49 protein-coding genes and 1 tRNA gene (1 of these 50 running past the window's edge) are annotated in these 57,671 nt (G+C 71.3%); 17 read left to right on the top strand and 33 right to left on the bottom strand.

All coding sequences use genetic code 11. From position 1 onward, the window contains the following. Positions 1-118: 118 nt before the first annotated feature. The 6 genes from ACYVMZ_RS05095 to ACYVMZ_RS05070 form a co-directional block, all read right to left on the bottom strand. Positions 119-682, bottom strand: a complete 564-nt coding sequence (locus tag ACYVMZ_RS05095; RefSeq protein ID WP_461075825.1) for a dihydrofolate reductase family protein — start codon at positions 680-682, stop codon at positions 119-121. Between the two features lie 98 nt (positions 683-780). Continuing rightward, complete coding sequence (locus tag ACYVMZ_RS05090; RefSeq protein ID WP_461075823.1) at positions 781-1,281, bottom strand: GNAT family N-acetyltransferase; 501 nt, start codon at positions 1,279-1,281, stop codon at positions 781-783. A 67-nt stretch (positions 1,282-1,348) separates the two neighbouring features. After that, positions 1,349-1,421 (bottom strand) — tRNA-His (locus tag ACYVMZ_RS05085). Positions 1,422-1,529: 108 nt separating this feature from the next. Then, on the bottom strand, positions 1,530-2,138 hold the full coding sequence (gene orn, locus ACYVMZ_RS05080) for an oligoribonuclease (RefSeq protein ID WP_461075821.1): 609 nt from the start codon (positions 2,136-2,138) through the stop codon (positions 1,530-1,532). A gap of 140 nt (positions 2,139-2,278) precedes the next feature. Continuing rightward, positions 2,279-3,577 carry a helix-turn-helix domain-containing protein gene (locus ACYVMZ_RS05075; RefSeq protein ID WP_461075819.1) on the bottom strand — a complete coding sequence of 433 codons (1,299 nt, stop codon included), beginning with the start codon at positions 3,575-3,577 and terminating at the stop codon, positions 2,279-2,281. Positions 3,578-3,954: 377 nt separating this feature from the next. After that, complete coding sequence (locus ACYVMZ_RS05070; RefSeq protein WP_461075817.1) at positions 3,955-4,287, bottom strand: hypothetical protein; 333 nt, start codon at positions 4,285-4,287, stop codon at positions 3,955-3,957. A 320-nt stretch (positions 4,288-4,607) separates the two neighbouring features. Here ACYVMZ_RS05070 and ACYVMZ_RS05065 point away from each other — a divergent pair, with 320 nt between their 5' ends. After that, positions 4,608-5,135, top strand: coding sequence for a universal stress protein (locus ACYVMZ_RS05065; RefSeq protein WP_461075815.1), 528 nt, complete (start codon positions 4,608-4,610; stop codon positions 5,133-5,135). Between the two features lie 150 nt (positions 5,136-5,285). Beyond that, entirely contained in the window at positions 5,286-5,849 is a 564-nt protein-coding gene (locus tag ACYVMZ_RS05060) for a GPR1/FUN34/YaaH family transporter (protein ID WP_461075813.1), read from the top strand. Positions 5,850-5,953: 104 nt separating this feature from the next. On the opposite strand, the gene glmS is transcribed toward ACYVMZ_RS05060, so the two are convergent. The 3 genes from glmS to ACYVMZ_RS05045 all read right to left on the bottom strand — a co-directional run bounded on the left by glmS (position 5,954) and on the right by ACYVMZ_RS05045 (position 9,090). Further along, positions 5,954-7,771 carry a glutamine--fructose-6-phosphate transaminase (isomerizing) gene (gene glmS / locus ACYVMZ_RS05055; RefSeq protein ID WP_461075811.1) on the bottom strand — a complete coding sequence of 606 codons (1,818 nt, stop codon included), beginning with the start codon at positions 7,769-7,771 and terminating at the stop codon, positions 5,954-5,956. Positions 7,772-7,784: 13 nt separating this feature from the next. Next, positions 7,785-8,042, bottom strand: a complete 258-nt coding sequence (locus ACYVMZ_RS05050) for a hypothetical protein (RefSeq protein ID WP_266924384.1) — start codon at positions 8,040-8,042, stop codon at positions 7,785-7,787. 148 nt (positions 8,043-8,190) lie between these two features. Beyond that, the gene (locus ACYVMZ_RS05045; RefSeq protein ID WP_461075809.1) at positions 8,191-9,090 is read right to left on the bottom strand and encodes a DUF4429 domain-containing protein; all 900 of its coding nucleotides are present in this window, start codon (positions 9,088-9,090) and stop codon (positions 8,191-8,193) included. Positions 9,091-9,152: 62 nt separating this feature from the next. On the opposite strand from ACYVMZ_RS05045, the gene ACYVMZ_RS05040 reads away from it, so the two are divergent. Next, positions 9,153-10,754 (top strand): beta-N-acetylhexosaminidase, encoded by a 1,602-nt coding sequence (locus tag ACYVMZ_RS05040; protein WP_461075807.1) that lies wholly within the window; start codon positions 9,153-9,155, stop codon positions 10,752-10,754. 106 nt (positions 10,755-10,860) lie between these two features. Here ACYVMZ_RS05040 and ACYVMZ_RS05035 read toward each other — a convergent pair whose 3' ends face one another. The 11 genes from ACYVMZ_RS05035 to ACYVMZ_RS04985 all read right to left on the bottom strand — a co-directional run bounded on the left by ACYVMZ_RS05035 (position 10,861) and on the right by ACYVMZ_RS04985 (position 24,425). After that, on the bottom strand, positions 10,861-12,633 hold the full coding sequence (locus ACYVMZ_RS05035) for an IucA/IucC family protein (protein ID WP_461075805.1): 1,773 nt from the start codon (positions 12,631-12,633) through the stop codon (positions 10,861-10,863). After that, positions 12,630-13,160, bottom strand: a complete 531-nt coding sequence (locus ACYVMZ_RS05030; RefSeq protein ID WP_461075803.1) for a GNAT family N-acetyltransferase — start codon at positions 13,158-13,160, stop codon at positions 12,630-12,632. Before ACYVMZ_RS05030 ends, ACYVMZ_RS05035 begins: the two co-directional genes overlap by 4 nt. Then, positions 13,157-14,431: a lysine N(6)-hydroxylase/L-ornithine N(5)-oxygenase family protein gene (locus tag ACYVMZ_RS05025; RefSeq protein ID WP_461075801.1), complete on the bottom strand. Its 1,275-nt coding sequence runs from the start codon at positions 14,429-14,431 to the stop codon at positions 13,157-13,159. Before ACYVMZ_RS05025 ends, ACYVMZ_RS05030 begins: the two co-directional genes overlap by 4 nt. Continuing rightward, positions 14,415-15,857 (bottom strand): lysine decarboxylase DesA, encoded by a 1,443-nt coding sequence (gene desA, locus ACYVMZ_RS05020; protein WP_461075799.1) that lies wholly within the window; start codon positions 15,855-15,857, stop codon positions 14,415-14,417. Before desA ends, ACYVMZ_RS05025 begins: the two co-directional genes overlap by 17 nt. 166 nt (positions 15,858-16,023) lie before the next feature. Further along, positions 16,024-16,890 (bottom strand): siderophore-interacting protein, encoded by an 867-nt coding sequence (locus tag ACYVMZ_RS05015; RefSeq protein WP_461075797.1) that lies wholly within the window; start codon positions 16,888-16,890, stop codon positions 16,024-16,026. A 170-nt stretch (positions 16,891-17,060) separates the two neighbouring features. Then, positions 17,061-18,110 carry an ABC transporter substrate-binding protein gene (locus ACYVMZ_RS05010; RefSeq protein WP_461075795.1) on the bottom strand — a complete coding sequence of 350 codons (1,050 nt, stop codon included), beginning with the start codon at positions 18,108-18,110 and terminating at the stop codon, positions 17,061-17,063. A 220-nt stretch (positions 18,111-18,330) separates the two neighbouring features. Then, the gene (locus ACYVMZ_RS05005) at positions 18,331-18,555 is read right to left on the bottom strand and encodes a hypothetical protein (protein ID WP_461075793.1); all 225 of its coding nucleotides are present in this window, start codon (positions 18,553-18,555) and stop codon (positions 18,331-18,333) included. Between the two features lie 203 nt (positions 18,556-18,758). After that, positions 18,759-19,919: an acyl-CoA dehydrogenase family protein gene (locus ACYVMZ_RS05000; RefSeq protein ID WP_461075791.1), complete on the bottom strand. Its 1,161-nt coding sequence runs from the start codon at positions 19,917-19,919 to the stop codon at positions 18,759-18,761. A gap of 6 nt (positions 19,920-19,925) precedes the next feature. Next, complete coding sequence (locus tag ACYVMZ_RS04995; RefSeq protein ID WP_461075789.1) at positions 19,926-20,876, bottom strand: hydroxymethylglutaryl-CoA lyase; 951 nt, start codon at positions 20,874-20,876, stop codon at positions 19,926-19,928. Beyond that, positions 20,873-22,792 carry an acetyl/propionyl/methylcrotonyl-CoA carboxylase subunit alpha gene (locus ACYVMZ_RS04990; RefSeq protein WP_461075787.1) on the bottom strand — a complete coding sequence of 640 codons (1,920 nt, stop codon included), beginning with the start codon at positions 22,790-22,792 and terminating at the stop codon, positions 20,873-20,875. Before ACYVMZ_RS04990 ends, ACYVMZ_RS04995 begins: the two co-directional genes overlap by 4 nt. A gap of 16 nt (positions 22,793-22,808) precedes the next feature. Further along, complete coding sequence (locus ACYVMZ_RS04985; protein WP_461075785.1) at positions 22,809-24,425, bottom strand: carboxyl transferase domain-containing protein; 1,617 nt, start codon at positions 24,423-24,425, stop codon at positions 22,809-22,811. 86 nt (positions 24,426-24,511) lie between these two features. On the opposite strand from ACYVMZ_RS04985, the gene ACYVMZ_RS04980 reads away from it, so the two are divergent. From ACYVMZ_RS04980 to tesB, 3 genes are all read left to right on the top strand, one after another. Further along, positions 24,512-25,138: an SACE_7040 family transcriptional regulator gene (locus tag ACYVMZ_RS04980; RefSeq protein WP_461075783.1), complete on the top strand. Its 627-nt coding sequence runs from the start codon at positions 24,512-24,514 to the stop codon at positions 25,136-25,138. 101 nt (positions 25,139-25,239) lie between these two features. Continuing rightward, entirely contained in the window at positions 25,240-26,397 is a 1,158-nt protein-coding gene (locus ACYVMZ_RS04975; protein ID WP_461076351.1) for an acyl-CoA dehydrogenase family protein, read from the top strand. 35 nt (positions 26,398-26,432) lie between these two features. After that, positions 26,433-27,299 (top strand): acyl-CoA thioesterase II, encoded by an 867-nt coding sequence (gene tesB / locus ACYVMZ_RS04970; RefSeq protein ID WP_461075781.1) that lies wholly within the window; start codon positions 26,433-26,435, stop codon positions 27,297-27,299. 70 nt (positions 27,300-27,369) lie between these two features. Here tesB and ACYVMZ_RS04965 read toward each other — a convergent pair whose 3' ends face one another. Both ACYVMZ_RS04965 and ACYVMZ_RS04960 read right to left on the bottom strand, forming a co-directional pair. After that, positions 27,370-28,158 (bottom strand): phosphatase, encoded by a 789-nt coding sequence (locus ACYVMZ_RS04965; RefSeq protein WP_461075779.1) that lies wholly within the window; start codon positions 28,156-28,158, stop codon positions 27,370-27,372. 93 nt (positions 28,159-28,251) lie between these two features. Beyond that, entirely contained in the window at positions 28,252-29,745 is a 1,494-nt protein-coding gene (locus ACYVMZ_RS04960) for a helix-turn-helix domain-containing protein (RefSeq protein WP_461075777.1), read from the bottom strand. A 123-nt stretch (positions 29,746-29,868) separates the two neighbouring features. Between ACYVMZ_RS04960 and ACYVMZ_RS04955 the strand changes: the two genes are divergently transcribed. The 8 genes from ACYVMZ_RS04955 (at position 29,869) to ACYVMZ_RS04920 (ending at position 42,003) form a co-directional block, all read left to right on the top strand. Beyond that, positions 29,869-31,335 (top strand): sodium:solute symporter family protein, encoded by a 1,467-nt coding sequence (locus ACYVMZ_RS04955; RefSeq protein ID WP_461075775.1) that lies wholly within the window; start codon positions 29,869-29,871, stop codon positions 31,333-31,335. A gap of 105 nt (positions 31,336-31,440) precedes the next feature. After that, positions 31,441-32,424 carry an agmatinase gene (gene speB / locus ACYVMZ_RS04950; RefSeq protein ID WP_461075773.1) on the top strand — a complete coding sequence of 328 codons (984 nt, stop codon included), beginning with the start codon at positions 31,441-31,443 and terminating at the stop codon, positions 32,422-32,424. Beyond that, positions 32,421-34,112 carry a thiamine pyrophosphate-binding protein gene (locus tag ACYVMZ_RS04945; protein WP_461075771.1) on the top strand — a complete coding sequence of 564 codons (1,692 nt, stop codon included), beginning with the start codon at positions 32,421-32,423 and terminating at the stop codon, positions 34,110-34,112. The genes speB and ACYVMZ_RS04945 overlap by 4 nt, the downstream gene beginning before the upstream one ends. Positions 34,113-34,211: 99 nt before the next feature. Next, entirely contained in the window at positions 34,212-35,063 is an 852-nt protein-coding gene (locus tag ACYVMZ_RS04940; protein WP_461075769.1) for a serine hydrolase, read from the top strand. 53 nt (positions 35,064-35,116) lie between these two features. Further along, positions 35,117-36,136, top strand: a complete 1,020-nt coding sequence (locus tag ACYVMZ_RS04935; RefSeq protein ID WP_461075767.1) for an esterase-like activity of phytase family protein — start codon at positions 35,117-35,119, stop codon at positions 36,134-36,136. A 128-nt stretch (positions 36,137-36,264) separates the two neighbouring features. Continuing rightward, the gene (locus ACYVMZ_RS04930) at positions 36,265-39,993 is read left to right on the top strand and encodes an ABC transporter ATP-binding protein (protein WP_461075765.1); all 3,729 of its coding nucleotides are present in this window, start codon (positions 36,265-36,267) and stop codon (positions 39,991-39,993) included. A gap of 83 nt (positions 39,994-40,076) precedes the next feature. Beyond that, positions 40,077-40,463, top strand: a complete 387-nt coding sequence (locus tag ACYVMZ_RS04925) for a hypothetical protein (protein WP_461075764.1) — start codon at positions 40,077-40,079, stop codon at positions 40,461-40,463. A 97-nt stretch (positions 40,464-40,560) separates the two neighbouring features. Beyond that, positions 40,561-42,003: an aminopeptidase gene (locus tag ACYVMZ_RS04920; RefSeq protein WP_461075762.1), complete on the top strand. Its 1,443-nt coding sequence runs from the start codon at positions 40,561-40,563 to the stop codon at positions 42,001-42,003. A 57-nt stretch (positions 42,004-42,060) separates the two neighbouring features. On the opposite strand, the gene ACYVMZ_RS04915 is transcribed toward ACYVMZ_RS04920, so the two are convergent. The 6 genes from ACYVMZ_RS04915 to ACYVMZ_RS04890 form a co-directional block, all read right to left on the bottom strand. Then, complete coding sequence (locus ACYVMZ_RS04915; protein WP_461075760.1) at positions 42,061-42,708, bottom strand: hypothetical protein; 648 nt, start codon at positions 42,706-42,708, stop codon at positions 42,061-42,063. A 113-nt stretch (positions 42,709-42,821) separates the two neighbouring features. After that, positions 42,822-44,654, bottom strand: coding sequence for a glycoside hydrolase family 3 protein (locus ACYVMZ_RS04910; RefSeq protein ID WP_461075758.1), 1,833 nt, complete (start codon positions 44,652-44,654; stop codon positions 42,822-42,824). A gap of 417 nt (positions 44,655-45,071) precedes the next feature. Next, a complete protein-coding gene (locus ACYVMZ_RS04905; protein ID WP_461075756.1) occupies positions 45,072-45,872 on the bottom strand; it encodes a sugar phosphate isomerase/epimerase family protein in 801 nt (266 codons plus the stop codon). 44 nt (positions 45,873-45,916) lie between these two features. Then, positions 45,917-46,849 carry a bifunctional helix-turn-helix transcriptional regulator/GNAT family N-acetyltransferase gene (locus ACYVMZ_RS04900; protein ID WP_461075754.1) on the bottom strand — a complete coding sequence of 311 codons (933 nt, stop codon included), beginning with the start codon at positions 46,847-46,849 and terminating at the stop codon, positions 45,917-45,919. 87 nt (positions 46,850-46,936) lie between these two features. Then, positions 46,937-47,533, bottom strand: coding sequence for a dihydrofolate reductase family protein (locus tag ACYVMZ_RS04895; RefSeq protein ID WP_461075752.1), 597 nt, complete (start codon positions 47,531-47,533; stop codon positions 46,937-46,939). Positions 47,534-47,751: 218 nt separating this feature from the next. After that, a complete protein-coding gene (locus ACYVMZ_RS04890) occupies positions 47,752-48,801 on the bottom strand; it encodes a LacI family DNA-binding transcriptional regulator (protein ID WP_461075750.1) in 1,050 nt (349 codons plus the stop codon). A 279-nt stretch (positions 48,802-49,080) separates the two neighbouring features. Between ACYVMZ_RS04890 and ACYVMZ_RS04885 the strand changes: the two genes are divergently transcribed. The 3 genes from ACYVMZ_RS04885 to ACYVMZ_RS04875 are packed head-to-tail and all read left to right on the top strand — an operon-like array spanning position 49,081 to position 52,228. Next, positions 49,081-50,232: a Gfo/Idh/MocA family protein gene (locus ACYVMZ_RS04885; RefSeq protein WP_461075748.1), complete on the top strand. Its 1,152-nt coding sequence runs from the start codon at positions 49,081-49,083 to the stop codon at positions 50,230-50,232. Continuing rightward, positions 50,229-51,398 (top strand): dihydrodipicolinate synthase family protein, encoded by a 1,170-nt coding sequence (locus ACYVMZ_RS04880; RefSeq protein ID WP_461075746.1) that lies wholly within the window; start codon positions 50,229-50,231, stop codon positions 51,396-51,398. Before ACYVMZ_RS04885 ends, ACYVMZ_RS04880 begins: the two co-directional genes overlap by 4 nt. A 32-nt stretch (positions 51,399-51,430) precedes the next feature. Beyond that, the gene (locus ACYVMZ_RS04875; protein WP_461076349.1) at positions 51,431-52,228 is read left to right on the top strand and encodes a sugar phosphate isomerase/epimerase family protein; all 798 of its coding nucleotides are present in this window, start codon (positions 51,431-51,433) and stop codon (positions 52,226-52,228) included. A gap of 342 nt (positions 52,229-52,570) precedes the next feature. Here the strand turns inward: ACYVMZ_RS04875 and rbsD are convergent, their stop codons facing one another. The 5 genes from rbsD to ACYVMZ_RS04850 form a co-directional block, all read right to left on the bottom strand. Further along, positions 52,571-52,960 (bottom strand): D-ribose pyranase, encoded by a 390-nt coding sequence (gene rbsD / locus ACYVMZ_RS04870; RefSeq protein ID WP_461075744.1) that lies wholly within the window; start codon positions 52,958-52,960, stop codon positions 52,571-52,573. Continuing rightward, a complete protein-coding gene (locus tag ACYVMZ_RS04865) occupies positions 52,957-53,859 on the bottom strand; it encodes a ribokinase (RefSeq protein WP_461075742.1) in 903 nt (300 codons plus the stop codon). Before ACYVMZ_RS04865 ends, rbsD begins: the two co-directional genes overlap by 4 nt. Before the next feature lie 104 nt (positions 53,860-53,963). After that, complete coding sequence (locus tag ACYVMZ_RS04860; protein WP_461075740.1) at positions 53,964-55,916, bottom strand: ABC transporter permease/substrate-binding protein; 1,953 nt, start codon at positions 55,914-55,916, stop codon at positions 53,964-53,966. Then, positions 55,906-57,426: a sugar ABC transporter ATP-binding protein gene (locus ACYVMZ_RS04855; protein WP_461075738.1), complete on the bottom strand. Its 1,521-nt coding sequence runs from the start codon at positions 57,424-57,426 to the stop codon at positions 55,906-55,908. The genes ACYVMZ_RS04860 and ACYVMZ_RS04855 overlap by 11 nt, the downstream gene beginning before the upstream one ends. Then, on the bottom strand, positions 57,423-57,671 hold the 3' portion of the coding sequence (locus tag ACYVMZ_RS04850; RefSeq protein WP_461075736.1) for a LacI family DNA-binding transcriptional regulator. The gene runs 804 nt beyond the window's last position; 249 of the gene's 1,053 nt are visible here — the last part of the coding sequence; the start codon falls outside the window, past its right edge; its stop codon occupies positions 57,423-57,425. The genes ACYVMZ_RS04855 and ACYVMZ_RS04850 overlap by 4 nt, the downstream gene beginning before the upstream one ends.

The following is a 57,671-nucleotide window of genomic DNA, read 5'->3' as shown; positions in this document are numbered from 1 at the left end:
GGTTCAGCAGGAAGCACAAGGCGTTCGGCGGGCGTGCAGTTCCTGTCCGCTCCGGACGGCGCCCCGTTGTGGGTCTCCGACGTCGAGCCCGGTTCCCAGGGCTCGGCGGACGAGCCGGCTAACGTGCCACGCGGTAGCGGAGGTAGACGACTCTCGAGCTGAAGGGGCGGGTCTCGACGAGTTCGAGATCCACCCGGCGCTCGCGTTGGGGAAAGAACGGAATGCCACCGCCGACCAGCACCGGGTAGACCATGGCCCGGTACTCGTCGATCAGACCCAACGCGGCCGCCTCGGCGGCGAGAGTCGCGCCGCCGATCGCGATGTCGCCCTGCCCCGGCTCGGCTCGCAACCGCTCGATCTCCTCCGCCAGGCCGCCGGAGGCCAGGCGGGCATTGCCCTGCACCGCCGACAGCGTGGTCGAGAACACCACCTTCGGAAGCGGCTTCCAGAGCGCCGCCCACTCGAGCATTGCCTCGTCGAGCGATGGATCCTGGTCGGCGGTCTCCCAGTACAACATCGTCTCGTACAGCCGTCGTCCCAACAGGTGGACGCCGACCTGTCGAATCTCGTCGATCCAGAAGCGAAAGACCTCCTCGTCGGGTGCCGTCCAGTCGAAGTCGCCGTTCGGCCCAACGATGTAGCCGTCAAGTGAGATGTTCATCGAATAGGTCACGCGGCGCATCAGAGGTCCTCCTCGGTAACGGGTTCGACCGTACGACCGCCGAACGCCGGCTCGGGGTCGCGAGCGGCGAGGGGGTCCACGTGTGTCCCCCGACGGCATCAGGGACGTAGCTCCAGCCGCCACCGGGTCTCCCCGTCCTGCTCCTCCTCGGTCGGGGTGAGTCCGGCCGCCGCGGCGACCGTGGCCGAGGCCAGGTGGTCGGGGTGGATGTGGGCGACCACCGTACGGACGTGCCGTCGCCCGAGCCAGTCGACGAGCCCCCGTGCCGCTTCGGAGGCGAACCCGCGCCCCTGCCACGGCGTGCCGACCACCCAGGCGATCTCCGCGTCGCGGTCCGCGGCGATCGTGGCCTGGACGGTGCCGACGAGGCGTTGTCCGGCGCGGAGCCGCAGCACCCAGTTGCACCAGGAGACGGACGGGTCGGGGGAGCCGGCGACGAGACGCTCGTAGCGGGCGCGGAGGGCTTCGGGGGAGTGGGGCGCGCCGCCGATGAAGAGGTGCAGCGCGGGGTCCGAGAGCACGGCGGCCATCTCGGCGGCGTGCTCGACGCGCAGGGGGAGGAGGTCGAGGCGGGCGGTGGGGATGGTCTCGGCGCGCACGACCGACCTCCCCGCAACGGGAATCAGCCGGTGACCTTGCACTCAAGGTCACCGGCTGATCACTCAGGGTGAGTGACGGGACTCGAACCCGCGGCATCCTGGACCACAACCAGGTGCTCTACCAGCTGAGCTACACCCACCATGACCGGTGTGGAGTCAGTGATTTCCCCGACCGGCCGAGAAAAAGTGTACAGGGTCCGAAGGGGTGCTCGCGCCCGGCTTTCGCGGCGCCCCTCCGAGTGGCCCTGTCACGCCTGCTGAGCAGGCAGAACGTGCTTCGCGGCGATCGCCTTGGCCGTGTCGGAGTCGGGGCCGGGCTGCGGGACGAAGATGGCCTCGCGGTAGTAGCGCAGCTCGGCGATGGACTCGCGGATGTCGGCGAGGGCGCGGTGGTTGCCGTTCTTCTCGGGGCTGTTGAAGTACGCGCGCGGGTACCAGCGGCGGGCCAGTTCCTTGATCGACGACACGTCGACGATGCGGTAGTGGAGGTAGTCCTCCAGCGTGGGCATGTCGCGGAGCAGGAAGCCGCGGTCGGTGCCGACCGAGTTGCCGCACAGCGGCGCCTTGCCGGGCTCCTTGACGTACTCCTTCACGTACGCCAGGACCTGCTCCTCGGCGTCCTTCAGCGTCGTGCCGTTCGGGAGCTCCGCGAGCAGCCCGGACGCGGTGTGCATCTGACGCACCACCTCCGGCATCGTCTCCAGCGCCCGCTCCGGCGGGCGGATGACGATGTCGATGCCGTCGCCGAGCACGTTCAGCTCGGAGTCGGTGACGAGGGCGGCCACCTCGATGAGCGCGTCGTCCGACAGCGAGAGGCCGGTCATCTCGCAGTCGATCCACACCATGCGATCGTTCATGTGTCTCACCTTACGGCCCGCATGCGCCCGCCGGTCCGGCCGTGTGCGCGGTGGCCCGGCGGCAGCGGCCGCGCACGGCACCGGGCCCGTGCGGAGGCTGTCTCCGCACGGGCCCGGTGGGGTCGAGTCCGGTTACGGGCTCACGTCCCGCCGCGCTGCCCCGGCAGGCTCGCCCGGCTCCCCGCGTACGCCTCGCGGCCGTTGTCCGACGACGCGGACGTCGACGCGGACAGCGACGCCGCCTGTCCGACGGCGCTCGCCGCAGCCGTGCGGCGCGACTGCAGCGGGACCGGGCTCTCCGGGTGCGGAGCGGTCGGCGAGTGGCCCGACTGGCCCGCGTGCCCGCCCGGCTGGCCCTGCGCGCCGCCCTGACCGGAACTGGGCGGGGTCGGGGACCCGTCGGTGTCCTGGGTGCGCTCGCTCTGCGGGCGGCGGGCCCGGTACGCCGCCCGGTACGCGGCCGGCGACGAGCCCAGCTGACGGCGGAAGTGGCCGCGCAGCGCCACCGGCGAGCGGAAGCCGCAGCGGCCCGCCACCTCGTCCACCGAGTAGTCCGACGTCTCCAGCAGGCGCTGCGCCTGCAGCACCCGCTGGGTGATCAGCCACTGCAGCGGCGCACTGCCGGTCAGGGAGCGGAATCGGCGGTCGAACGTACGACGGCTCATGTACGCGCGTGCCGCCAGCGTCTCCACGTCGAACTGCTCGTGGAGGTGCTCCAGGGCCCAGGCGACGACCTCGGCGAGCGGGTCGGCGCCGATCTCCTCGGGTAAAGACCTGTCGAGATAGCGCTCCTGGCCTCCGCTGCGGCGCGGCGGGACCACCAGGCGGCGGGCCAGGGCCCCGGCCGCCTCGTTGCCGTGGTCGGAGCGCACGATGTGCAGGCACAGGTCGATTCCGGCCGCCGTGCCCGCCGACGTCAGTACGTCTCCGTCGTCCACGAAGAGCTCTCGTGGGTCGACATGCACCGACGGATAGCGTTTCGCCAGCGTCGGCGCGTACATCCAGTGTGTGGTCGCGGGGCGGCCGTCCAGCAGGCCCGCCGCCAGGACGAAGGCGCCCGTGCACAGCCCGACGATGCGGGCGCCCTCCTCGTGGGCCCGGCGCAGCGCGTCGAGCGCATCATCCGGCGGTGGCGAAGTGATCGAGCGCCAGGCCGGCACGACGACCGTGCCCGCGCGCGAGATCGCTTCCAGGCCATGCGGTGCGGTGAGTTCCAGGCCCCCTGTGGTCCGCAGCGGGCCGTCCTCGCCGGCACACACCAACAGGCGGTAGCGCGGCACGCCGGCGTCCTGGCGGTCGATCCCGAACACCGACAGCGGAATGGAACTCTCGAAGATGGGGCCGCCGCTGAACAGCAGCACCGCGACGATCTCCTTGCGGCGTCGCCCGGACAGTTTCCGGGCTGCGCCTTCCGGCGCGGCAGTGGAGTCGTGGCTCATACTGCTAAGCCCCCCTCGGTGGTCGCGGCTCCTCGGTTGTGTCGCTCCTGCACGTTTCCCCTCGGTCCTGCACGAGTCCCCCGCCGTAGACAGTCAAGATCGAATCTACTGTGTCCCGTCGTGCCGAGGTGGCCGGTTCGGCACTCGGCACATTGTCGACTTGGCAACTTGGCGTGAAGCATTCGATCACGAAGCGTTGCACTCGTGGAGGGTGCAGGGAAGTGCGCCTCGGCGCGGTGGCCAATCCCCGTAGGGTGCGCAGGGCCGTCCAGACCCTTTCCGTGCAGGTGGAACGGGGGGCGCGGGGTGGTTCGGGCAAGGCATGCACGAGAACCAGAAGTTGGCTGAAAAGCAGCGTCCGGGGGCGCGAAAACCGGTCAGCCGACCGGTGTATCTCCGCCGCCGTGCCGCCCACCCCGGTGTGCGCCCGTTCCGGTGCGCTGGTGCCGGCCGCGGTGGGGCGTGGCGTCCTCGGCGAGGAGGCGGGCCGCGCCGCGCTCGGACTGGCGCAGCAGTAGGCGGCAGACACCCGTGACGGCCGCGAGGCCGAGGGCCGTACCGGTGGCGCCGACCAGCGAGGCGCCGCACCAGAGCAGGACGACCGGGACGAGGAGGCAGCTGAAGGCCGCCCAGCGGACCACGTCGGTCACGGCGTCCCGGGCCGGCGGGGCGGCGCGGTCCGTCTCGGCGGGGTGACGGCGTCCGGACATGCGTGCTCCCTGTGGCGTGGCTCACGGAGTTCAACGCGCGGCCGATCCGTCGGTCACCCTGTGCGTCCGCAGGTCGCCGCCGCAGTCCCAGAGGTAAGTGAATCCCGTGCGAACCGCCTGTACAGCGCAGCAACCATTGCGTTACGGGCGTCCCCTCGTGCATGCTCCCCTGAACCCGCCGCCGAGGGCGCGCGGGCTCTGGGCGAAGGAGGCGTGCCGCCGTACCCTTGGGGGTATGGGGTTGGGAAGATGATTCCCGGACACAGCTCCGCCGCACACTGTCGTCCCCACCCGACAAGGATCACAACGCCGAGACAGCCATGGCCGGTCACGAATTCTCCGAACCCGCGGACCGCAAGCGACCGGTCGCCGACCCGACGGCGGCCGATCCTCTGGCGGCGGAAGAGGCACGTCCTTCGTGCGACCCCGCTTTCAAGCACGGCGTGGTCGTCGGTTTCGACGGCTCGACGTCCAGTGAGCGTGCCCTCGCGTACGCGATCGGCATGGCGCAGCGCTCCCGCGCGGGCCTGATCATCGTCCACGTCGCCAACCGGCTGCCCACCACGGTGTGGGCGGGCTGCGAGCCCCCGGTCTTCGTCGACGTACCCGACCACCGTACCGAGGTGCTGGGGCTGGAGCTCGCCTGCGCGGACTACCTCGCCGAGGTGCCGTGGATCCTGGTCGAGCGCGGCGGTGACATCTGCCACGAGCTCGAAGAGGTCGGCCGGGAGTACGAGGCCGACGCGATCGTCGTCGGCTCCACCCACGGCATCGTGGGCCGGCTCTTCGGCTCCGTCGCGGGGCGGCTCGCCAAGCGGGCGAAGCGGCCCGTCGTTGTCATTCCGTAACTCGTCTTTCGCCCAGGTGAGATGAGATCTGGGTAACCCCAACTCCCTTTCTGTGCCGCGTAAATCTACTCGCGCGTAGAGGTGTTTGTGCCCTTGTGAAGGGCATATAGCGGTCACCGCACAACTGCACATGCACGAAGGGAGCCCGCCGTGGACAACGACGTCTCTGCGGGAAGCGCCACTACGATCGTCGGCCGACTCGCGCTCGGTATCACACTGTTGGCCTTCGGCCTCGGGTCCACCGAGGTGCTCGACGGCGTGACGGCGGCCGATGCCGTGTCGATCGCTCAGTATGTGGGCGGAGTCGCCCTGTTCGTCGCCGGGCTGCTGGCGTTCCGCGACCGTGACACCGTCACGGGTACGGCCTTCTCGGCACTCGGCGCCCTCTGGTTCACCTGGGCCGTCTCCGCCGACAACCAGGTCTCCGCCAACGCGGCGGGGCTGTTCCTGCTGCTGTTCGCCCTTGTGGCGCTGTCCCTGACCCTGGCCGGCGGTGACCAGCTCGCCAAGGGCGCGTACGGGCTGTTCTTCGTCTCGCTGCTGCTTGTGGCCATCGCGAGTTTCGCCGACAACGGCAGCCTCGCGAAGGTCGGTGGGTGGTTCGCGGTCGCCGCGGGGGTCGTCGCCTGGTACGCGGCGACGGCGGCTCTGGCGCACTGGCCGACCGCACTGCCGCGACGCGCTGCCGGCCGGGGGGTGACGGCCACCGGCTGATGGGCAGCCGGCGCCGGGGTATGGGCGGCCCCGGCGCGTGAGAGCGGACCCCCCGTGTCTGGTGGCGACACGTGGGGGTCCGTTCTGTTGTGAAAAACTGGGGGCTACTCCACCGTCACCGACTTGGCGAGATTCCTCGGCTTGTCGATGTCCCGGCCCAGGGCCAATGCCGTGTGGTACGCGAGGAGTTGGAGCGGGATGCCCATGAGGATGGGGTCGAGTTCGTCCTCGTTCTTCGGGACGACGATGGTGTGGTCGGCCTTCTCCTGGTCCTGGTGGGCGACGGCGAGTATCTGGCCCTGGCGGGCCTTGATCTCCTCCATGGCGGCGCGGTTCTTCTCCAGCAGGTCGTCGTCGGGGACGATCGCGACCGTCGGCAGGGCGGGCTCGATCAGCGCCAGCGGGCCGTGCTTGAGCTCGGAGGCCGGGTAGGCCTCGGCGTGGATGTACGAGACCTCCTTCAGCTTCAGGGAGGCCTCGCGGGCCACCGGGTAGCCCCGGACGCGGCCGATGAAGAGCATCGAGCGGGCCTCGGCGTAGCTCAGGGCCAGCTTCCTGATCTCCTCCTCCTGCTCCAGGATCTCGGCGATCTGGCCGGGCAGCCTGCGCAGACCGTCGATGATCCGCTTGCCGTCCCGGACCGACAGGTCGCGGGTGCGGCCCAGGTGCAGGGCGAGCAGGGCGAAGGCGACCGTGGTGTTGGTGAAGCACTTGGTCGACACCACGCAGACCTCGGGGCCCGCGTGGACGTAGATGCCGCCGTCGGCCTCGCGGGCGATCGCGGAGCCGACCACGTTCACCACGCCCAGCACCCGGGCGCCCTTGCGCTTCAGCTCCTGCACGGCGGCCAGCACGTCGTACGTCTCACCGGACTGGGAGACCGCGATGTAGAGGGTGTCGGGGTCGACGACCGCGTTGCGGTAGCGGAACTCGGAGGCGGGCTCGGCGTCGGCGGGGATGCGGGCCAGCTCCTCGATCATCTGGGCGCCGATCATGCCCGCGTGGTACGAGGTGCCGCAGCCGAGGATCTTCACCCGGCGGATCTGCCGGGCCTCGCGGGCGTCGAGGTTGAGGCCGCCGAGGTGCACGGTGGAGAAGCGGTCGTCGATGCGGCCGCGCAGTACGCGGTCCACGGCGTCGGCCTGCTCGTGGATCTCCTTGTGCATGTAGGTGTCGTGGCCGCCCATGTCGTAGGAGGCGGCCTCCCACTCCACGGTGGTCGGCTCGGACGTGGTGCGGGTGCCCTCGGTGGTGTAGGTGCGGAAGTCGTCGGCCTTGAGGGTGGCCATCTCGCCGTCGTCGAGGGTGACGATCTGGCGGGTGTGGGCGACCAGGGCGGCGATGTCCGAGGCGACGAACATCTCCTTCTCGCCGATGCCGAGGACGACGGGGGAGCCGTTGCGGGCGACGACGATCCGGTCGGGGAAGTCGGCGTGCAGCACGGCGATGCCGTACGTGCCCTCGATCAGGCGGAGGGTCTCGCGGACCTTGTCCTCCAGCTTGCTGGCCTGCGAGCGGGCAATGAGGTGCGTGATGACCTCGGTGTCGGTCTCGGAGAGGAACTCGACGCCGTCCGCCTCCAGCTTGCGGCGCAGGTCGGAGGCGTTGTCGATGATGCCGTTGTGGACGACGGCGACCTTGCCCTCGGCGTCCAGGTGCGGGTGGGCGTTGACGTCGGAGGGGGCGCCGTGGGTGGCCCAGCGGGTGTGGGCGATGCCGGTGGTGCCCTTGAAGCGGGCGGGCACCTTGGCCTCCAGGTCGCGGACCCGGCCCTTGGCCTTGACCATCTTCAGGCCGGCCGTCTTCGGGGACGTGACGACGATGCCCGCGGAGTCGTAGCCGCGGTACTCCAGGCGCTGGAGGCCCTCCAGGAGGAGCGGGGCGACGTCACGCTTCCCGATGTATCCGACGATTCCGCACATAAATACGCATTCCTCAGCCGTAGACAATGCGCCGCAGCTGCCGGAGCGTGAGCTCCGGGGGTGCCACCGCGCGATATTTGAGATCCGCCTCGATCCGCTCGAAGATCGTCGCGTTCACCAGGCCCTGGGCCTGTAGTTCGCGGTGGCGGCGACGGACGTACTCCTCGGTCGTCTCGTCGAAGTAGGCGAGCACGTCCTGGATCACACGCAGCGCCTCGCCCCGGCTCAGGGGCGTGGACCGCGTCAGATGATCAACGAGTTCGTCGTGCACTCGGTAGATCCTGAGGCACCGGCGGCACTTTCGCAAGAATCCTGCCCGATTCCGGGCAGCTGCGGGCGGCTGCGCGGACCGACGCGTGAGGCGATGCGTGGGGCGATGCGTGGGCGAGCAGCCCCGACTCACCCTGCCCGCAGCCTGACTACATCCGCTTGAGGATCGCCTGCTTGGCCATCGTGAACTCCTCGTCCGTCAGCACGCCGGTGCGGTGCAGTTCGCCGAGTTCGCGCAGCCGTCGCAGGAGGGCGTCGTGCTCGTCCTCGGCGGTGACGGGTGCGGCCTGGCGGGGCGCTTCGGCCTCCGGCGGCCGTCCGTCCGTGACGGCGGCCGGCATCGGGGCCTGGGCCGGGTGCGGGAGCCGGGCCTGCACGGCGGCCGCGACGAGCGCCATCAGCGGGTCCTTCTTGAAGCCCCACAGCTCCACGGCGTTGGGATCGTACTTCGGCGGGGCCTTGGTGGGGGCGTTCCGCACGGTGAAGCGGAGGTGGCCGTTCTCCAGGCCGACCGCCGGGTGCCACTCCACGGCGGTGATGTCGGTCAGCGCGAGGGTGCGGGGGCCGGCGGCGGCCTTGGCGTCCTCGGTCTTCCAGTTCCACTCCAGGCGGACGCGCTCACCGTCGAAGCTCGCGGTGCCGTCCCCGGCGGAGACGGACAGCGGGACGGCGGGACCCGGCAGCAGGTACTCGCTCACCGGGTCGGCGGGCACCTCGTCGAGGAGCAGCGCGTTGCGGACCTCGTCGGTGAAGTACTCGGCCACGCCGTAGCGGTCGGACTCCACGATCAGCTGGTACGGGTCGTGGGGCTCGGTGAGCCGCCCGCCGGTCGCGTGCAGCAGCGGGTCGGCACCGTCCCGCAGGCGCAGCCGCAGCCGCCCGGCCTTCTTGCCCTGCTCGAACGAGATGCCCGCCAACGCGCCCAGCGGCACGACGAGTTCGCCCAGGGTCTTGCGGAGCAGGCTGACGTTCTTGTCCCGTCCGGGAGTCAGGCGCAGGGCGTCGCCGTCGAAGGCCCACGTGCCGTCCTTCTGGATGATTTCCGCCATGGGGGGATTGTTTCACCGGTTGTGCGGGAGAGTGGTCTCTACCAATCCCGAAGGGAGCGCATGTGAGACGGCACCACAGAACGACTCCCCGTATCACCCGAGTTCTCGGGTCCCTGCTGCTCGTGGCGGCGGCGGGCGCCTACACCGGCGGTGCGGCACCGGCCGCCGAGGCCCGGGCCGCCACGCCCCTCGACCGCGTCGTCCCGGCGCCCGCCTCGGCCGACCCGGGCGGAGCGCCGTACCGCATCACCCGGGGCACGCACATCCGCGTCGACGACTCCCGTGAGACCCGCCGTATAGGCGAGTACCTGGCCGGCATTCTGCGGCCCTCCACCGGCTACCGCCTTCCGGTGACCGCGCACGGCCGGGGCGGCATCCGACTGCGCCTGGCCGAGGGCCCGTTCGGCGCCGAGGGCTACCGCCTGGACAGCGGCCGTACGGGCGTCACCATCACCGCGGCCGAGCCCGCCGGGCTGTTCCACGGCGTCCAGACCCTGCGTCAGCTCCTCCCGGCCGCCGTCGAGAGGAACTCCGTACAACCCGGGCCATGGCTGGTCGCGGGCGGCACGATCAGGGACACCCCGCGCTACGGCTGGCGCGGCGCCATGCTCGACGTCTCCCGCCACTTCTTCACCGTCGACCAGGTCAAGCGCTACATCGACCAGTTGGCCCTCTACAAGGTCAACAAACTGCACCTGCACCTCAGCGACGACCAGGGCTGGCGCATCGCCGTCGACTCCTGGCCCCGCCTGGCCACCTACGGCGGTTCCACCCAGGTCGGCGGCGGCCCCGGCGGGTACTACACCAAGGACCAGTACAGGGAGATCGTCCGGTACGCGGCCTCCCGCTACCTGGAGGTCGTCCCCGAGATCGACATGCCGGGCCACACCAACGCGGCCCTCGCCTCCTACGCCGAGCTGAACTGCGACGGCGTGGCACCCCCGCTCTACACCGGCACCGACGTCGGCTTCAGCTCGCTGTGCGTGGGCAAGGAGATCACGTACGACTTCGTGGACGACGTGATCAGGGAGCTGGCCGCGCTGACGCCGGGCCGCTACCTCCACATCGGCGGCGACGAGGCGCACTCCACGAGCCACGCCGACTACGTGAAGTTCATGGACCGCGTGCAGCCGATCGTCGCCGAGTACGGCAAGACGGTCATCGGCTGGCACCAGCTGACCGGCGCCACCCCCGCGCAGGGGGCGCTCGCCCAGTACTGGGGCCTGGACGGCACCAGCGCCGAGGAGAAGGCCCAGGTGGTGAAGGCCGCGCAGAGCGGGACGGGGCTGATCCTCTCGCCCGCGGACCGGATCTACCTGGACATGAAGTACACCAAGGACACCCCGCTGGGGCTGTCCTGGGCCGGGTACGTCGAGGTGCGGCGGTCGTACGACTGGGATCCGGGCGACTACCTCGCCGGAGCCCCCGCCGCGGCGATCCGGGGGGTCGAGGCACCGCTGTGGACGGAGACCATCGAGACCTCCGCCCACATCGACCACATGGCCTTCCCGAGGCTGCCGGGCGTCGCCGAACTCGGCTGGTCACCGGCGGCCACCCACGACTGGGAGGACTACCGGCTGCGGCTCGCGGCGCAGGGGCCGCGGTGGGACGCGCTGGGGATCGGGTACTACCGGTCACCGCAGGTGCCCTGGCCCGCCGAGTAGACCCGCCGAGCAGACCCGCCGAGCAGACCTGCCGGCGAATCCTGCCGAGCGATGCTGACGGGCACCCCGGTGGACCGTACACCGGGGTGCCCGCCCGTCTTCGGGATCAGAACTCCGCGAGGGGGTTCTTCAGGTTGCCGACCAGCTGGAGGGCGCCGGACGGGTCGGTCAGGTCCACCATCTGCTTGTTGTTGCGCAGCTGGAGGCGGTTGAGGCAGGACAGCGCGAACTCGGGGGCGAACATGTCGTACTGCTTGAACTTGTCGGCGAGTTCGGGCACCGAATCCTGGTATGCGCGGGTGACCTCCGCGACCGTGCGCCAGAAGTCGTCCTCCTCCAGGATCCCCTCGGTGGCGAGGTTCGCGGCGAGGAAGCGGAAGAAGCAGTCGAAGACGTCCGTGAAGATCGACAGGAGCTTCTTGTCCTCCGGGACCTCGACGCGGATCCGCGTGACCTCGGGCGGCAGCACCGCGTCCGGGTCCATGACGACGATCTCCTCGGCGATGTCCTTGTAGATCGCCCGCCGCACGACCCCGTCCTTCAGGACGAGGATGACGTTCTCGCCGTGCGGCATGAACGCCAGGTCGTAGGCGTAGAAGCTGTGCAGCAGCGGGGTGTAGTACGCCCGCAGGTAGTGGCGCAGCCACTCCCTCGGGGTGAGACCCGACTGCTCGATCAGCGCGCCCGCGAAGGACGCCCCCTCGTGGTCCACGTGGACGAGGGAGGCCATCGTCGCCAGCCGCTCGCCCTCCTGGAGCGAGGGCACGGGGCTCTCGCGCCACAGCGCGGCGAGCATCTTGCGGTACGGCGAGTAGCGGTCCGTCGCCTGCTCGTACTCCAGGTGCCGGTAGCCGACGGCCGCCCGCTCCCGGATGATCGACAGGCCCGTCGACTTCAGCACCGGGTCGTTGTCGATGAGCTGGGCCAGCCAGTCGTTGATGGCCGGGGTCGCCTCCATGTAGGCGGCCGACAGCCCGCGCATGAAGCCCATGTTGAGGACGGACAGGGCTGTTTTGACGTAGTGCTTGTGCGGGTCGGTCCTGTTGAAGAACGTCCGGATGGACTGCTGGGCCAGGTACTCGTCGTCGCCCTCGCCGAGGCACACCAGGTGCTTCCTGGCCACCTCGGCGGCGAAGGTGACGGTGAGCTTGTTCCACCACTGCCAGGGGTGGACGGGGATGAGGAGGTAGTCGGCGGGGTCGAGACCCTGGTCGCGCAGGGTGCCGTGGAAGCGGTCGACGGTCTCCTCGCCCAGTTCGTCGCGTACGAACGACTCGTACTCGATCCCGACACCTGCCGTGAACGCCGCCCGTGAGCGGTGCGCGGCCAGCCACACCAGCCGGACCGGGCTCGCGGTCTCCGGTGCGTACGACAGGTACTCGTGGATGCCGAAGCCGAGCCGCCCGTTGTTGGCGACGAAGCAGGGGTGGCCCTCGGTCATGCCGGTCTCCACGGCCTGGAAGTCGCTGCGCGCGAGTTCCGCCGCCGTGACCTTCGGCTTGGTGAGCTTGTAGCAGGTGCCGGAGAGGGTGGAGGAGATCTCCTCCAGGTAGACGGGGAGGATCTCGTCGCTCAGGCCCAGGGTCTTCTTCAGCTCGATGAAGAAGTCGAGGGCAGCGAGCGGGAGTTCGGCGCCGTCGCGGTGCCGGGTGATCGAGCCGGCGTCCACCTGCCAGTGGTCGAGGGCGCGGCGGGTGGCCGAGAAGCGGTACTTCGTCAGGCCGTCGTCGCTGCGGACGACGTACCGATCGCCCTCCTCGTGCTCGGGCGTGAGCAGGCGCTCGTGCGCGAACTCGGCGAGCGCCTTGCGGACCAGGAGGCGGTTGGCCTGCTCCCAGCGCTCGGGGGAGAGGTGGGCCACGGCGTCGGCGAGGCTCATCCGGCCACCCCCGTCGCGGCGAGGAACTGCTCACGGGTGCAGAAGCTCAGCAACGCCTTCTTCTCCGGCTTCTGGATCTCGCGCTCGGGCACGAACCCGACCGCCGCGTTCAGGGCGTGCACCGCCTTGTTGCGTACGTCCGGTTCGACGACGACCCGGGCGGTGGCCGGGTCCTCGAAGAGGTGCGCCATGACGGCCGTGATGACGGCCTTGGTGAAGCCGTGCACGGGCGTGTCCGTCGGCGGCACCAGGAAGTGCATGCCGACGTCCCCGGGCCGGGGCTCGTACAGGCCGACCAGTTCGCGGTGGGCGGGGTCGTACTTCTCCATGAGGAAGGCGGGTGCGCCGTCCAGCAGGCCCAGCTCCGCGTGGTGGTGCTCGTCGGCCGCGATGTCCATGTACGCGCGCTCGACGTCCTCCAGCTTCGCGTCCTGCATCATCCAGAACGCCGCCTTGGGATGCGTGACCCAGGAGTGCAGGAGCTCGGCGTCCTTCAGGGGATCGAGGGGGCGGAACGTGAAGGTCATACGGAGAACTCCTGGAACGCGATCGTCTTCTCGACCGGGTAGTACTCGCTGCCGAGCAGCTCACGGATGATGTAGCTGTTCCGGTACGCGCCCATGCCCAGGTCGGGGCTGGTGATGCTGTGGGTGTGGACGCCGGCGTTCTGCAGGAAGACGCCCCGGCCGGTGACGTCGATGGCGTAGTTGCGGGCCACGTCGAAGTTGCCCTGGGAGTCGTAGCGCAGGCGGTCGCGGACGGGCTTGAGGAACTCCGGCTCGACGTACTTGTAGCCGGTGGCCAGGATCAGGCCCTCGCTGGTCAGCTCGAAGTCCTTCTCCTGCTCCTCCTGGCGGAAACCGAGCGTGTACGTGCCGTTCTCGTAGCGCGCGCCGGTGAGGGCGGAGTTGGTGAGCAGGCGGGTGGGGACCGGGCCGCCGAGGTTCTTCTGGTACAGCAGGTCGAAGATCTCGTTGATCAGGTCGCCGTCGATGCCCTTGAACAGGCCCTTCTGCTCGGCCGTGAGACGGTAGCGGGTCCGCTCCGGAAGCGCGTGGTAGTAGTCGATGTACTCCGGGCTCGTCATCTCCAGCGTGAGCTTGGTGTACTCCAGCGGGAAGAAGCGCGGGGAGCGGGTCACCCAGTTCAGCCGGTAGCCGTGGACGTCGATCTCGCTGAGCAGGTCGTAGTAGATCTCGGCGGCGGACTGGCCGCTGCCGACCAGGGTGATCGACTCCTTCGCCTGGAGCTCCTTCTTGTGCTCCAGGTAGCGGGAGTTGTGGATGAAGTCGCCGCCCAGGCCCTGGCAGGCCTCGGGGATGCAGGGCGGGGTGCCGGTGCCGAGGACCAGGTGGCGGGCGCGGTAGGTGTCACCGGCGGCCGTTCGCACCACGTACAGCTCGTCCTCGTACGTCACCTCGGTGACCGACGTGTTGAAGCGGATGCTGCTCAGCTTGTTCGCGGCCCAGCGGCAGTAGTCGTCGTACTCGACCCGCAGCGGGTAGAAGTTCTCCCGGATGTAGAACGAGTACAGGCGGCCCTTCTCCTTCAGGTAGTTGAGGAAGGAGTAGGGGGACGTCGGGTCGGCGAGGGTGACCAGGTCCGACATGAACGGGGTCTGGAGGTGGGCGCCGTCGAGGAACATCCCCGCGTGCCACTCGAAGTCGGGCTTCGACTCCAGGAAGACGCCGTTCAGTTCGGCGATGGGCTCGGTCAGGCAGGCCAGCCCGAGGTTGAAGGGCCCGAGCCCGATCCCCACGAAGTCATACGTGCGGGCGGCTTCAGGAAGCGCGGTCAAGGGTCTCTCCCAGGTACTGCTCGGCGTGGCCGGCGATCAGGTCGAGGACGGCGGCGATGTCGGCCGGCGTCGTCTCGGGGTTGAGCAGGGTGAACTTCAGGTAGTGGCGGCCGGCCACCTTGGTGCCCGCGACGATCGCGTCGCCGGAGGCGAACAGGGCCTTGCGGGCGTACAGGTTGGCGCGGTCGATCTCGGCCGGGTCGGTGACGGCGGCCGGGACATAGCGGAAGACGAGGGTGGACAGGGTCGGCTCGACGACCACGTCGAAGCGCGGGTCGGCGGCGAGCAGCTTCCAGCCCTCCTGGGCCAGGTCGCACACCTCGTCGAAGAGCTGCCCGATGCCGTCGGCGCCCATCACGCGCAGCGTCATCCACAGCTTGAGCGCGTCGAAGCGGCGGGTGGTCTGCAGGGACTTGTCCACCTGGTTGGGTATGCGTTCCTGCACCATGCGGCGCGGGTTGAGGTACTCGGCGTGGTAGGTGGCGTGGCGCAGCGTCGAGGCGTCCTTCACGAGCACCGCCGACGAACTCACCGGCTGGAAGAAGGACTTGTGGTAGTCGACGGTGACGGAGTCGGCGTGCTCGATGCCGGCCAGGAGGGAGCGGCGGCTGGGCGAGGCGAGCAGTCCGCAGCCGTAGGCGGCGTCGACGTGCATCCAGGTGTCGAACTGCTCGCACAGCTCGGCGATCTCGGGCAGCGGGTCGATGGAGCCGAAGTCGGTGGTGCCGGCGGTGGCGACGACGGCCATGGGGACGAGGCCGTCCTCCTTGCAGCGCTCCAGCTCGCGGGCGAGCGCGACCGTCTGCATGCGCTTGTCGTGGTCGACGGGGATGGAGACGACCGAGTCCTGGCCCAGCCCGAGGAGCTTCGCGGACTTCTTCACGCTGAAGTGGCTGACCTCGGAGGCGAAGATGCGCAGTTCGGCGAGGGAATCCGTCTTGGCCTCCTCGCGGGCCAGCAGCAGCGCCTGGAGGTTGGACTGGGTGCCGCCGGAGGTGAACACGCCGTCGGCGGCCGGTCCGAGGCCGATCCGCTGAGCGGTCCAGTCGATGAGCTTGCGCTCGATGAGGGTGCCGCCGGCCGACTGGTCCCAGGTGTCCAGGGATGAGTTGACGGCGGACAGGACGGCCTCGCCGAGCACGGCCGGGATGACGACCGGGCAGTTGAGGTGGGCCAGGTAGCGGGGGTGGTGGAAGTAGATCGCGTCCCGGAGGTAGACGTCCTCCAGTTCGTCGAGCACCGCGGCGGTGTCGTGCAGCGGCTGGTCGAGGTCGATCTCGTCGATGCGGGGAGCGAGGGCGTCGACCGTGACGCCGGTGAACGGCCGGTCGGTGGTGGCGAGTTTGGCGGCCACCCGCTCGACTCCGTCGATCACGGAGCGGCGGTACTGCTCCGCGGTGGTGTCGTTGAGCAGGTGCGAGCGCATGTGGGGGTCCTCCGGTGGGGACAGTCCGGTGCGGGACGGAAGCGGGCCGAGTCGCGGGTTCAACTTAGGTTAGCCTAGCCTAAGTAACGCCCGCGCGGAGTCCGGCCCTTGCCGTGACTGTGATCACTCCGGCACCATCAGTGCCAGGGGGCAACTCGGGGGCGGGCTAGCCCTGTTCGCGCAGCTGCTCCTCCGTCAGGCCCTGGCGCCAGTAGCCCACGAACGTGACCCGCCGGCGGTCGATCCCGCGCTCGCCGACGAAGTGCCGGCGCAGCTGCTTCACACAGCCGGACTCGCCCGCGAGCCACACGTACGGCCGGTGCGCGGACGGGAGTTCGGCGGCGCGGAGGGCGTCGAGAGCCATGGGGGAGCCCGCCGCGCGGTGCTCGTCCCGCACCAGCCAGGTGATCTCGGCGTCCGCCTCCGTCACCAGGTCCTGGATGTCCCCGGCGTGCGGCACCTCCAGCCACACCCGGGCCCGGGTGCCGGGCGGCAGTGACTCGACGATGGCGGAGGCGGCCGGTACGGCGGTCTCGTCGCCCCATATGACGACCAGGTCGGTGTCCTCGGGCGGCCGGAACCGGATCGCCCGGTTGTCCGCGATCGCCGGGCCCAGCAGCAGGACCCGGTCACCCGCACCGGCCCGGGCGGCCCACCGGGAGGCGGGGCCCGCCTGGGTGGTGGCGCCCGGCTCGACACCGTGCAGCGCGAAGTCGATGTCGATCTCGGCCGTGTGCCCGTCGGCGTCGCGCCTGAGGGCCCGGAGCGTGTACGACCGCATCACGGCCCGTACGTCGTCCGGGAGTTCCCGCCAGCCCTGCCACCACCCGTCGCCGAGTTCGAGCGGCACGACGGGTTCCGGCTGCCCGGGATGCGGCAGGAACAGGGACAGCGACTGGTCACGCCCGTCGGAGTGGAAGGCGTGCAGGTCGGCCCCGGCGAAGGTGACACGGACCAGGGACGGACCGAGCCGCCTCGTCCGTACGACCTGAAGGGAGAAGAAACGGAACGGGGCGGCTACGGCGGTAGTCATGGGGGCTCCTGAGTCGTCATCAGGGGACGGGGAAGCGCGCGTCTGCCGGGGGCGCGTGGCCGTGTCGATATGCGGCTCCGCCGCGTGGGCGCGACCCGCCACGGACGGCCCGCAATTCACCACCAGGCGTCGCCCCCACGGCGCTGATCCGGCTCTCCGGGCGGAGCGATTCAGCTGACCTTCTTGGCCTTCTCGATGGCCTCGGCCAGGTTCTCGACCAGCGGCACACACTTGTCGTACGACAGGATCGGCTCGGGCGAACGCGAGATGACCTGCCCCGCCTTGACCGCGGGCAGCTTCTTCCAGGTCGCCTCGGTGATGTCGGCCGGCTGGATCGTCGAGGAGCGGTCGTCCATCATGATGATGTCGGCCGGGTACTTGTCGACGTTCTCCCAGCTCAGCGACTCGTACCAGCCGCCACCCTCGGCCTTGGCCTTCTCCGGCGGCTCGACGAAGTTCACGCCGAGGGCCTTGAAGTACTCCAGGTCGACGGAGAGGTTGGTGCCGGAGACGTAGAACAGCTCCTGGCTCGCCGACCCCGCCATCACCTTGATGTCGGGGTTCGCCTTGGCGGCCTTGCGCAGCCGCTCCGAGGCCTCCTCGAAACGCTTCTTGGCGTCGGTGACCTTGGCGGCCTTCATGTCGCCGCCGAGGGACTCGGCGAGCTGCCACATGCGCTGCAGCGGGGCGGTCAACTGGCGGTCGTAGACGGAGATGCCGACGCTCGGGGCGAGCTTGGCGATCTTCTCCTTCGAGGCCTCGGGGACGTACCACAGGGTGCCCGCGGCGTCGAACATCGTGGTGATCAGCACCTCGGGCGCGAGGGCCGCGTACTTCTCGACGTTGAACTGGTCCCAGGTGTTGCCGAGGATGGTCACCTTGCTGATGTCCATGTCGCCGGCCTGGACGTCGGGCTTGCCGTCCGTGGTCCTGGTCGGGCCGAAGACGCCCTTGACCGAGACGCCGTAGTCGTACAGGGCGGCGGCGACACCGGTGAAGGCGACGATGTTCGCGGGGACCTTGTCGAGCTTCACCGTCGTACCGCGGTCGTCCTTGAAGGACCAGGGACCGGACTTGGACTTGGCCGCCGCCGTCGAGTCCGAGCCGCCGTCCTTCGAGTCGCCGCTGCCGCAGGCGGTCACGAGGGCGCCCAGACCGAGGGCGCCGCCGGTGGCGAGGAGGCCGCGACGGGAGAGGCGGGCGGTTCTGGCATTCGGCATGGGTGGATCTGCTTTCATGCGTACGGAGCCACTGCGTGCGCGCCTGATGGCCCACTTGGCTGGAATCAAGATTAGGTTAGCCTAACCTCAGATCTTGTCCAGGGGGTGCCCGGTAGTCAGTGCCCGTGTGAAGGGCCGGTGATGCCGTGGGGTGCCGTGATCCCGGTCACCCCTGAGACGTCAGGGAGTGACGGGCAGGCCCGCTTACGGCCCCCGGACGTCAGTTCGCGTCGAGTCCCGTCCTGCCGTACCGACGGAACGCCGACGTCTCCACCGTCCAGGGGCCGAACGGCACCGAGTCCCCGAAGATGTACGGGTCCTTGCGGCCGTAGCCGGCCTTGCACCTTCTGGCCCGGTCCTGGCCATGAGGTGCCCCTCGAAGCGCCGTCAGGGCACGGTCCGCCGCATCCGTGATCAGCTCAACACGCAACTGCTGGCCACTCATGGCCGATCTCAACGCTCCAGGCCCCCTCAAGGTGCTCGGCGTAGGCCGCGAGTTCCTGGGCGAGCGCACGCATCTTCGCGTACTCCATGTTCCATGAGTACTGAGGGCTTCCCACGGTGATCGTGCGGTGACTACCGGTGAGAGTGCCGTTTCGGGCGAGGAGCGACCGGCCTGCGCCGCCTATGGCGCAGGCCGGCCTCGCCTCAGCTCACCAGCCCCAACTCCCGCGCGATCAGCATGCGCTGGACCTCACTCGTGCCCTCGCCGATCTCCAGGATCTTGGAGTCGCGCCACATGCGGGCGACCGGGTACTCGTTCATGAAGCCGTAGCCGCCGTGGATCTGGGTGGCGTCGCGGGCGTTGTCGACGGCGATCGTCGACGAGTACAGCTTCGCCAGGGCCGCTTCCTTCTTGAAGGGCTCGCCGGCCACCAGGCGGCTCGCCGCGTCGCGCCAGGCCAGGCGGGCCGTGTGGGCCTTCATCTCCATGTCGGCGATCATGAACTGGATGGCCTGGTTGGCGCCGATCGGCTTCCCGAAGGCGTGGCGTTCCTTCGCGTACTTGACCGACTCGTCCACGCAGCCCTGGGCCAGGCCCGTCGCGAGCGCCGCGATGGCGATGCGGCCCTCGTCTAGGATGCGCAGGAACTGGGCGTAGCCCCGGCCCTCCTCGCCCAGCAGGTTCGCGGCCGGGACGCGGACGTCCGAGAAGGAGAGTTCGCGGGTGTCCGAGGCGTTCCAGCCGACCTTCGAGTAGGGGGCGGCGACCGTGAAGCCCGGGGTGCCCGACGGGACGATGAGCGACGAGATCCGCGGTTTGCCGTCCGGGTCCCTGCCCGTCACCGCCGTGACCGTCACCAGGCCCGTGATGTCCGTGCCCGAGTTGGTGATGAAGCACTTCGTGCCGTTGATGACCCACTCGTTCGTGGAGGGGTCCAGGCGGGCCGTGGTGCGGGTCGCGCCCGCGTCCGAGCCGCCGTCCGGTTCCGTCAGGCCGAAGGCGCCCAGCATCTCGCCCGAGCACAGGCGGGGCAGCCACTGCCGCTTCTGCTCCTCCGTGCCGTAGCGGAAGACCGGCATCGCGCCCAGGGAGACCCCGGCCTCCAGCGTGATGGCGACCGAGGAGTCGACCCGGGCCAGTTCCTCCAGGGCCACACCGAGGGCCAGGTAGTCGCCGCCCATGCCGCCGTACTCCTCCGGGAACGGCAGCCCGAACAGGCCCATGCGGCCCATCTCGCGGACGATCTCGTACGGGAACTCGTGCCGCTCGTAGAAGTCACCGATCTTCGGCGCCACGACGTCGTGCGCGAACTCCTCCACCGTGCGGCGGAGTTCTTCCAGTTCAGGGGAGAGGCGGTGGTCCATGGTCGTTCACTGCTCCTTGGTGTCCTCGTGGGACAGGGCTCGGACGGTGCGGGACGGGCTGGGTCGGCCCAGGTGGCCGGCCATCCACGCGCTCGTGGCGACGAGGCGGCCGAGGTCGACGCCGGTGTCGATGCCGAGGCCCCGCAGCATCCACACGAGGTCTTCGGTGGCGAGGTTGCCGGTGGCGGACTTGGCGTACGGGCAGCCGCCGAGGCCGCCGGCGGAGGCGTCGACCGTGGTGACGCCGTACTGGAGGGCGGCCAGGGTGTTGGCCAGGGCCTGGCCGTAGGTGTCGTGGAAGTGCACGCCCAGCGCGTTCGGTGTGATGCCGGCTTCGGCGAGTGCCGTCAGCAGTGCGGTGACGTGGCCCGGGGTCGCCACCCCGATCGTGTCGCCCAGGCTCAGTTCGTCGCAGCCCATGTCCGCCAGGGCCTTGCAGACCCTCACCACCTGCGGAACGGGGACCTTGCCCTCCCACGGGTCGCCGAAGCACATCGACAGGTAGCCGCGGACGTGGACACCCGCCGCCTTCGCCCTCGCCACCACCGGCTCGAACATGGCCAGCGCCTCGTCCACCGTGCGGTTGAGGTTGGCCTTCGCGAAGGACTCGGTGGCGCTGGCGAAGACGGCGACGCGGCGGGCACCCAGCGCCAGGGCGCGGTCCAGGCCCCGTTCGTTGGGGACCAGGACCGGCAACGCGACCGGAAGATCGCTGACGAGAGGGAACAGGTCCTCGGCGTCCGCCAGTTGGGGCACCCACTTCGGATGCACGAAGCTCGTCGCCTCGATCGTCGTCAGGCCCGCGCCGGCCAGGCGGCGGATGAACTCCGCCTTGACCTCCGTCGGGACGGTCGACGACTCGTTCTGCAGGCCGTCGCGTGCGCCCACCTCGTGGATGCGGACCCGGGCGGGCAGGCCCGCCGCCGGGACGGCCATGGGGAGACCTTCCGCTGTCATTCCTCCGCCTCCTCATGAGGTGCGATGACCGCCAGCACCTGGTCCATGGCGACCGTCGAGCCGGGGGCGACGTCGAGTTCGGTGACCGTGCCGGCGTGCGGGGCGGAGACGACGTGCTCCATCTTCATCGCCTCCACCACCAGCAGGCTCTGCCCGGCGCTCACCTCGTCGCCGACGGCGACCTTCACGACGGTGACGGTCCCCGGCATGGGTGCCGTCAGCGAATCCGCGCCCGAGTGCGCGGCCCGGGTCAGGGACGCGGCGACCGGGTCGTGGTCGCGCACGTGCCAGGCGTCGCCGTCGCGGCCGAGCCAGTCGGCGGCGCGGTGGAAGGTGTGGCGGACGCCGTCCAGGGTCACGGACACCTGGTCGTCGGTGACGGTGTGGGTGCCGCGCGGGGCGTACGCCACCGGGTCGCCGGAGGCCCGCAGGTGGAAGGCGACCGGCTTGGGCTCGCCGCCCAGCCGCCACCCGCTCGGCACGGAGAAGGGGTCGGTCCAGCCGTCGCCCGTGGGCTTCAGCGCCTGGAGCCGTACGGCCGCCGCGGCCTCGTACACCTCCTCCGGTACGTCGGTGGCGACGAGCCCGTCCACCTCCCGCTCCACCAGCCCGGTGTCCAGCTCCCCGCTGACGACCGCGGGGTGTGCCAGCAGGCGCCGCAGGAACCCGGCGTTGGTCTGCACGCCCAGCGTGACCGTCTCCGCGAGGGCCGCGCGGAGCTTGCGCAACGCCGTGGCGCGGTCGGGGCCGTACGCGATCACCTTGGACAGCATCGGGTCGTACAGGCTGCCCACCTCCGTGCCCTCGCTGAGTCCGGAGTCGGTGCGGACGCCGTCGCCCTGGGGCTCGCGCAGCCGCAGCACCGTGCCGCCGGAGGGCAGGAAGCCGCGGGCGGGGTCTTCGGCGCAGATACGGGCCTCGATCGCGTGCCCGGTGAGGCGTACGTCCTCCTGGCCGAAGGCCAGCGGCTCGCCCGCCGCCACCCGCAGCTGCCACTCCACCAGGTCCAGGCCCGTGATGAGCTCGGTGACCGGGTGCTCCACCTGGAGGCGGGTGTTCATCTCCATGAAGTAGTACGACGTGGGGTCCTCGCCGGAGACGATGAACTCCACCGTGCCCGCGCCCCGGTAGCCGCAGGAGCGGGCCGCCTGGACCGCCGCCTCGCCCATCGCCGCACGGGTCTCCTCGTCCAGCAGGACGGACGGCGCCTCCTCGATGATCTTCTGGTGGCGGCGCTGGAGGGAGCACTCGCGCTCGCCCAGGTGCACCACATTGCCGTGGCCGTCGGCCAGGACCTGGATCTCGATGTGCCGGGGGCGGTCGATCCACCGCTCGACCAGGAGCGTGTCGTCGCCGAAGGAGGCGCGGGCCTCGCGGCGGGCGGCGGCGATCTCGTCCTCCAGCCGGGTCAGGTCCCGCACCAGGCGCATGCCCTTGCCGCCGCCGCCCGCCGAGGGCTTCAGCAGCACGGGCGGGCCCAGCTTGCGGGCCGCCTCCGCCAGGTCGGGATCGCGTCCGCCGGGGACCACCGGCACCCCGGCCGCCTGCACGGTCTCCTTGGCGCGGATCTTGTCGCCCATGAGGGAGATGGCGTCGGCGGGCGGCCCGACGAAGACGAGCCCCGCCTCGGCGCACGCGCGCGCGAAGCCGGCGTTCTCGGCGAGGAAGCCGTAGCCGGGGTGCACGGCCTGGGCGCCGGTGCGGGCCGCCGCCTCCAGCAGACGCTCGACCGACAGGTAGCTCTCGGCGGCCGGCGCCGGTCCGATCCGTACGGCCGTGTCGGCCTCGCGGACGTGCCGGGCGCCGGCGTCCGCGTCGGAGAAGACGGCGACCGAGCGCACGCCCATCGACCGCAGCGTGCGGATGACGCGTACGGCGATCTCGCCCCGGTTGGCCACGAGCACGGTGTCAAACATCAGTCCAGTCCCCCTGTCACATCCGGAAGACGCCGAACTGGGGGTCACCCAGTGGGGCGTTGGCGCACGCGGTCAGGGCCAGCCCGAGCACCTGCCGGGTCTCCAGCGGATCGATGACGCCGTCGTCCCAGAGGCGGGCGGTCGCGTAGTAAGCGTTCCCCTGGCGCTCGTACTGCGCACGGATCGGCGCCTTGAAGGCTTCCTCTTCCTCCGCGGGCCAGGACTCCCCGCGCGCTTCCATCTGGTCCCGCTTGACCGTCGCGAGGACGGAGGCGGCCTGCTCGCCGCCCATCACGGAGATCTTGGCGCCCGGCCACATCCACAGGAAGCGGGGCGAGTACGCCCGCCCGCACATCGAGTAGTTCCCGGCGCCGTACGAGCCGCCGACCACGACGGTCAGTTTCGGCACGCGCGTGCAGGCCACGGCCGTGACCATCTTGGCGCCGTGCTTGGCGATGCCGCCCGCCTCGTAGTCCCGGCCGACCATGAAGCCGGAGATGTTCTGCAGGAACACCAGCGGGATGCCGCGCTGGTCGCACAGCTCGATGAAGTGGGCGCCCTTCTGGGCGGACTCGGAGAACAGGATGCCGTTGTTGGCGACGATCCCGACCGGGTGGCCGTGGATCCGGGCGAAGCCGGTGACCAGGGTCTGCCCGAACTCGGACTTGAACTCCGCGAACCGCGAGCCGTCGACCACGCGCGCGATGATCTCGCGTACGTCGTAGGGGGTGCGGGGGTCGACGGGCACGGCGCCGTAGAGCCCGTACGGATCGACCTTCGGTTCGGCCGTCGGAGTGACCTCCCAGGGCAGCGGCCCGCGCGCGGGGAGGGTCGAGACGATGGTCCGCACGATCCGCAGGGCGTGCGCGTCGTCCTCCGCCAGGTGGTCGGTGACGCCCGACACGCGCGCGTGCACCTCGCCGCCGCCGAGGTCCTCCGCGGTGACGACCTCGCCGGTGGCCGCCTTCACCAGCGGGGGCCCGCCGAGGAAGATCGTGCCCTGATTGCGGACGATCACGGCCTCGTCGCTCATGGCCGGCACGTACGCCCCGCCGGCCGTGCAGGAGCCGAGCACGGCCGCGATCTGCGGGATGCCGGCGCCGGACATGCGGGCCTGGTTGTAGAAGATCCGGCCGAAGTGGTCGCGGTCCGGGAAGACCTCGTCCTGCAGGGGCAGGAAGGCGCCGCCGGAGTCGACGAGGTAGACGCAGGGGAGGCGGTTCTCCAGGGCCACCTCCTGGGCCCGCAGGTGCTTCTTCACGGTCATCGGGTAGTACGTGCCGCCCTTGACGGTGGCGTCATTGGCGACGATCACGCACTCGCGGCCGCTGACCCTGCCGATCCCGGCGATGACTCCGGCGGCCGGGGCCTGCCCGTCGTACATCCCGTCGGCCGCGAGCGGGGCCAGCTCCAGAAAGGGCGAGCCCGGGTCGAGCAGCGTGTCCACCCGGTCGCGCGGGAGCAGCTTCCCGCGCGACGTGTGCCGCGCCCGGGCCTTCTCGCCGCCGCCCAGCCGGGCCGCGGCCAGCTTGGCGCGCAGCTCCTCGACGAGTGCGCGGTGCGCCTCCTCGTTGGCCCGAAAGGCCTCCGACGCGGGATCGACCGCGCTGTGAAGCTCCGGTGCCTCGTGCATCCTGCGGTCCCCTCACCTTGTTAATGAGCGTTAACGCATTTCCTCCAGGTTAACGACCGCTAACCTCGCTGTCTAGAATTGCTGTCATGGCCACCAGAACCGACGCCCCCACCCGCCGCGAGCAGATCCTCAAGGAGGCCGCCCGGCTGTTCGCCGAGCGCGGCTTCCACGGCGTCGGAGTCGACGAGATAGGCGCCGCGGTCGGCATCAGCGGACCCGGGCTGTACCGGCACTTCGCGGGCAAGGACGCGATGCTCGCGGAGCTGCTGGTCGGTATCAGCGGGCAGCTGCTGACCGGCGCGAAACGCCGCCTGGCGGAGGCCGACGGGGTGCCGGCCGAGGCGGTCCTCGACTCCCTCATCGAGGGCCACATCGACTTCGCGCTCGACGACCGTCCCCTCATCACCCTGCACGACCGCGAGCTGGATCGCCTCCGGGACAGCGACCGCAAGCTGGTGCGGCAGCTGCAGCGGCAGTACGTCGAGCTGTGGGTGGAGGTGGTCCGGGAGGTGTACCCGGGGCTGGCGGAGCCGACGGCCCGCTCGGCGGTGCACTCGGTCTTCGGGCTGCTGAACTCGACCCCCCACCTGGGGCGGCCGGGGTCGCTCCCGGGTCGGGGGGCCACGGCCGAGCTGCTGCACCGGATGGCGCGGGGGGCGTTCGCGGCGGCGAGCGGCGAGCGGTCCGGGGCCGGCCGGCCCGGGGCGGAGTGACGAGCGTTACGGCCCTTCCTCTCTGGACGGCCGTCGCTACTCGCCGGTACCTTGATCTGAGCAAGCGCTTAGACATGCCGAGGTTCGTGGAGGTGGCGGGAGTGCGCCGTACGGTGTTCAACGAGGATCACGAGGCGTTCCGGGAGACCCTTCGCGCCTTCATCGAGGCCGAGGTCGTCCCGGTGTACGACGAGTGGTTCCAGGCCGGCCAGGCGCCGCGCGAGTTCTACTACAAGCTCGCCGAGCTGGGCCTCTTCGGCATCAACGTGCCCGAGGAGTACGGCGGCGCGGGCCTGGAGACGCACAAGTTCGAGGCCATCCAGTACGAGGAGACCGCCCGGGCCGGCGTGACCTTCGGCGGCTCCGGTGTGCACGTGCTGCTCGCGCTGCCGTACATCAAGATGCTCGCCACCGACGAGCAGAAGAAGCGCTACCTGCCCAAGTTCGTCTCCGCCGAGGAGATGTGGGCCATCGCGATGACCGAGCCGGGCACCGGCTCCGACCTCGCGGGCATGAAGACCACCGCGAAGCTGAGCGAGGACGGCACGCACTACGTCCTCAACGGGTCCAAGACCTTCATCACCGGCGGTGTGCACGCCGACAAGGTGATCGTGTGCGCCCGTACCGCCGCGCCCACCGCGGAGGACCGCCGCTACGGCATCTCCCTCTTCGCCGTCGACACCAAGTCCGAGGGCTACTCCATCGGCCGCAAGCTGGACAAGCTCGGCCTGAAGGTCTCCGACACGGCTGAACTCGCCTTCGTCGACGTGAAGGTCCCGGTCGAGGACCTGCTCGGCGAGGAGAACAAGGGCTTCTCCTACCTCGGCGCCAACCTGCCCTCCGAGCGCTGGGGCATCGCCTACGGCGCCTATGCGCAGGCCAAGGCCGCCGTCCGGTTCGCCAAGCAGTACGTGCAGGAGCGCACCGTCTTCGGCAAGCCGGTCGCCCACTTCCAGAACACCAAGTTCGAACTGGCCGCCTGCCAGGCCGAGGTGGACGCGGCGGAGGCCGTCGCCGACCGCGCGCTCGAGGCCCTCGACGCCGGTGAGCTCACCCCCGCCGAGGCCGCCAGCGCCAAGCTGTTCTGCACCGAGGTCGCGCACCGCGTCATCGACCGCTGCCTCCAGCTGCACGGCGGCTACGGCTACATGAACGAGTACCCGATCGCCCGCCTGTACGCCGACAACCGCGTCAACCGCATCTACGGCGGCACCAGCGAGATCATGAAGACGATCATCGCGAAGGACATGGGCCTGTAAGCCCCGCGAAACCACTGCCGTATACAACTGACTTCATGAGTCAGGCACTTCAGGATCTCCTCGATCTGCTCGACCTGGAGCAGATCGAGGAGAACATCTTCCGCGGCCGGTCCCGCTCCGCCGTCATCCCGCGCGTCTTCGGCGGACAGGTCGCGGCGCAGGCGCTCGTCGCCGCCGGGCGGACCGTCCCCGAGGACCGGCCGCCGCATTCCCTCCACGCGTACTTCCTGCGTCCCGGCGACCCCGGCGCGCCCATCGTCTACACCGTCGATCGGATCCGTGACGGCCGCTCCTTCACCACCCGCCGGGTGGTCGCGGTCCAGCACGGCAAGCCGATCTTCCACCTCTCGGCGTCGTTCCAGACGTCCGAGGAGGGCCTGGACCACCAGGCGCCCATGCCGCCCGCGCCGGACCCGGCCACGCTGCCCACCTCCGAGGAGCGGCTGCGCGGCTACGCCCACATCGACCCCGACGTCGTCGAGCGGTTCATCGAGGCGCGCGCGGCCGTGGATCTGCGGTACGTCGAGGAGCCGCCGTTCGGCCGCTTCGGCGAGCCGCGCGAGCCGCACTCCCAGGTGTGGTTCCGCACCAACGGCAAACTCGCCGACGACCCTCTCCTGCACGTCGTCCTCGCCACGTACGTCTCCGACATGACGCTGCTGGACTCCGTGCTGCTCGCCCATGGGCGCGGCGGCTGGGCCGTCGGCGACGTCGTCGGGGCCTCCCTGGACCACGCGATGTGGTTCCACCGGCCGTTCCGCGCCGACGAGTGGCTGCTGTACGACCAGGAGTCGCCGTCGGCGTACGGCGGCCGGGGCCTGGGCCAGGCCCGCATCTACACGCAGGACGGCCGCCTCGCCATCTCGGTGATCCAGGAGGGCGTGGTCCGCGTTCCCCGGTGACCGAGTTCCCCGGTGACCGCGTTCCCCCGGGGCCGCGTCCCCCGGTGGCCGGGACGCCCGTGAACGGGCGTCAGAGCAGCCCCGCCTCCGCCAGCAGATACGCCGTCATCGGGTCGTAGTAGCGCGGGCTGACCACATGGTCGTCGAGCGGGACCGTCACCTGGACCGTCCCCTCGGCCTCCGCGAGGAAGAGCGCCGGGTCGTTGCTGTCGGCGTAGCCGACGGAGTCGACGCCGTGCCGGCCGGCGTATCCGGCCCAGCCGTGGTCGGCGACGACCAGGTCGGGCAGGGGGCGGCCCTCGCGCTCCATAGTGGTGAGGATGGCCTTCATCGGCTCGCCCGAGTGGGTGTGCCACAGCGTGGCGCCGTGCTCCAGCACCGCCACGTCCGCGAACTGCATGACGTACCCCTCGTCCGTCTGCAGCCCGTCCGGGATGACGACGATCTCGCAGCCCGCCGCGCGCAGGGCGGCCGCGGTCGCGCGGTGCACGTCGAGCAGGCCGCCGGGGTGGCCGGTGGCGAACAGCACCCGCTGCCCGCCGTCGGCCGCCTTGCGCAGCCGCCCGGCCAGCCGCTCCAGGCCCGCGACGGTCAGCTCGGGGTCGATGGTGTCCTGGCCGTACCGGTACTCGGGGTCGTCGTTGACGCCGACCCGCTCCGCCATCACCGCGAGCACGTCCTGCTCGTCGCTCCAGCGGTCGCCGAGCTCCAGGCCGAGCCAGTAGTGGCGGTCGCCGTTGGCCAGCTTGCGGTAGTGGGAGAGGTTGTTCTCGCGGGGGGTGGCGACGTCGCCCGCGATGCGCGTCCTGACGAGGTGGTCGACGAGTTCGGCGCGGCTGGGTGTCCCGGGTATCGGCATGGCACCCATTGTGAGGCAGCCGCCGGTGGGCGTCCCTGGGGTATCGCACCCTGGGACGCGCGTCACGTACTCAGAGGGACACCGGTCACCTACTCAGAGCTGCCGCAGCGCGAACCACAGTTCCATCCGTACGTCCGGGTCGTCCAGGTCCGCCTTCAGCAGCGCCGCGCACCGGGCGATCCGCTGGCGCACCGTGTTGCGGTGCACGGACAGGGCCACGGCCGTGCGGTCCCAACCGCCGTGCAGGGACAGCCAGGTGCGCAGCGTCTCGGTCAGGGCGGGATGCGCGGCGACGGGCGCCAGGAGGGTGCGGGCGTGTGCCGCGGCCTCGTCGGGCGGCACCAGGTCGGCGAGGACCGGCCGGTCGCCGGGCCGGACCAGGGCGGTACGGGTGGCCCGGGCCCGGGCCAGGGCGCGGGCGGCCTGGGTGTCGGCGGCGGGCCAGTCGTGCGGGGCGACGGCGGCGCTGACGCCCAGGGTCCAGCCGGGCAGCGGGTCCGGTGCCCGGTCGGCCGGGACGAGGACCCGTACGACGTCGCTCGCCAGGTCGACCAGCGCCGAGCCGAGGGCCGCGCCCAGCGCTGCCGCCGCCACCGCGTCGGGGGCGTGCGCGTCCGGGTGGGCGTGCACCACACGCCACCGCGCGCCGCCCAGCAGCGGCGCGACCTCCTCCGGCGGGGCGCCCAGCAGCAGCCGTACGAGCGCCGAGGAGCGGGCCGCGCCCGTGCCGCTCAGCTGCTCGCCGGTGAGGAGGGAGAGCAGGACGGCGGCCACCGAGGCGATGGTGTGGTCGCCGGGGTCGCGCCGCGGGGTCGCGACGCAGAGGACGAAGCCCTGGCCGGTCCCGAGGGCGTAGGCGGCCAGGTGGGTGCCGGCGAGGGTGTCGGTGGCGGTGGCGGACCCCCGCGTGGTGACCACCTGGGCCAGCTCCGCCAGCGCCTCGGCGACCCCCTCCGCCCCGGTCCGCCCGGCCGCCGCGAGCTGCGCCCCCTCCGGCCCGAACAGTACGGCCCGCCCGCCCAGCCGCTGGGCGAGCTGCCGCAGGACCGAGGGCACGGGGTCGGGGCGGGAGGCGGCGGCCGCCAGGCTCTGCTGGGCCTCGGTCACCCGGCGCAGCTCCGCCGTCCGGGCCTGGGCCATCAGCTGCCAGACCGCGCGGGCCACGCCGGAGAAGGTGGTCTGCGGCGGCACCTCCAGGAGCGGCAGCCCGTACGCCTCGCAGGCCGCCACCAGGGCGCGCGGCACGCTGTCGTGCACCGGCGCCAGGCCGAAACCGAGCGCCGCGCCGCCCGCCGCCACGATCCGGGAGACGTAGTCGTCGAAGTATTCCCCCAAGCTCTCCGCTTCGCTCGCGCAGGGGGGACCCCCGTCCGAGCCCACCGCCTCCGGGATGTGCACACCCGCCGTCAGCAGCAGCTCCCCGCCCAGCAAGTACGGATAGGGGTCCGCCATCTCCGAGGTGTGCGCCCAGTGGATGACGATGTCCGGATCGTCCGGCCCGGCGATCCGGCGCAGGGCGAGATCCTCCCGGGCCAGCAGGGCGGCCAGGGGCACCGGGGGCGTCGGGGGAACCGCGGGATCCGGCACGGTGGACGTTCCCTCCACTCCGTTCGGTTCGAATAGAGGAAACGTACACTTCGCAGTCGCTTTTCGGCCACCTAGGGTCGTGCCCGTCACCCGCCGGCGAGACCGAGCGAGAAGGAGGGCCCCGTGGCCGTCGACTACATCGTGATCGTCGTGTACCTGGCCGGCATGCTGGCCGTGGGCTGGTGGGGCATGCGCCGCGCCGGCTCCAAGAGCGAGTTCCTGGTGGCCGGGCGCCGCCTCGGCCCCGCTCTGTACTCCGGCACCATGGCCGCCATCGTCCTCGGCGGCGCCTCCACCATCGGCGGCGTCGGCCTCGGCTACCAGTACGGCCTGTCCGGCGCCTGGATGGTCGTCACCATCGGCCTCGGCCTGCTGGCCCTGTCGGTCCTCTTCTCCGCCCGCATCGCGCGCCTGAAGGTCTACACCGTCTCCGAGATGCTCGACCTGCGCTACGGCGGCCGGGCGGGCCTGCTCTCGGGCGTGGTCATGTGGGCGTACACCCTCATGCTCGCGGTGACGTCGACCATCGCGTACGCCACGATCTTCGACGTCCTCTTCGACATCGACCGCACCCTCGCGATCGTCCTCGGCGGCTCGATCGTCGTCGCGTACTCGACGCTGGGCGGCATGTGGTCGATCACGCTGACGGACATGGTGCAGTTCGTCGTGAAGACCGTCGGCGTGCTGCTCCTGCTCCTGCCCATCGCGGTCGTCAAGGCCGGCGGCTTCGGCGCGATGCGGGACGAGCTGCCGACCTCCTACTTCGACCCGCTGGGCATCGGCGGCGAGACGATCTTCACCTACGTGCTGATCTACACCTTCGGCATGCTCATCGGGCAGGACATCTGGCAGCGCGTCTTCACCGCGCGCAGCGACCGCACGGCACGCTGGGGCGGCACGGTCGCGGGCACGTACTGCCTCGTCTACGCCGTCGCCGGCGCCGTCATCGGGACGGCCGCCAAGGTGCTGTACCCCAACCTCGCCGGCGCGGACGACGCCTTCGCGACCATCGTCAAGGACGAACTTCCCGTCGGGGTACGGGGATTGGTGCTGGCCGCCGCCCTGGCCGCCGTCATGTCGACCTCCTCCGGCGCGCTGATCGCCTGCGCCACCGTCGCCGCCAACGACATCTGGGCCCGGCTGCGGGGCGTCGTACGCACCTCCGGCAGCGCGCGGGACGAGGTCCGCGACAACCGCGCCTTCATCCTCCTCATGGGCCTCGCGGTGATCGGCATCGGCACGGCGATCGCGCTCAACGACGTCGTCGAGGCGCTGACCGTGGCGTACAACCTGCTCGTCGGCGGACTGCTCGTGCCGATCCTCGGCGGGCTGCTGTGGAAGCGCGGCACCGTGCAGGGTGCGCTGGCCTCCGTCGTGGCGGGCGGGTCGGCGGTGATCGTCCTGATGGCGACGTACGGGATCCTCGCGAACGAGCCCGTCTACTACGGGCTGCTGTCCTCGCTGGCCGCGTACCTGATCGTCTCGCTGGCCACGCCCGCCACCGACCCGGCCGTCCTCGCCGCCTGGCGCGAACGCCTCGCCGGGCGGGCCCCCGAACCTTTGTCCGAACCGGTCCCGGCTCGCCAGTAGAGTCGTAGACAAGAAGTGCGTAGCCGCACATAGCAGTACATGGCAGTACCTGGCTGGATCCAGCCGTACATGCGCGAGGAAGCGCAGGAAAGAAGGCAACACCCCATGAGCAGCACCGAGACGCCCCGCGGCCCCGTCGACTCCTCCCGCGTCCCGCGGTACGCCGGGCCCGCGACCTTCGCCCGGCTGCCCCGCCTCGACGAGGTCGGCGGCCGTGCCGACGTCGCGGTGGTGGGCGTGCCGTTCGACTCGGGCGTCTCCTACCGGCCGGGCGCCCGCTTCGGCGGCAACGCGATCCGCGAGGCGTCCCGGCTGCTGCGCCCGTACAACCCGGCGCAGAACGCCTCCCCGTTCGCCCTCGCCCAGGTCGCGGACGGCGGCGACATCGCCGTGAACCCGTTCAACATCAACGAGGCCGTGGAGACCGTCGAGGCGGCGGCCGACGAGCTGCTCGGCACGGGCGCCCGCCTGATGACCCTCGGCGGCGACCACACCATCGCGCTGCCGCTGCTGCGCTCGGTGGCCAAGAAGCACGGCCCGGTCGCGCTGCTCCACTTCGACGCGCACCTGGACACCTGGGACACGTACTTCGGCGCCGAGTACACGCACGGCACGCCGTTCCGGCGGGCGGTGGAGGAGGGCATCCTCGACACGGAGGCACTGTCCCACGTGGGCACCCGCGGCCCGCTGTACGGCAAGCAGGACCTGGACGACGACGCCAAGATGGGCTTCGGCATCGTCACGTCGGCGGACGTGATGCGCCGCGGCGTGGACGAGATCGCCGACCAGCTGCGCCAGCGCATCGGCGACCGCCCGCTGTACATCTCCATCGACATCGACTGCCTGGACCCGGCCCACGCGCCCGGCACCGGCACGCCCGAGGCGGGCGGCATGACGTCCCGCGAACTGCTGGAGATCCTGCGCGGGCTGGCGTCCTGCAACCTGGTCTCGGCGGACGTCGTCGAGGTTGCCCCCGCGTACGATCACGCGGAGATCACGTCGGTGGCCGCGTCCCACACGGCGTACGAACTGACCACGATCATGTCCCGTCAGATCGCCGGGGCCCGCAAGGAGAACGAGGGCAAGTGACCCACGACCACGACCTGGTGCTCCGCCCGACGGCGGCCCAGACCTCGGCTGCCCTGAATCCTCCCGCGGGGCGCAACGGCGGAGACCTGGTCGTGGAGACCCTGGCCGGGCTCGGCGCGACCACCGTCTTCGGCCTGCCCGGCCAGCACGCCCTCGGCATGTTCGACGCCCTGCGCCGCTCGGACCTCGGGTACGTCGGCCTGCGGGTGGAGAACAACGCCGGGTTCGCGGCGGACGCGTACGGCCGGATCACCGGAGAGGCGGCCCCGCTGCTGCTGTCGACCGGCCCGGGCGCGCTGATGTCGCTGCCGGCGCTGCAGGAGGCGGCGGCGGCCTCGGCGCCGGTCCTGGCGATCAGCAGCCAGGTCCCGACGGCGGGCCTGGGCGGCGGCCGCCACGGCTATCTGCACGAACTGCCCGACCAGGCGGCCTCGTTCCGGGGCGTGGTGAAGTCCGTCCACACGGTCCGCGCCCAGTCCCAGATCCCGTCGGCGATCGCGGCGGCCTGGAAGTCGGCGCTGACGGCCCCGCACGGCCCGGTGTGGGTGGAGATCCCGCAGGACGTGCTGCTCGCGGAGACCCGCCTGCCGATGGTGACGGGCCTGGACGCGACGCCGGAGGAGCTGGCGCCGCGCCCCGAACTGACCGCCGTGGCGGCGGATCTGCTGTCGCGCGCCGAGCGCCCGGCGATCATCGCGGGCGGGGGAGTGGTCCGCTCCGACGCCTCGGGGAAACTCAAGGCGCTGGCGGAGAAACTCCAGGCCCCCGTCGTCACCACCTTCGGCGGCAAGGGCGCGTTCCCGTGGCGGCACCCTCTCTCCCTCCAGTCCTGGCTGGAGGACCGCCACACGACTGACTTCCTTCAGGACGCGGACGTCCTGCTCGTCGTCGGCTCGGGCCTGGGCGAACTGTCCTCCAACTACCACACGTTCAGGCCCCGGGGCCGGGTGATCCAGATCGAGGCCGACCTCGGCAAGCTGGAGTCCAACCACCCGGCACTGGGCATCCACGCGGACGCGCGCCTCGCGCTGCAGGCGCTGCTGGAGACCGTGCCGGAGCGGACCGACCCGTCGGCTCCGGACCGGGTACGGGCGCTGCTGTCGCGGGTGGGGGAGCGCATCGCGTCCCAGGAACTCACCCTGGAGCAGCAGGTGTTGGCGTCGGTACGCCGGGCCCTCCCGGCGAAGGCCCCCTCCTTCTGGGACATGACGATCCTGTCCTACTGGGCCTGGTCGGCCTTCGACCCGAAGGCTCCCAACACCATGCACTCCGCCCAGGGAGCCGGCGGCCTCGGCTACGCCTTCCCGGCGGCGCTGGGCGCGGCGGTCGCCGACCCCACCCACCCGGTGCTGGCGGTCTCCGGCGACGGCGGAGCGCTGTACTCCATCGCCGAGCTCGCCACGGCCCGCCAGCACGACCTCGACGTCACCTGGCTGATCGTCGACGACGGCGGCTACGGCATCCTGCGCGCGTACATGACGGACGCCTTCGGCGAGACGACGGCGACGGCGACGGAACTGACCCGGCCGGACTATGTGGCGCTGGCGGAGTCGTTCGGCGTGCCCGGGGTCCGTACGACCCCCGAGACCCTGGAGGCCGACCTCGCGAAGGCACTGTCGGCACCTGGGCCCCAGGTGGTCGTACTCCCCGCGGTGCTGCGGATGTTCGCGCCGACGCATCTGGGGTGAGGTACGGGAGCGTGAGGTCACCCGGGGCGAGGTAACGGCTCGTACAACCCTTGCCCTTCGCCTACAACCTTTCCGGCCCGCCCGTGAGTCAAGACGTGCATGACTCATGGGATATCCCGCCGCGCCAGACTGCTGGCGGCCGGCCTGGGCGCGGGCGTGCTCGTGCCGCTCGTCGCCGCCTCGCCCGCCGCCGCGGCCACCGCTCCGGCCGTCAGCTGTACGTCCGCCAAGGCCGGCCTCGCCGACAAGCTGAAGAAGGACATCACCGCCGCCCTCGCCAACCGCAAGGGCACCATCGCGGTCGGCCTCCACGACCGGACGACGAAGACGACCTGCACCCTGCGGCCCTCCACCGCCTACGACTCCGCCAGCGTCGTCAAGGTCACCGTCCTCGCCACGCTGCTGTGGGACGCGAAGAAGCAGGGCCGCTACCTCACCGACCGCGAGGCCACCCTCGCCAAGGCCATGATCACCAAGTCGGACAACGCCGCGACCTCCACCCTGTGGAAGCAACTGGGCATGACGAAGATCAGGGGCTTCCTCACCGCGGCCGGCATGACCCAGACCAAGCCCGGCGCGAACGGCTACTGGGGCCTGACGCAGATCACCGTCACCGACGAGCAGAAGCTGCTCAAGCTCATCACCGCCCGGAACACCGTGCTCAGCGACAACTCGCGCGCGTACATCCTGAAACTGATGGGCGAGGTGGTCTCCTCGCAGCGCTGGGGCACGCCGTACGGGGTGCCCTCCGGCGTCGCCGTGCACGTCAAGAACGGCTGGCTGCAACGCTCCACGCACGGCTGGCGGGTGCACAGCGTCGGCACCTTCGACGGCGGCGGCCACGACTACATGATCACCGTGCTCACCCACGGCAACAGCACCATGAACTACGGCATCGCGACCATCCAGGCCGTCGCCAAGGTCATCCACAGGGATCTGGCCGCGAGCTGACGCTTCATGAGCCGGTCTCCCGTCCGTCACCGACCCGTCCTACGGTGGCGCCCATGCGCCTGAGAACCCTCCTCGCCACCGTCACCGCCGGCCTGGCGGCGGCCACCTGCCTGACCACCGCCGGGCCTGCGAACGCCCACGAGAACCACGCCTGTTCGCCCTCCGTCTCCATCGACGGCTACTCCGACGCCCTCGACAAGACGACCTACGACGGCACCTTCGTCGGCAACTTCTCCGCGCTCGCCACGGACCGCGACGGCTCTCTCCTCGCGCTGTCCGACCGCTCCTCGCTGTTCCGGCTGGACGCGCGGACGCTCGCGCCGAAGCACGTCGTCCCGCTCGCCGACGAAAGCGGCACCGCCCTCGACTCCGAGGGCCTGGTCACCGGCCCCGACGGCACCCGGCTGGTCACCTCCGAGACCGAGCCGACCGTACGCCGCTACAGCGCCGACGGCCGGATCCTCGACCGCCTGCCCGTGCCGGACTCCCTGCGGGTCGCCCCGGCGGGCCGTGCCGTCCCCAACGGCACCTTCGAGGGCCTGACCCTGCTGCCGGGCGGTCGCGCCCTGCTGGCGTCGATGGAGTACGCCCTCTCCGGCGACAGCGCCGGAATCGTCCGTTTCCAGACCTGGAAGCGGACGTACGGCGGCCACTTCTCTCTCGCCGCCCAGTACGCCTACCGCACCGACCCCGGCCTCGGCGTCCCCGAGGTCCAGGCGACCCCCGACGGCCGCCTCCTGGTCCTGGAGCGCGGCTTCACGCCGGGCTTCGGCAACACGGTCCGCCTCTACCTCGCCGACCCGCGCCGCGCCACGGACACGAGCGGCATCGAGAACCTCACGGGGCAGGACGGCGTACGGCTGATCGAGAAGACCCTCCTCGCCGACCTCGCCGCCTGCCCGTCCCTGGGCGCCACCGCCAGGCAGCCCCAGCCCAACCCGCTCCTCGACAACATCGAGGGCATGGCGGTCACGGGCCGGGCACCGGGCCGGCTGAAGGTGCTCCTGGTCAGCGACGACAACCAGAACACGGTGCAGACGACGCGGTTCTACCGGCTGCGCGTGCGGATCTGACCCGGGCGGGGCCGGTCCTGAAACCTTGGTCCCGGGACCTTGGCCCGGGGATCGCGGCGAGGGGATGAAATCCGCTGCTGTCGGCGTTGGTGCCTTCCGGTAACGCAGGACGATCGGAGGGCACGCGCGTGACACCGCAACGGGGCTGGGCACGACGACTGTGGGGCTACGCCTGGCGCTACCCCAAGGACGTGGTCCTCGCCCTCGGCTCCTCCCTGGCCGGCATGGCCGTCATGGCGCTGGTGCCGCTGATCACCAAGGTGATCATCGACGATGTGATCAGCGACGACACCAGGGCCATGGCGCCCTGGGCGGGCGCCCTGATCGCCGCCGCGCTCCTCGTCTACGTCCTCACCTACATCCGCCGCTACTACGGCGGCCGGCTCGCCCTCGACGTCCAGCACGACCTGCGGACGGCGATGTACGCGACGATCACCCGGCTCGACGGGCGGCGCCAGGACGAGCTGTCCACCGGGCAGGTCGTCGGGCGGGCCACCAGCGACCTGCAGCTGATCCAGGGCCTGCTCTTCATGCTCCCGATGACCATCGGGAACTTCCTCCTCTTCCTGATCTCCCTGGTGATCATGGCGTGGCTGTCGCTGCCGCTCACGCTCGTCGCCCTCGCCGTCGCGCCCGCCCTGTGGTGGATCGCCAAGCGCAGCCGTGTCAGGCTCCACCCCGCCACCTGGTACGCCCAGGCCCAGGCCGCCGCCGTCGCGGGCGTGGTGGACGGCGCCGTCAGCGGCGTACGCGTGGTGAAGGGGTTCGGGCAGGAGGAGCAGGAGACCGGGAAGCTGCGGGAGGTCGGCCGGCGGCTCTTCGCGGGGCGGCTGCGGACCATCCGGCTGAACGCCGTCTACACCCCGGCCCTCCAGGCCGTGCCCGCCCTCGGCCAGGTCGCGATGCTCGCGCTCGGCGGCTGGCTCGCGGTGCGCGGCGACATCACGCTCGGTACGTTCGTCGCCTTCTCGACCTATCTCGCCCAGCTGGTCGGCCCGGTCCGCATGCTGGCCATGGTGCTCACGGTCGGGCAGCAGGCCCGGGCCGGCACCGAGCGGGTCCTGGAGCTGATCGACACCGAACCGTCCCTCGAGGACGGCACGAAGCCCCTCCCCGCCGACGCGCCCGCCACCGTCGAGTTCGACGACGTGTCCTTCGGCTACGACCCCGGCCACCCCGTCCTCGACGGCCTGTCCTTCGAGATCCGCCCCGGCGAGACCCTCGCCGTCGTCGGCTCCTCCGGCTCCGGCAAGTCCACCGTCTCCCTGCTCCTGCCGCGCTTCTACGACGTCACGCGCGGTGCCGTCCTGGTCGGCGGCCACGACGTGCGCGAGCTGACCCTCGAGTCCCTGCGGGCCGCGATCGGGCTGGTCCCCGAGGACTCCTTCCTCTTCTCCGACACCGTCCGCGACAACATCGCCTACGGCCGTCCGGACGCCACCCAGGAGCAGATCGAGGCCGCCGCCCGCGCCGCCCAGGCCGACCGGTTCATCCGGGACCTCCCCGACGGCTACGACACCGTGGTCGGCGAGCACGGCCTGACCCTCTCCGGCGGCCAGCGCCAGCGCATCGCGCTCGCCCGCGCGATCCTCACCGACCCCCGGCTGCTGGTCCTGGACGACGCGACCTCCGCGGTCGACGCCCGGGTCGAGCACGAGATCCACGAGGCGCTGCGGGAGGTCATGCGGGGCCGCACCACCCTGCTGATCGCCCACCGCCGCTCCACCCTCAACCTCGCCGACCGCATCGCCGTCCTCGACGGCGGGCGCCTCGCCGACATCGGCACGCACGAGGAGCTCCAGCAGCGGTCCGCCCTGTACCGGCGCCTGCTCACCGACCCCGACGAGCTCGGCGCGGTCTCCCCGGGCCACGCCCAGCCGGCCGTGCCGCGGGAGGACACCTCCGTACGGGAGGAGCTGGACGCCGAGTTCGACGCCGAGCGCGGCATCACGCCACGGCTCTGGGCGGGCGAGCGGGAGCCCAGGGACGCCGCGATGGACGGCAGTCCCGCCACCCCCGAACTCCTCGCCCAGGTCGAGGCGCTGCCCCTGGCCACCGGCACCCCGGACATCGACGAGGCGCGGGCCGTCCAGCCGGAGGAGTCGTACGGGCTGCGCAGGCTCCTCAAAGGCTTCGGGCTGCCGCTGCTGGTCAGCCTGGCCCTGGTCGCCGTCGACGCCGGCATGGGCCTGCTGCTGCCGATCATGATCCGGCACGGCATCGACTCGGGCGTCACACAGCTCTCCCTCGGCGCGGTCTGGGCGGCCTCGCTGCTCGCGCTGCTCACGGTGGCCGTCCAGTGGGCGGCGCAGAGCGGTGAGATCCGGATGACCGGACGCACCGGGGAGCGGGTGCTGTACGCGCTGCGGCTGAAGATCTTCGCCCAGCTCCAGCGGCTCGGACTGGACTACTACGAACGGGAGTTGACCGGGCGCATCATGACCCGGATGACGACCGACGTCGACGCGCTGTCGACGTTCCTGCAGACGGGCCTGGTCACGGCCTTCGTCTCGGTCGTCACCTTCTTCGGCATCATGGTCGCCCTGCTCGTCATCGACGTACAGCTCGCGCTCGTCGTCTTCGCCACGCTGCCCCCGCTGATCATCGCCACGTACTTCTTCCGCAGGGCGAGCGTGAAGGCGTACGAACTGGCCCGTGAGCGTGTGTCGGTGGTCAACGCCGACCTGCAGGAGTCGGTGTCCGGGCTGCGGATCGTGCAGGCCTTCCGGCGCGAGCGGGACGGCGGGCGACGGTTCGCCGAGCGCAGCGACAGCTACCGGCGCGCCCGCATCCGGGGCCAGTGGCTGATCTCGGTCTACTTCCCGTTCGTGCAGTTCCTGTCGGCGGCGGCGGCCGTGGCCGTGCTGGTCGTGGGCGGTGCCCGGGTCGACGCCGGCACGCTGACGACGGGCGCGCTGGTCGCCTACCTCCTCTACATCGACCTGTTCTTCGCACCCGTGCAGCAGCTCTCCCAGGTCTTCGACGGCTACCAGCAGGCGTCCGTCTCGCTGGGCCGCATCCAGGAGCTGCTCCAGGAGCCGACGTCGACCAAGTCCGCCGACGAACCCCGCGAAGTGCTCTCCCTGCGCGGGGAGATCGCCTTCGAGGACGTGCACTTCGCGTACGGCGCCGCCGACGAGACCGACGCGGCGCTCAGCGGCATCGACCTGCGCATCCCCGCCGGACAGACCGTCGCGTTCGTCGGCGAGACCGGTGCCGGGAAGTCGACCCTCGTCAAGCTGGTGGCCCGGTTCTACGACCCGACCAGCGGGCGGGTGACCGTCGACGGCACGGACCTCAGGGACCTCGACCTCACCTCCTACCGGCACCGTCTGGGCGTCGTCCCGCAGGAGGCGTACCTGTTCCAGGGCACCGTCCGCGACGCCATCGCCTACGGCCGCCCGGACGCCACCGACGCCGAGGTGGAGGCCGCGGCCCGCGCGGTCGGCGCCCACGAGATGATCGCCACGCTGGAGGGCGGCTACCTGCACGAGGTCGCCGAGCGCGGCCGCAACCTCTCCGCGGGGCAACGGCAGCTGATCGCGCTGGCCCGCGCCGAGCTGGTCGACCCGGACATCCTGCTCCTCGACGAGGCGACGGCCGCGCTGGACCTGGCCACGGAGGCGCAGGTCAACCAGGCGACGGACCGGCTGGCGGGCCGCCGTACGACCCTGGTGGTCGCCCACCGGCTGACGACGGCCGCCCGCGCGGACCGGGTCGTCGTCATGGACCAGGGCCGGGTCGCCGAGGACGGTACGCACGAGGAGCTGCTGGCCCGCGGCGGGCGGTACGCCGAGCTGTGGCGGACGTTCGTCGGGCAGGCCGAGCCGGAGGAGCCGGTCGGCGCGTCCCGGTGACGACCGCGCAACCATCCGACATACGTCATGCGTCCGTACACCCGTACGCCGATTCGTGGTAGTCGCGGTACGGGAGGACGACAGTGGACACCGGAGCGATACGTCGCCGCCTGGCGCTCGGCATGGCCGTGCTGACCGCGTCCGGGCTGCTCGCCGTCGCCGCGCCGAGCGACGCTCAGGCCGCCGCGTACTGCGCCGGACGCAAGGTCAGGACGCTCCCGTTCTCGACCGGCTCGGTGCTCGTCTACAAGCGGGGCGGTTACCTCTGTGCCGTCACCCTCCCCAAGAAGCCCGGCGTCAAGCGCACGATGTCGGTCAGTGTGCAGGCGCGCGGCAGCCGGCCGGTCGTCGACGAGGGCCGGTACAAGTACCGGGCCGGCCCGGTCACCGTGCACGCCGGGCAGCGCTGCGTGTGGGTGAAGGGACGGGTGGGCCGGGGCTCGGTCAGCGCCGGCTGGATCCTGTGCTGAGGCCCGCCCGGACCGAGGGATTCCCCCATGTCCCCTGGTGCGCAGGTGAGTTGGTCCGCTAGCTTCCGGCGCACATCTGTCTCACAGGGGAGTGCGCATGCGCAAGGCGCTCAGATGGCTGCTGGCGCTCACGGTGCTCATAGGCACGCTGAGTACGGCCGGGGCGGCCAGCGCCGCCGAGCCGGAGGCCACCGGCACAGCCGGCACCACTGACATCAAGGAGAGACTGCTCTCCATACCGGGCATGAGCCTGATCGAGGAGAAGCCGTACCCGGGCTACCGCTACTTCGTCCTCACCTACACCCAGCCGGTCGACCACCGGTACCCGGACAAGGGCACGTTCCAGCAGCGGATCACCGTGCTGCACAAGGACGTCTCGCGCCCCACGGTCTTCTTCACCAGCGGCTACAACGTCTCCACGACGCCCCGCCGCAGCGAGCCGACCCAGATCGTGGATGGCAACCAGGTCTCCATGGAGTACCGCTTCTTCACCCCGTCCCGGCCCGACCTGGCCGACTGGTCCGAGCTGGACATCTGGCAGGCGGCCAGCGACCAGCACCGCATCTTCGAGGCCCTGAAGCCCGTCTACACCAAGAACTGGATCTCCACGGGCGGTTCGAAGGGCGGCATGACCGCCACGTACTACGAGCGGTTCTACCCGCGCGACATGGACGGCGTCGTCGCCTACGTCGCCCCCAACGACGTGGTGAACAAGGAGGACTCGGCCTACGACCGCTTCTTCGCCACCGTCGGCACCAAGGAGTGCCGGGACCGGCTCAACGCGGTGCAGCGCGAGGCGCTGGTGCGCCGGGAGCCGCTGGAGAAGCGGTACCGGGAGTACGCCGACGCCGAGGGCCTGACCTTCACCACGATCGGCAGCCTGGACAAGGCGTACGAGGCGGTCGTGCTCGACTACGTGTGGGGCTTCTGGCAGTACAGCCTGCTGAAGGACTGCGACCGGATCCCGGCCGACGCGAAGAACGCCACCGACGAGGAGATCTGGACCTCGGTCGACACCATCGTGGGCTTCTCCGCCTATGCCGACCAGGGCCTGGAGCCGTACACGCCGTACTACTACCAGGCCGGTACGCAGCTCGGCGCGCCGACGATCGGGTTCCCGCACATCGAGAAGCAGTACATCCGCTACGGCTACCTGCCGCCGCGGTACTTCGTCCCGCGCGAGATCCCGATGCGGTTCCAGCCGTGGGCGATGCGGGACGTCGACACGTGGGTGCGGCACAACGCGCGGCACATGCTCTTCGTCTACGGCGAGAACGACCCGTGGGGCGCCGAGCCGTTCCGGCTGGGCAAGGGCGCGAAGGACTCCTACGTGTTCACGGCCCCGGGCATGAACCACGGCGCGAACGTCGCCGGTCTCGTGGCGGACCAGAAGGCCCTCGCGACGGCCAGGATCCTCCAGTGGGCGGGCGTCGCGCCCGCCGCGGTCCAGGCCGACCCGTCGGCGGCGAAGCCGCTGGCGAAGTTCGACAAGAAGCTGGACAAGCGGGACGTACGGCGGGAGATGACACTGCGCCCGTAGGCCCGTAGGCCCGTAGGCCCGTAAGTCCGTCAGTCCGGTCCTGCGCCCGGCCGTCGCTCACAGCGGCCGGGCGCAGCCCACCGGCGTCTCGCCGCCGAGCCGGACGTACAGGGCCGTCGACGCCGGGCACTGGGAACGCGCGTCCACCGCCTTCGTCACCTTGTACTGCGGTTTCCGCTTGCCCCGGCCGTCGCAGGCCGTCTCGCGGACCTGCCCGTCGCCGGAGCTGTAGACGCAGTCACCGACGATGGTGCGCGGCCCGCCTCCGCCGCCCGGGTCACCGGGGTGCGGCGGCTGGAGGTTGCGCATGCAGGCGTAGCCCTGTGGCACCGCCCCGTCACCGTCCTCGTCGGACGCGGGGCGCTGCTCGCTGATGTGCAGCACGAAGTCCGTGGTCGCCGGGCAGCGCGGCCCGTCGCGCACCGTGCCGTCGTGCCGGGCCACGACCCGGGCCGCCGCCCGCTCACCGGCGCACGGCACCTCGGTGAAGCTCGTCGTCCCGAAGGAACTGCACTCGTCGACCGCGAGGAACACCGCCCCGTATCCGGACGGCCGCGTCGGCTCCGGCGACACGGTCACCGTGGACGGCTCGCCCAGCCGGCCGTCCTCCTCCCCGGCCGCCGACGGACTCTGACAGCCTGTCAGCAGTGCGCCGAGCAGCGTCAGCAGCCCGCACACCACCCCCACGGACCATCTCTCGCGCATCGCCATCCCCCCGAGCACCCCCGCCCAGCGTGACCCGCCGCAGCGGGCACACGCCAGGCATCCAGGAGGGTTTGCGCATGTTGGGGGCGATGCGCCCGGTACGTGGCGTACGTCTAGTACGACAGTCCGTGTCCGATGGGATACAGCACCTGCGCCGGATCGTCCGCCCTCGGCACCGGCACGGGCAGCTTCCCGCACGGCGCCACCCGCCCCGCGATCACCCGTGCCGCCGCCCGCAGTTCCACGTCGGTCCAGGAGTACGTCGCCAGGCAGGCCGGTACGGAGGGCAGCCGGGCCACGTCGTACGGGTTGCGGATCGCCACGGCCACGACCGGCCTCCCGGTGGCGACCAGCTGTTCGACCAGTGTCTTCTGGCTGCTGGTGGCCGTGACGTTGTACGTCCCGACCACCACCGCGTCCGCGTCCCGCGCCGCCGCGACCGCCTTGGCGATGGTCGCCTGGGAGGGCGCCGTGCCGGTGGACAGGGCGGTGGCCGTGAAGCCGAGTTCGGTGAGGGCGGAAGCCAGCACGCCCGTCGGCGGTCCCGTCGTCCCCGACGGCGAGGCCGGATCCGCGCCGACGACGAGCAGCCTGGCGTGCCGGTGCCGGGACAGCGGCAGCAGGTGCTCCTCGTTGACCAGCAGCGTGGTCGTCCGCTCGGCGATCCGGTCGGCCGCCGCCAGGTGCGACCGGACGCCCACCGTGCGGTCGACGTCGCCGTGGCTGGCGTACGGGTCGCGGAACAGGCCCAGCTTCGCCTTCAGCCGCAGGATGCGCAGGATCGATTCGTCGAGCCGGGCCTCGGTGAGCTCGCCGTCCTGGACGGCCTTCAGGACGGCGTTCCAGGCGAGGTCCAGGTGCGGCGGGTTGAGGAGCTGGTCCACGCCCGCCTTCAGCGCGAGCACCGGCACCCGGTCGTCGCCGTACTTCGTCCGGACACCCTCCATGCCGAGGGAGTCGGTGACCACGACGCCGTCGTAGCCGAGTTCGCCGCGCAGGATGCCGGTGAGGATGGGGCGGGAGAGGGTGGCCGGGTCGCCGGAGCCGTCGAGCGCCGGGACCATCAGATGGGCGGTCATGATCGAGTCGATGCCGGCCTCGATCGCCGCGCGGAAGGGTGGCGCGTCCAGCGTCTCCCACTCCGTGCGGCTGTGCGTGATGACGGGAAAACCGGTGTGGCTGTCGACCGCGGTGTCACCGTGCCCGGGGAAGTGCTTGGCGGTCGCCGCGACCCCCGAGCGCTGGAACCCGACGACCTCGGCGGCGACCAGGGCGGCGACCGCCTCCGGGTCGGCGCCGAAGGACCGTACGCCGATGACCGGGTTGGCCGGGTTGACGTTCACGTCGGCCACGGGGGCGTAGTCCTGCCGGATGCCCATGGCGCGCAGCTCGCGGCCCGCGATCCGCCCGAGGGCACGGGCGTCGGAGCGGGAGCGTCCGGCCCCGATCGCCATCGCGCCCGGGAACAGGGTGGCGGGCTCGCCCACGCGCGCGACGATCCCGTGCTCCTGGTCGGTGGAGATCAGCACGGGCAGCCCGCGCGGCAGGTGCAGCGACGCCTGCTGGATGCCGTTGGAGAGGTCCGCGATCTGGTGGGGATCACGGGTGTTGTGCGCCCAGGCGAAGTAGATGATGCCGCCGACCCGGTACTTCGCGATCAGCTCGGCGGCCGTACGGACGCCGATCTCCTTGAGGTTGGCGTCGATGTCGGCCTGGTCGGGGGCGGTGGCGGAGTGGCCGTACACCCGCATGACGAAGAGCTGGCCGACCTTCTCCGGGAGCGTCATCCGGGAGATGAGGGTGCGGAGTTCGTCGTCGCGGGCGGCGTCGGCGTACGCGGTGCCGCCGACGGCCAGGGCGGTGGTGAGGCCCGCGGTGGCGGCGAGAACCGTACGTCTGGAGGGGGTGGCGGTGTTTCCTGTGCTTGCCGTGCTGGTGTCGGGCACGTGCGCTCCTTCCGGAGGAAACCGCTGAAGGAAACTTCCAGAAGGTCAGCAATAACCGGGAAGTTTCTGCCGGTCAAGGGAATGCACAGTAACCAAAGAGGGGCCGCCATCGGCGCAGTTGGAGGGGGGCGCGCCGATGGCGGCATGCTGCCGGCCACGGTACGGCGGAGAGGGTGGTCAGCGATCGCAGCCAGCAGCGAGGGCCGACACCGCACCACGGTGACTCATCCGGCAACCTGCGCATTGGACGAGCGGGGGCGGGAGCGGGTTCCCGGGTTCGGCCGGATTTCCCGAAGTCGGTGGCTTTGGGGTCAGTGAGGCGGGCGAGGCGGGGTCACCGCCGGCAGGCCGGACTCCACCTGCTCCCCGGGCGGCCGCCGGGGCACGAACACCCCGGCGGCACCTTGAGGGCGTCCCTCACGCCGAGTCGTTGAGCAGCCGCGACAGGTGCTCGCGTCCGGGCCCCAGCAGGTCGGGCAGCGGGGCGGCGGCCTCGTACCACCGCTTCTCGTACTCCCAGCACAGCCAGCCGTCCCAGCCGTTGCGGGACAGCACCTCCACGCACTCGGCCAGCGGCAGCACACCGGCGCCGAGCGGCAGCGGGGTGGTGTCGTCGGCGGAGGCGATGTCCTTGACCTGGATGTAGCCGAGGTACGGGGAGAGGGCCGCGAAGCTCTCCGAGGGCTGTTCGCCGCCCAGCCAGGTGTGCATGACGTCCCACAGGGCGCCGACCTGGCGGTGACCGACCAGGCCGAGGACGCGGATCGCGTCGGCGCCGGTGCGGTGCGAGTCGTGGGTTTCCAGCAGGATGCGCACGCCCGCATCGGTGGCGTACTCGGCGGCCGTGCCCAGACGCCGGGCGGCCGTCGCGTCGGCCTCCTCGGGACTCTGGTCCGGGCTGCCGCCGGGGAACACCCGGATGTACGGGGCACCCAGGTCGCGGGCGAGGTCGAGGAGGGCACGGATCTCGGCCAGGACGGGGTCGTCGTCGCCCGGTGCGGCGACCCGCGCGTATCCCGCCAGACCCAGGATCTCGACGCCCGTCGCCTTGAACTCGGCGGCGACGTCGGCCCGTTCGCCGGGGCCGAGGCCGGGATGCACCGGCTCCTCGGGATGTGCGCGCAGCTCGACACCGTGGTAGCCGTGCGTGGCCGCGAGCCGCAGTACGTCGGTCAGGGGCAGGCCGGGGACGCCGAGGGTGGAGAACGCCAGCTTCATGGAGACGGACCCTACCCCGCACCCCTGCCGGTGACTCCTCTTGGTCACTCGGGCGTTGCGCGCAGGTCCAGCCGCCAGTCCTGGCCGACCAGGTCACGGCCGAAGGAGCGGTGGGGTTTCTCGGCGACCAGGACGAAGCCGTGCCGCTGGTAGATGCGGCGGGCGGCGGTGAGGACGTCGTTGGTCCACAGGACCACCTCGCGGTAGCCGACCTCGCGCGCGAAGTCGACGACGGCGCCGACCAGCCGGTCGCCGATGCCGAGGCCGCGCGCGTCCGGCTCGACGAGCAGCAGCCGCAGCCGGGCGGCCCCGGGCACCTCGTCCCGTACGCACATCACACACCCCACCGGCCGTCCGTCGAGCTCGGCGATCCACACCCGCTCCAGACGCGGATCGTGGTCCTGCGCGAAGTCGGCGACGATCCTCGCGACCAACCCCTCGTAGTCGGCGTTCCAGCCGTACTCGGCGGCGTACAGCGCGGCGTTGCGCTGCACGATCCAGCCGAGGTCGCCGGGGCCGGGCTCGCGCAGGACGACGTCCTCGGCGCGCGGGGCCCGGCGGTCTTGCAGGATCGCCCGGACCGTCCGCATCGCCTCCGCCAGCCGCGGCCGGTCGTCCGGCGGCACCGTGGCCAGCAGCGCCCCGACCGTCTCCCGCGCCCGCTCGTCGAGCAGGTCGGCGGCCTGGCGGCCACGCGCGGTGAGCGTGATGCGGCGGCGGCGCGGATCCGTCCGGGACGGACCGCGCTCGATCAGCCCGTCCTGCTCGAACCTGGTGAGGATGCGGCTCAGGTACCCGGCGTCCAGGTGGAGCTGCGCCCGCAGGTCGGCGGCGTCCGTGCGCGGTGCGTGGGCGAGCTCGTACAGCACACGGGACTCGGTGAGGGTGTACGGGGCGTAGAGGTGCCGGCCGTAGTCGAGGGCACCGATGACGTTCGTGTAGAAGCGGTTGAAGGAGCGGATGTCCTGGACGGTCATGATCGGCCCCGATCCTTGACCCAGTCAGGGATATCTGAGGTCGAGCGTAGGCCGCACCCGCTCCTTGGTCCATGGCCGCGACCGCGCCTACGCCTCACCGGCCCGGCGGTAGACGCACACCTGGGCGCCGGTGGACGCGGTGGTCGTCGAGACCAGCTCGAAGGCGGCCTTCGTCCCGTCGTCGGGGAAGATCGACTTGCCGCCGCCGAGGATCACCGGCGAGACGATGAGCCGCAGCTCGTCGGCCAGGCCCTCGGAGATGAGCGTGCGGGCCAGGGTGGGGCTGCCCATCACCAGGATGGTGCCGCCGTCGCTCTCGCGCAGCTTGCGCAGGTGGGCCACGGCGTCGTCGCCGGGGATGCGGGTGGTGTTGGCCCACGTCAGGTCGTCCTCGCCGAGGGTGCTGCTGACGACGTACTTCTGGATGGCGTTGATCCGGTCGGCGAAGGGATCCCCGGCCCGCTCGGGCCACGCCCCCGCCATCGTCTGCCACGTACGCCGCCCGAACAGCACCGCGTCGGCCTCCTCCAGCGCCGCGTCGAAGGCACCGCCGACGACCTCCGGGTCGAAGAAGGCGTGACTCCAGCCACCGTGCGCGAAGCCGCCGTCGGTGTCCTCCTGCGGGCCGCCGGGGGCCTGCACGACACCGTCCAGGCTGATGAACTCGGTGATGACGATACGCATGGGATGCACTCCAGTTCCTTGCTCGATCCGTACGGCACTGAAGACCGTAGGGGGCCGCGGAACTCATCGCCGCTCGGGAAGAAAGATCGGGGCAGGCTGCTCGACCCGCCGGGCATCCCGCCGAACGGACGGGGAGGCGCAGTACATCCAATGAGGCGCATCCGGTGAGGCGGATCCGGTGAGGCGCACCCGGTGAGACGCACCGGTGAGCGTCCGCCTCAGGAAGCCCGCGGCACCCCGGTCGACCCCCGGACCATCAACTCCCCGCGCACCGCGGCGATCCCCCCGGGCGGCGGCTCCTCCCGCCCCATCGCGATACGCCCGGCCCGCGCCCCCGCCTCCGCCAGCGGCAGCCTCACCGTCGTCAGCGAAGGCACCGCGTCGATGCTGAACGGCAGATCGTCGAACCCGGCGACCGACACGTCCTCAGGGATCCGCAGACCGGAGTCCCGCAGCGCCGCGCACGCGCCGAGCGCGACGGAGTCGTTCGCGGCGACGACGGCCGTGAGGGACGGGTCGCGGCGCAGCAGCTCCAGCGTGGCCTCGTAGCCGGACTGGCGGTCGTACCGCCCGTGGACCGTCCAGCGCGGGTCCTCCCCTATGCCGTGCGCGGCGAGCGCCGCCCGGTGTCCCTCCAGCCGGTGACGCGTGGTCGTCCGCTCCTCGGGGCCCGCGATGTAGCCCAGCCGCCGGTGCCCGAGCCGGATCAGGTGCTCGGTCAGCTCCTGCCCGCCCCCGCGGTTGTCGAAGGTCAACGCGATGGCCCCGGTGTCCGGCGCCGGCGGCCGCCCGCACAGCACCACCCGCGTCCCGGCGTCCGCCAGCTTCCGCATCTTCGAGGCCATCGCCGCCTGGTGCGCCGCGTCCTCGATGGCCCCGCCGGTCAACACGACCGCCGCCGCCCGCTGCCGCTGCAACAGGGTCAGGTACGTCAGCTCGCGCTCCGGAGAACCTCCCGTGTTGCAGACGACCGCGAGTCTCTCGCCGCCCGCCCGGCCGCCCGGCCCTCCGATCTCGGACTGGATCGCGCTCGCCATGATCCCGAAGAACGGGTCGGCGATGTCGTTCACCAGGATCCCGACCAGGTCGGACGTGGCGGCGGCCAGGGCGCTGGCGGGCCCGTTGAGCACATAGTCCAGCTCGTCCACCGCCTTGAGCACGCGCTCACGCGTGGAGGCTGCCACGGGGTAGTTGCCGTTCAGTACGCGCGACACCGTCGCGGGGGAGACCTGCGCGCGGGCCGCCACGTCCGCCAGGGTCACCGTCATGTCCTCGTCCTCCGGTCGCGCATCTCGTCGTACGCCCTCGTACACACCCGGGCCTGTGGCCACGGTTCCGAGGAGACCTTACGGCCCGGGGCCCGCGTCGTTCGCCCCCTCGAACGACTCGTCCTTCTCGTCCTTGCCGTGGTCTTGTCCAGACCGCAGTTCAGAGGCTAGCTTCTTACATATAGAAAGCGCTTGCTGTATCGCTCACCAGTGAACCCGGCGGGAACGGGGGAAGCCCGTGCAGCCGGTGGCGCCGGTGGCGCCTATGAAGGGAATGACGTGACACGCAAGACGGTGCGTATCGCCATGAACGGCGTGACCGGGCGCATGGGCTACCGCCAGCACCTCGTCCGCTCCATCCTGGCCCTCCGCGAGCAGGGCGGCCTCGACCTCGGCGACGGCACCGTGCTGTGGCCGGAGCCGATCCTGGTCGGCCGCCGCGAGCACGCGCTCAGGGCGATGGCCGAGCAGCACGGCCTGGAGCACATCTCGACGGACGTCGACGCGGTGCTCGCCGACGACACGGTCGACATCTACTTCGACTCCCAGGTCACCTCCGCCCGCGAGGAGGCCATCAAGAAGGCGATCGCGGCCGGCAAGCACATCTACACCGAGAAGCCGACGGCGACGGGCCTCGAAGGCGCCCTGGAGCTGGCCCGGCTGGCGGCCCAGGCCGGCATCAAGCACGGCGTCGTCCAGGACAAGCTCTTCCTCCCCGGCCTGCTGAAGCTGAAGCGCCTGATCGACGGCGGCTTCTTCGGCAGGATCCTCTCCATACGCGGCGAGTTCGGCTACTGGGTCTTCGAGGGCGACTGGCAGACGGCACAGCGCCCGTCCTGGAACTACCGCGCGGAGGACGGCGGCGGCATCGTCGTCGACATGTTCCCGCACTGGGAATACGTGCTGCACGAGCTGTTCGGCCGCGTGAGGTCCGTCCAGGCCACCGCCACCACCCACATCCCGCAGCGCTGGGACGAGAACGGCAAGCCGTACGACGCCACCGCCGACGACGCCGCCTACGGCATCTTCGAACTCGAGGGCGGCGCGATCGCCCAGATCAACTCCTCCTGGGCCGTGCGCGTCAACCGCGACGAGCTCGTCGAGTTCCAGGTCGACGGCACGGAGGGCTCGGCGGTCGCGGGACTCAGGAACTGCCGGGTCCAGCACAGGTCCGCCACCCCCAAGCCGGTCTGGAACCCCGACATCCCCGCCACCGAGGTCTTCCGCGACCAGTGGCAGGAGGTCCCGGACAACCAGGACTTCGACAACGGCTTCAAGGCCCAGTGGGAGCTGTTCCTCAAGCACGTCTACGCCGACGCCCCCTACCACTGGGACCTGCTGGCCGGCGCCCGCGGCGTCCAGCTCGCCGAGCTGGGCCTGAAGTCCTCGGCGGAGGGCCGCCGCCTCGACGTACCGGAGATCTCGCTGTGACCATCCAGCTTCCTGACGCACACGGCGGCCTGAGGACGTACGAACCCCGCACGGAACCTCTCGCCCTCACCCCCGGCGCCCCCTTCACCTCCCGTACGGTCTTCTCCGCGGCGCACGTCGTCGCCGACCCCTGCGCGGACGTGTCGCCCGACTCGCCCGCCGCCGTCGACTGGGACGCCACCCTCGCCTTCCGCCGCCATTTGTGGTCCCACGGCCTGGGCGTCGCCGAGGCCATGGACACCGCCCAGCGCGGCATGGGCCTGGACTGGGCGGGGGCGGCGGAGCTGATCCGCCGGTCGGCCGCGGAGGCTCGCAGCGTGGGCGGCCGGATCGCCTGCGGTGTGGGCACGGACCAGCTGCCCGTCACCGAGATCGGCTACCCGTACGGCCTGGACGAGATCCGGGCCGCCTACGAGGAGCAGCTCGCGGTGGTCGAGGAGACGGGCGCCCAGGCGATCCTGATGGCGTCCCGCGCGATGGCCGCCGTCGCCAAGAGCCCGGACGACTACCTGGAGGTCTACGGCCACCTGCTCCGCCAGTCCGCCGAGCCGGTGGTCCTGCACTGGCTGGGCCCGATGTTCGACCCGGCGCTGGAGGGCTACTGGGGCAGCACCGACCTCGACGCCGCCACCAGCACCTTCCTGGAGGTCATCGCCGCCCACCCGGACAAGGTCGACGGCGTCAAGATCTCCCTGCTGGACGCGCAACGGGAGATCGACCTGCGCCGCAGGCTCCCCCAGGGAGTGCGCTGCTACACCGGCGACGACTTCAACTACCCCGAGCTGATCGCGGGCGACGACCAGGGCTTCAGCCACGCCCTGCTGGGCATCTTCGACCCGCTGGGCCCGCTGGCGGCCGAGGCGGTCCGGGTCCTCGACACGGGCGACGTGCAGGGCTTCCGGGGACTGCTGGACCCGACGGTCGAGCTGTCGCGGCACCTCTTCCAGACCCCCACCCGCTTCTACAAGACGGGCGTGGTCTTCCTGGCCTGGCTCGCGGGCCACCAGTCCCACTTCACGATGATCGGCGGCCTGCAGTCGGCCCGCTCCCTCCCGCACTTCGCGAAGGCGTACGAACTCGCCGACGGCCTGGGCCTGTTCCCGGACCCGAAGCTGGCGGAGGAGCGGATGAAGACCCTGCTCTCGCTGTACGGGGTGGCCCAGTGAGCAGTGGACTCGAGCGCTTCTCGATCAACCAGATGACGGTGAAGCAGCTGTCGATGCCGGAACTGGTGGACACCTGCCGCGAGTTGGGCGTCCCCGGCGTCGGGCTGTGGCGCGAGCCGGTCCGGTCGTACGGCCTGGAGGCCACGGCGAAGCTGGTCCGCGACGCGGGCCTGACGGTGACGACGCTGTGCCGCGGCGGCTTCTTCACCGCGATCGACCCGCAGGAACGTTCCCGCGCCCTGGCCGACAACCGCCGGGCGATCGACGAGGCGGCGACGCTGGGCACCGACACCCTGGTGCTGGTCTCGGGCGGCCTGCCCGCCGGCTCGAAGGACCTGCACGGCGCCCGGGAGCGCATCGCGGACGCCCTGGCGGAACTGGGCCCGTACGCGGAGCAGCACGGCGTACGCCTGGCCATCGAGCCGTTGCATCCCATGTACGCCTCGGACCGCTGCGTGGTCTCCACCCTCGCCCAGGCCCTGGATCTCGCCGAACGCTTCCCGGCGAACCAGGTGGGCGTGACCGTGGACACGTACCACATCTGGTGGGACGACACGGCTCCTGCCCAGATCGCCCGGGCGGGCGCGACGGGCCGCATCCACACCTTCCAGCTCGCCGACTGGACGACCCCGCTGCCGGAGGGCGTCCTGACCGGCCGCGGCCAGATCGGCGACGGCTCGATCGACATGCGGGAGTGGAAGGGCCACGTGGAGGCGGCCGGATACACCGGGCCGATCGAGGTGGAGCTGTTCAACGACGGGCTGTGGGCGCGGGACGGGCGGGAGGTGCTGGCGGAGACGGCGGAGCGGTTCGTGGAGCACGCCCTGTGATCCGGCTCTGAGCCACGCCTGCTGCCCCGCACCCGTCGGCCGGGGTGGGGCAGTGGGCGGGGCCGGGGTCGTCCTCGGCGTCCAGACAGCGGCCCAGCACCGAGGCGAGCAGGTCCGAGAAGCCGGCAAGAATTTCTCACCGAACCCTGCAACCCTTTCCCCACCCCGCGGGTCGTACTTGGCATCAGGACTTCTCGGAGGGGGATCCGGGGGGGATCGCTGGGGTTCTGGTGGGGGAGGGAAAGCCGAGGGGGCCCGGTCGACGGACGGGGCCCCCTCGAAGCATGTGAAGGGCTTCTGCGTGCCTTCGACATGCGGGGCGTTTTCGACATGCGGGGTGTTCTAGAAGAAGACCCCGCACCGCAGCAGCACGTTCGCGTACGGGCGGGCCTCCCCGGTCCGTACGACCAGCCGCGCCCCGGCCGACAGCTCCTTCAGCCGCTCGTGCGGGACCAGCTCCAGCCCGGGGAAGTGACCGTCGAGCAGGGCCGACGCCTCGGCGTTCGCCTCCCGTACCTCCGTCGCCGCCGTTGCCCCCTCGACCACCAGCTCGGCCAGCAGACCGTCCAGCACCTCGGCGAAGGACGGCACCCCGGCCCGGAAGGCCAGGTCGACGACGCGTGGCCCGGCGGGTATGGGCATGCCGGCGTCGCACACCAGCACCTCGTCCCCGTGGCCCAGTTCGGCCAGCGCTCCGGAGAGGTGACGGTTCAGGATTCCGCTCTTCTTCACAGCGCGGCGACCTCCGCCGCGGTCGGGAAGGACTCCTGTGCGCCCCGCTTCGTGACGGCCGCCGCCCCCACCTTCGCCGCGAACGCCGCCGCCTCGGCGAGCGACTCGCCCGCGCCCAGCCGGAAGGCCAGCGCGGCGGTGAACGCGTCACCCGCGCCGGTCGTGTCCACGGCGTTCACCTCCACGGACGGGACGCGCGCGACACCCTCGGACGAGGCCACCAGCGCGCCTTCCGCGCCCAGCGTCACCACCACCGAGCGCGGCCCCTTCGCGAGGAGGACGCGCGCCCAGTCCTCGGGGGCGTCCCCCACGGCCGAGTCGCCCAGGATCACCTTCGCCTCGTGCTCGTTGACGATCAGCGGGTCGCAGGCGTCCAGCACCTCCTGGGGGAGGGGCCGCGGCGGTGACGGGTTCAGGACGAAGCGGCTGTCCGGCGCCAGGTTCCGTACCACCTCCACGACCGTCTCCAGCGGGATCTCCAACTGTGTGGAGACCACCCGGGAGGCGTGGAACAGGCTCCCGGCCGCACGGATGTCCTCGGGCGTCAGCCGGCCGTTCGCGCCCGGCGAGACCACGATGCTGTTGTCCCCGGAGGGGTCCACCGTGATCAGCGCGACCCCGGTCGGCGCGCCGCCGACCAGGACGCCCACCGTGTCGACGCCGGCCGCCCGCTGCGAGTCCAGCAGCACCCTGCCGTACATGTCGTCGCCGACCCGGGCCAGCAGGGCCGTACGGGCCCCGAGCCGGGCGGCCGCGACCGCCTGGTTGGCGCCCTTGCCGCCCGGGTGGACGGCCAGGTCGGAGCCGAGCACGGTCTCGCCGGCACCCGGCCGGCGCTCGACACCGATCACCAGGTCGGCGTTGGCCGACCCCACGACCAGCAGGTCGTAGTCGTACATGGAATGTCTCCCCAAGTAGCCCCGTACAGCCCCGTATGACCCTGTATGGCCTCGTAGAGCCCGTGGCGACGGCCCGTCCGTGGGGGACGGGCCGTCGCCTGAGGTCAGCCGCCGAAGCCGGCCACGTTCTCCTTCGTGACCACCTTCACCGGCACCTTCACCGTCTCTTCGACCTTCTTGCCGTCGGCCGCCCGCAGCGCGTTGTCCACCGCGATCCTGCCGAGTTCCTTCGGCTGCTGCGCGACCGACGCGTACAGCGTGCCCGCCTCGACCGCCTTCAGGCCGTCCGGCGTGCCGTCGAAGCCGACGACCTGCACCGACTTGCCGGCCTTCGGGCCGAGCGCCTTGATCGCGCCGAGCGCCATCTCGTCGTTCTCGGCGAAGACGCCGTCGATGTCGGGGTGGGCCTGGAGCAGGTTGGTCATGACGTCCAGGCCCTTGGTGCGGTCGAAGTCGGCGGGCTGCTTGGCGACGACCTTGATGCCCGGGTAGGCCTTCAGGCCCTCGGCGAAGCCCGCGCCGCGCTCGCGGCTGGCGGAGGTGCCGGCCTGGCCCTGCAGGATGACGATCGTGCCCTGGCCGCCCAGCTTCTCGGCGAGCGCCTTGGCACCCAGCTTGCCGCCCTCGACGTTGTCGGAGGCGACCAGCGCGGCCGTGTCGGCCTTGTTGACGCCCCGGTCGACGGCGACGACGGGGATGCCGGCCTTGTTCGCGGACCGGACCGAGGGGCCCGCCGCATCCGAGTCCACCGGGTTGACGATGATCGAGCCGAGACCCTCGCTGGTGAAGTTCTGCAGCTGGTTGGCCTGCTGCGAGGCGTCGTTCTGCGCGTCCGTGACCGTCAGGTCCACGCCCAGCTTCTTCGCCTCCGCCTCGGCACCCGCCCGGATCTGCACGAAGAACGGGTTGTTGAGCGTCGACAGGGACAGGCCGATCTTCTGCGTCTTCGCCTCCGACGAGCCGCTGTGCAGGAAGGACATCGCGCCGACGACCGCCACCGCGACCACGGCCGCGATCACGTACGTCGCCACCTGCCTGCCCTTGCCGCCACTCGACGTGCCCGCCGCCACCGGAGTCGCCCCCGCCTTGCGCCGCACCGTGTCCAGCAGCACCGCCAGCGCGATGACGACACCGATCACGACCTGCTGCCAGAACGCCGAGACGGAAAGGAGGTTGAGGCCGTTCCTGAGCACCGCCAGGATCAGCGCGCCGATCAGCGTCCCGGACGCCTTGCCGGTGCCGCCCGCCAGCGAGGCGCCGCCGATGACGACCGCGGCGATCGCGTCGAGCTCGTAGCCCTGCGCGGCCTGCGGCTGGGCCGACGAAAGACGCGAGGCGAGCACGATGCCCGCGGCCGCCGCGAACAGACCCGACAGCGCGTAGATCACGAGCTTCTGCTTCTTCACCCGCAGCCCCGACAGCCGGGCCGCCTCCTCGTTGCCGCCGATCGCGTACATCGAGCGGCCGATGTACGTCCGGCCGAGCACGAACGCCGTGATCAGACCCATGACGACCATCACGAGCACCGGCACCGGCAGCCAGCCGCCCAGCGTGTCACCGAGGTGCGAGACCGAGTCGGGGAAGGCGATCGGGGAGCCCTGCGAGATGACCAGGGACAGGCCGCGGGCCACCGACAGCATCGCCAGCGTCGCGATGAACGGCGGCAGCTTGCCGTACGAGATGAGGAAGCCGTTGACCAGGCCGCACGCGATGCCGGTCACGACGGCGAGGAGCACGGCCAGGAAGACCGGGACGCCCTCCGACGTGGCGCTCCAGGCCAGGACGGTGGCCGACAGCGCGGCCACGGAACCCACCGACAGGTCGATGCCCGCCGAGACGATCACGAAGGTGACGCCGAAGGCCAGGATGGCGGTGACCGCCGCCTGCACGCCGACGTTCAGGAGGTTGTCGGTCGTCAGGAAGTCGCCGGACAGCGCCGACATGGCGATGACGAGGACGATGAGCGCGGTGAGCGCGCCGTTGTCGAGCAGGAGACGGCGCAGGCCGCCCGAGGCGCCACCCGCGCCCGCGGTGCTCTTGAGCGTGTCAGTGGCCACGGGGGGCCTCCACTTCGGTCGTAGGAGTACTTACGGCGAGTGCCATCACGGCGTCCTGCGTGGCCTCGTCGGCCGCCAGCTCGCCCGCGATCCGGCCCTGTGCCATCACCAGCACCCGGTCGCTCATGCCGAGCACCTCGGGCAGGTCGCTGGAGATCATCAGGACGGCGGCGCCCTGGGCCGTGAGTTCGTTGATGAGCTGGTAGATCTCGACCTTGGCGCCGACGTCGATGCCGCGGGTCGGCTCGTCGAGGATCAGCACCCTGGTGTCCGCCAGCAGCCACTTGCCGATGACGACCTTCTGCTGGTTGCCGCCGGACAGCGTCCGCACGTGCTGGCCGAGGCCCGCCATGCGGACGCCCAGCTGCCCGGCGATCCGGGCGGCGGCCTCGCGCTGGCCCTTGAGGTCGACGAGCCCCGCGCGGGTGGCCGACCGCAGCGTCACCAGCCCGAGGTTCTCCTCGACGGAGGCGTCCAGGACGAGCCCCTGGCGCTTGCGGTCCTCGGGCACCAGCCCGATGCCCGCCGCCATGGCGGCGTTCACGTCATGGCGCCTGAGCGGGGCACCCGCCACCTTCACGGCCCCCTTGTCGTACGGGTCCGCCCCGAACACGGCCCGCACGACCTCCGTACGACCGGCCCCCACCAGCCCGGCGATGCCGACGACCTCGCCCGCGTGCACCTCGAAGCTCACGTCGTGGAAGACCCCGTCCCGCGTGAGCCCCTCGACCCGGAGCAACGCCTCGCCGGTGTCCGGCCGTTGACGCGGGTACTGCTGCTCGATCGACCGGCCCACCATGAGCCGTACGAGCTCGTCCTCGGGCGTGGCGGCGGGCACCTGGCCGACGCTCTTCCCGTCGCGGACGACGGTGACGCGGTCCCCCAGGGCGGCGATCTCCTCCAGGTGGTGCGTGATGAACACGATCCCCACGCCGTCCTCGCGCAGCCTGCGCACGATGGAGAAGAGCTTGTCGACCTCCTCCGAGGTCAGCACGGCGGTCGGCTCGTCCATGATGAGCACGCGCGCGTTCAGGCTCAGCGCCTTCGCGATCTCGACCATCTGCAGGCGGGCGATGCCGAGTTCACGCACGCGCGCGCGTGGCGACACGTTCACGCCGACCCGCTCCAGCAGGACCGCGGCCTGCGCCTCCATCGCCTTCCGGTCGATCATCCCGAAGCGGCGCGGCTGCCGCCCCAGGAAGATGTTCTCGGCGACCGTCAGATCGGGAACCAGGTTGAACTCCTGGTAGATGGTGGCGATCCCGAGGCGCTCGGAGTCCTGCGCGCCCTGGATGCGCACCTCCTCGCCGCCGACCAGGATCCGGCCCGCGTCGGGCGTGTAGGCGCCCGACAGCATCTTGATGAGGGTGCTCTTGCCCGCGCCGTTCTCGCCGAGCAGCACGTGCACCTCACCGCGGCGCAGATCGAAGTCGACGCCGTCGAGCGCGACCACGCCGGGAAAGGTCTTGCGGATGCCCTCGATGCGCAGCAACTCGTCCGGGTCGCTCACGTCGTACTCCTTCGTACGGGGGATGGGGCGGGGGTTCGTGCCGGGGACTGTGCGGGTGCCGGCTCGCCGCACGAGCGGCGTACGACGAGACGGGCGGGGAGGGTGACGGACCGCGGGGTCCGCCCCTCGATGCGGTCGACCAGCGCGCGCACGGCCGCGCGCCCCAACTCGCCGGTGGGCTGGGCGATCGCGGTGACCGGCGGATCGGTGTGCACGAACCAGGGGATGTCGTCGAACGCGGCCAG

This window comes from Streptomyces deserti (assembly GCF_054782695.1).
Note: the sequence above shows the minus strand (reverse complement) of the source record. Positions and strands in the feature narration are given on the sequence as shown.

Coding starts and splice junctions, on each gene's coding strand:
- ACYVMZ_RS04985 (WP_461075785.1), bottom strand. CDS start 24,425: ATGCACGAGGCACCGGAGCTTCACAGCGCGGTCGATCCCGCGTCGGAG.
- ACYVMZ_RS04980 (WP_461075783.1), top strand. CDS start 24,512: ATGGCCACCAGAACCGACGCCCCCACCCGCCGCGAGCAGATCCTCAAG.
- ACYVMZ_RS05035 (WP_461075805.1), bottom strand. CDS start 12,633: ATGAGCCTCGCCGACGCCGTGGCCCACCTCTCCCCCGAGCGCTGGGAG.
- ACYVMZ_RS05000 (WP_461075791.1), bottom strand. CDS start 19,919: ATGGACCACCGCCTCTCCCCTGAACTGGAAGAACTCCGCCGCACGGTG.
- tesB (WP_461075781.1), top strand. CDS start 26,433: ATGAGTCAGGCACTTCAGGATCTCCTCGATCTGCTCGACCTGGAGCAG.
- ACYVMZ_RS05065 (WP_461075815.1), top strand. CDS start 4,608: ATGGCCGGTCACGAATTCTCCGAACCCGCGGACCGCAAGCGACCGGTC.
- ACYVMZ_RS04905 (WP_461075756.1), bottom strand. CDS start 45,872: ATGAAGCTGGCGTTCTCCACCCTCGGCGTCCCCGGCCTGCCCCTGACC.
- ACYVMZ_RS05070 (WP_461075817.1), bottom strand. CDS start 4,287: ATGTCCGGACGCCGTCACCCCGCCGAGACGGACCGCGCCGCCCCGCCG.
- ACYVMZ_RS05045 (WP_461075809.1), bottom strand. CDS start 9,090: ATGGCGGAAATCATCCAGAAGGACGGCACGTGGGCCTTCGACGGCGAC.
- ACYVMZ_RS04890 (WP_461075750.1), bottom strand. CDS start 48,801: ATGACGGTGACCCTGGCGGACGTGGCGGCCCGCGCGCAGGTCTCCCCC.
- glmS (WP_461075811.1), bottom strand. CDS start 7,771: ATGTGCGGAATCGTCGGATACATCGGGAAGCGTGACGTCGCCCCGCTC.
- desA (WP_461075799.1), bottom strand. CDS start 15,857: ATGCGCTCGCACCTGCTCAACGACACCACCGCGGAGCAGTACCGCCGC.
- ACYVMZ_RS04940 (WP_461075769.1), top strand. CDS start 34,212: ATGACTCATGGGATATCCCGCCGCGCCAGACTGCTGGCGGCCGGCCTG.
- ACYVMZ_RS04920 (WP_461075762.1), top strand. CDS start 40,561: ATGCGCAAGGCGCTCAGATGGCTGCTGGCGCTCACGGTGCTCATAGGC.
- ACYVMZ_RS04865 (WP_461075742.1), bottom strand. CDS start 53,859: ATGTACGACTACGACCTGCTGGTCGTGGGGTCGGCCAACGCCGACCTG.
- ACYVMZ_RS05010 (WP_461075795.1), bottom strand. CDS start 18,110: ATGCCGAATGCCAGAACCGCCCGCCTCTCCCGTCGCGGCCTCCTCGCC.
- ACYVMZ_RS05075 (WP_461075819.1), bottom strand. CDS start 3,577: ATGAGCCACGACTCCACTGCCGCGCCGGAAGGCGCAGCCCGGAAACTG.
- ACYVMZ_RS04995 (WP_461075789.1), bottom strand. CDS start 20,876: ATGACAGCGGAAGGTCTCCCCATGGCCGTCCCGGCGGCGGGCCTGCCC.
- orn (WP_461075821.1), bottom strand. CDS start 2,138: ATGAACGATCGCATGGTGTGGATCGACTGCGAGATGACCGGCCTCTCG.
- ACYVMZ_RS05095 (WP_461075825.1), bottom strand. CDS start 682: ATGCGCCGCGTGACCTATTCGATGAACATCTCACTTGACGGCTACATC.
- ACYVMZ_RS04915 (WP_461075760.1), bottom strand. CDS start 42,708: ATGCGCGAGAGATGGTCCGTGGGGGTGGTGTGCGGGCTGCTGACGCTG.
- ACYVMZ_RS04875 (WP_461076349.1), top strand. CDS start 51,431: ATGACGGTGAAGCAGCTGTCGATGCCGGAACTGGTGGACACCTGCCGC.
- ACYVMZ_RS05015 (WP_461075797.1), bottom strand. CDS start 16,890: ATGACTACCGCCGTAGCCGCCCCGTTCCGTTTCTTCTCCCTTCAGGTC.
- ACYVMZ_RS04895 (WP_461075752.1), bottom strand. CDS start 47,533: ATGCGTATCGTCATCACCGAGTTCATCAGCCTGGACGGTGTCGTGCAG.
- ACYVMZ_RS05005 (WP_461075793.1), bottom strand. CDS start 18,555: ATGAGTGGCCAGCAGTTGCGTGTTGAGCTGATCACGGATGCGGCGGAC.
- ACYVMZ_RS05030 (WP_461075803.1), bottom strand. CDS start 13,160: ATGACCTTCACGTTCCGCCCCCTCGATCCCCTGAAGGACGCCGAGCTC.
- speB (WP_461075773.1), top strand. CDS start 31,441: ATGAGCAGCACCGAGACGCCCCGCGGCCCCGTCGACTCCTCCCGCGTC.
- ACYVMZ_RS04935 (WP_461075767.1), top strand. CDS start 35,117: ATGCGCCTGAGAACCCTCCTCGCCACCGTCACCGCCGGCCTGGCGGCG.
- ACYVMZ_RS04900 (WP_461075754.1), bottom strand. CDS start 46,849: ATGACCGTCCAGGACATCCGCTCCTTCAACCGCTTCTACACGAACGTC.
- ACYVMZ_RS04965 (WP_461075779.1), bottom strand. CDS start 28,158: ATGCCGATACCCGGGACACCCAGCCGCGCCGAACTCGTCGACCACCTC.
- ACYVMZ_RS04990 (WP_461075787.1), bottom strand. CDS start 22,792: ATGTTTGACACCGTGCTCGTGGCCAACCGGGGCGAGATCGCCGTACGC.